Genomic DNA, 52,276 nt, shown 5'->3' with positions numbered 1-52,276 from the left:
GTGAATGGGATGCTTAATTGGATAACTACATTTCTTTTTATAGTGGGTGTTATTCTTATTATTGTTAAAATGATGGACGATGAGGAACCTTATCATGCCTTAAAAATTATAGGTTATTACTTAATTGGTACTTTCAGATTTACTTTTAATAGAATACATATACCTCTTGGATTTATCATTTTCTTATTGTTTCTACGCAGCCCTGAAAAAAAACAACGAGGCAAAAGATACGCAGCAGGTCTTGGTTTACTTGCTTTTGTAGTTGCACTGGTGATTCCTGCCATTACTGAATCATATTATAAACGTACTCGTTACGTAGAGCCTATAACTACTAACATCTATGAGTTGAATTTTCAAAACCATTGGAAGAAAGTTGCAGAAACACTTGAATTAGATGAGTATTCTATGAAGACTACAAGAGCAGAGGGTTTAAAAATTGATTATGAAAAGGATGGGAAACTTAAAAGATTGAGATATGAAGTAACATGGAGAGAGGAAGGACAATTTCGTCATGCAACAGTCTATTTTCATGAAGGACAGAAAAAACTAACTGTAAGGGCAACGAAGGTAGACCAGTGGCTGCAATATGATAGATTAATAAGTATCGAAAGATTATTTGAGAAGTTAGACCAGATTAACATAAAAGACTTAACTCCTCAAGGTGAATTTTCTTATTATGGTTTTATATTTTCTGGAGAATGGACTAATTTTGCAATAAAGGATGGAGAGACATTTATTATTGAAGATAATAAGATTATTCCATATGCAGGAGAATTGCCTATTGAAGGGTATTGGATGAATACTTTTGGTATGAAGCAAACTGGGGAGCGTAGTAACGTCTCGACAGATGGTCATTACTATTTATTCGATGTACAGAGTAAATGAAATAATATAATTTTTGTATATAATGATGAAAAAGCCTGTATTATGTATTCTGCTGATTCTGTCCGTATTAATGATGGCAACTAGTTGCAGTATTGAGCATAATCCTGCTGTAATTTATAAAGTTAGTATAACAAAAGAACCAACGCAGGAAACGCTCGATACTATCCTGGAAAAAGTGAAATCATTTACTACTGTAGAAAACATGGATGAAATAGCGCGTAAAGTTGGTTGGAAACAGCGTGTGTCACAAATTTATCTTTGAATAAATACTGATAAAGACGACTTATTGAGCACGAATATTTCAGCAGGTATTATAAAACTGCAGTGGTAGAAGATAGAGAGGATAATATTGATGCATATCAAACTTGGAAAAAATCATCAACTCTGAAGGAAACAGATTTTAAAAACTAAGATTTTTATTATTATGAGTTTTTCGATTTTTTCGAAGTGTGTGAATAAATATTGCTGATTAGACAATAATTAATATGAGAAAAAAGTTCAAAAATTGTTTATAATAGAGTTGATTAGTAGTATAATATATACAAGAGGTGAGAAAAATGCTCATTCAATTTAATTTTAGTAATTTTAAATCATATAAAGATGAAGTTAGTTTGGATATGACTACAACTTCAATAAAAGAGCATCCTTATAATACTATCATTAACTCAAAAGGTGAAGGATATGTTAAAGTTGCAGCAATTTATGGTGCAAATGCCAGTGGGAAATCGGGGTGATAGATGCATTTAATTTTATGAGATTTTTTGTCTTGAACTCATTTAAAAGGGAAAGTGAAGGTGCGGATATTCCATTAAAGAGATTTGCATTTGATAAATCCAGCAGAAATGGTAAATCAGAATTTGAAGTGTTTTTTACTTATGAAAATAAAGAATATCAATATGGATTTGTAGTAGATAATAAAAGAGTATATGAAGAATGGTTATATAAACGGGACTTTAGAGGCAAAGATAAATATAATACATTATTTGAGAGAAGTTATGGCAAAGTCAACTGTGGTGAAAATTTAAAAGATGCTAAAGTATTTACTGATTTAGTTGGGGAATCAACATTGTTCTTATCCTTAATTTCCAATGCGAAAATTAAGGAAGCAAAGAACATATATAATTGGTTTTTGAATACTCAAGTCATGGACCTTGGTAATGCAGCGATTGAAGCATTAATAACAAGGGTATTGCCAATAAAAATAAAGGATGAAAAATATCTTAAAAGTTTTGAGAGGTTTTTAAAAGCAATTGATATTGGCATAGACGGAATAAGAATAGAGGAAATAAAACATACGTCAAGCGAAGAAGATGAGACAACTTATAAAGTGTATTCTAAACATGCATCTATAGATGCTAGTGGCTACATTGAGATTCCATTTTCAGAAGAATCAGGCGGTACACAAAAAATGTTTGGGCTCTATAATTTTCTGTTTAACTGTTTAAACGAAGGTAATACTTTATTTATAGATGAATTAGATGCTAAACTCCATCCTCTTTTATTAAGGTATATCATTAATATGTTTCATAATCCAGATATCAATAAAAATAATGCTCAATTGATTTATACTACACATGATGTATCTACTTTAACAAAAGAAACCTTTCGCAGAGACCAAATATGGTTTTGCGAAAAGGATAAAAAAGGAATCTCTAATTTATATTCATTGGTTGAATATAAATTAGAGAATGACAAGAAAGTTAGAAATGATGCTACTTATAATAAAGATTATTTAGCAGGTAGATATGGGGCTATACCATTACTAAGGGAATTTAATATTTTGGAGGAATAGGTATGGGGTCAGATGATTTATTTAAAAAGAGAAAAGGTGCTAAAAAGAAACGAAAAGAAAGTATTAGAGAAAGAGCCCCGTATAGATACTTGATTGTTTGTGAAGGAGGAAAGACAGAACCAAATTATTTTGAAGGTATTAAAAGAAAAATTGAAGCAAAGTATAGAGATAAAATTGATGTGAAAAATAAGATAGAGTTAGAAATAAAGGGAACTGGTAGAAATACAGAGGATTTGGTGGATTATACAATAAAACTTAGAAGCCTGAGTGAAATACCTTATGGACACACATGGGTTGTATTTGATAAAGATGATTTTACCGACGAACAATTTAATAACGCCATAAGAAAAGCACAAAACTCAGATATTGATGTTGCTTGGTCTAATGAATCAATAGAACTATGGTTTGTTTTGCACTTTGAGTATTTGCATTCGGCTATCCGCCGATATCAGTATATAGAAAAATTAAACGAACATTTTACAGCAAAAAGTATTAATAACGGTAAATATCATAAGAATTTAGATAATATATTTGATATTTTATGTAAGAATGGTAATATAAAGGAGGCAATCCGAAGAAGCGAGAAACTGAGAAAATATTATGAAGAGCAAGGTGTAACCTCCGAAGCCAATATGAATCCTTGTACGAATGTTGATAGATTGGTTGAAGAATTGCTGCAATATTTTGAGTAAGTAGGTTGGGATGGAAGAGGTGTCATTGTATAGACGGAGCCTACTTTGAAACATGATTTGGTAAGAGAGCCTCTAAAGATAAAAAACGGATTTTATAGAATAAAGACATTAGCAGGAATTAAATTCTGCCAATGCTTTTTCTTATTATTAGACTTAGTCCGAATGATGACAGGAAATTTTACAACTCAAAAGATAAACCCAAGGACTTGTAAAAATATTTTTTACAAATTGTATCTTTTTAAGGGCTTTTGGTGTATAATATAGTAGGAGGTGTAAAAAATGAGTATGGAATTATTATTCGAAAATCGAAAACTAATCGGTAAAAATATATTAAATATCATTAAAGACAATGGATATACAAAGTCTTCCTTTTCAAGGCTTACTAATATTTCACGGCCTACTTTAGATAAACTAATCAAAGGAGAAGTCGACAGCCTCGCTACATTCAAAACCCATATTCAAAAGATTTTGGACAGCCAGGACATGGATGAAGAACAACTACTAAATTATGTTCCAAAGTACAAGGCGAAAAAGGAACCTGTTTTTGCGCTGTCTGACAATGCTCCAGAAAATCATGCCCTGAACCCTAATGCTCAAGAGATGTTTGGTATTTTAGAGGATATAGTTCATATGTGCGAACTGTATTACAATTAAGAAGGTGCAGATTATGTCGGAATTAATAACGAGTAATAATCTTGAGCAGGTTATTGAAAAAAATAACCTGATTAAAGATGATATATTAGGATTAACAAATGATTTTACAGTCAGATTTAATAAGTCGAGGGTAACGGGACAGGATAAACTGTCTTTTTCGGTATTAAAAGAGAAGCATTTAATCCAGATTCCCATTGATGATGAGTATTGGGGCGGGGCTATTATTACAAAGGGAAATATTAAAATACCAGTTATCAATACAGCCCAGCCCCGTGTCTATCAATATTTTGTGGCATGGCATGAAATATATCATTTGTTCTATGACCTCAGTTTAAGGGATGAGACCCATAACATTGCCGTTGATATGGATTTAAATGAAAGAAAAGCAGATTATTTTGCTGCAAAAATGATTTTTGGCAATGTGTACGATTACTACTATTCATTAGATGATGAAGATTTTATCGACAGAGTCATAAAATGCATGGATGTATATAAGGCACCATATAAGGCAGTACTGATAGAACTGTTTGAAGAAGCCGTTACAAAATATAATGATTTGGATTTAAAAGAAAAAATTCTTGAGCATTTTGATAATAAACCTGAGAACTTAGTGCAGAAATTTATAGATTTGGAATTGGATGCAGAGTTAGTGAAACCCTCATATGTTGTAAGTTTAGGTGGTTTGGAGAAGAAAATACAAAGTGTTATGAAAGAAAACCCAGATGTCTCCCATCATAAAGATAATTATCAGTTTCTGCTCACGCTAAAGAATAAAATTAAAAAAGGAGTGGAGGGACTTGCCAAATGAAAGGAGAAGACATAAATGACTTAAAAAATACCTTTCCACGGGCAGGTCTCTCAAAGTTTGCATCCTGGATAATAATTCTGTTGAATTTTTAACATGGGTACGCAAGAGCGTCAGCCCTGAAAAGATATTTAGCCAGTATGATATGATTCTTATCCCCCAATGGGTATGGGTTGAGGTCTGTGATAGTGATAATAGAAAAAGTTACATAAATGATTTAAAACATTATTCGAAGGTCCAAATTATAGATGAAGTTGATTATTTAACATTGGTGGATTACAAAGAAGCAGAATTATACTATCTGTTTTTGCATTGCTGCTACAATGTGAGCAGGCTTGTTAGTTTTATCAAGAAAAACATCTTAAAAAATAGGCCTATAGAGGATTTAGACCCTTATGAGGAATGGCTTAGCGTGTTTTATGAAGAGGGACTAGACCAAAGAAAACTTTCAAACGGAAGAATTCAGAAGAAGAATGCAGGAGAGATATCTATTGCCGTTTTAAGTTATATCCTTTCCTATTATTACAGTGGAAGCATTGATATTATAACTATCTTCAGCAGTGACAGGGATACCTATGAATTTGTTTCTAAGGCTAAAGAAATGCTTTATAGAGATGAGCGATTTAAAGACAGGAGCAATACTTCCATAACTTTCAAATCGAATGACTTTTTGATTTATGAATGGACAAGGCTTGTATATAAACGAAGAAAATATTGATGCTTTTGTGGACAGTTACAGGCAGACGAGGAGAATAAAATTTACGAGAAAAAAACAGGATAATTCAATTGAGGAGCAAGACAAATTGATAGATAATGCAGCATTTTTAGAAATGTTAAAGGACAGCACGATACATTTAATCTTTTGAATATACTGGACTATAGTAAAAAGGTTTTAGTAGATTTTAAGCCTACCAAAACCTTTTTCTTATTGCTTTAATATTTCTTATCTTTTTTAAAGTATGATTGAACCTTTACGGTAAAAGAAAGAAGCATAATAAGGAATATACCTTGCAGGGAGCCTGCAATAAAGCGGATAAACATATTTTCTGTAATAATGGTAAATGGTAACAAAAACATGCTCATGAGAATTACCAGTTTTATAGTCAAAAAAACACTATGCCTCATAAAATACCTCCTTATGTTGGTTACACAGAATTTTATCCGACTACTGCATATTATTTCAAGTCAGATTTTACGTTTAAAATAAAGTCGGTCCATGATATAATGGAAATAGGTTCAAGGGAAATGGACTAAGTGCCATTGACACAGTCACCTAATAAAGGTGTCCAACTGTAGTCAGTGGCATTTTTGTTTTTCAGGGAATAGACGAATAAGGGAAAAGGGATAAGAGTTTTATTACAAAAAAGTTTTAGAGGCAAGGGATAAGGGACTTAAGGAAGTGGTGGATGAATTACATTACCATATCATTTCCCTTGTTCCATAATCCTTTGTACTTAATTTCTAACTCGGGAGGTATCTGCATGGCTAAGCGGAAAACGGATTGGGATGAAAATAAATTAAATAAATGGTTACAGGAGGGTAGGGGGCAGGGAGAAGGAAAGGAATATAAACCCTGGCTTACTGTTACAGATTTCTCCTCAAGGGGGAGGTGCAGCCGTATCAAGGGAATCAAAACGGGAAGGGTTCATCATTTTATGGCGGATATTGAAACCTGGTACTTTTACCTTTTAGAATTTGACGAAGGGAACAAAATAATCGATATTCGGGAGTTTTATCCGCTGCTGGATTTTGATGAAGTTGTCCAGGATAAGCAGGACATCAGCAAGGATTTATTTATTGACAAAAAAACTGGCTGTCCATACGTCCTTACCACAACATTTCTAATTACCGTTAAGTTGAAGAATGGGAAAACCTCATATGCTGCAAGAAGTGTTAAATCTTCAAAAATGCTTGAAAGGAAAACAGCGCTCGAAAAGTTGGAAATGGAACGCAGATACTGGCAAATAAAAGGCGTAGACTGGGCTATTGTGACTGAGAAAGACATAAACCGTGATAAAGCCAAAAACATAGAATGGGCGCTTTCATCAATACATATGCTGCCTGACATGAGGTTTAATGAGGATGATATAGTTGAACTTGGTTCAGCGCTTCAGTTCAGGCTTGCTAACAGTACAAAATCCATACGGAGTGTAATTGCTGATTTTGATTATGATTATGCTCTGGATACAGGGACAGGCCTGTTCTTGTTCCGTTATCTGGTTGCCGTAAAAGCGATTAAGATTGATATGGAAACACCAATAGACTTAAATGCTCCCGCAAACAGTATTCAAGTTGTTAAGGATATGGAGGAGGGAATAATAAGTGTTAACGGTTAATGCTTTAATTGAGTGGATAGGAAACGAGGCACAAGGGAGAGTGTAATTGAACGGATTCTATGGTTAGATGAAATGAGCGACTTAACTTATGTCATTGATGTAAATGCCAATAAACTTCCTTATGCAAAGACAATAAGCGAGTACAAAGTAGCCTTGGATACAGAGGAAGCAATAATGCTTGATAAAGACCCGTTTTCAAGAGTTGTTGATGAGGAATTACTGTCAGAGAAGGCTAAAGCCATAAGGGACAGAGCGTGGGAGGCTATATCAAGTATAGTTATTTTAGAACCTGAAATTTATTATCCAAGGGAAAGGGCTAAACATGTAAAAACAGTTGCACAAAAATACGGACTTTCAGAGAAAGTAATTTATAAATATTTGAAACGGTATTGGATAAGAGGCAAGATAGTAAATGCACTGCTGCCTGACTATGACCGGTGTGGTGGCAGGGGGAAAGAAAGGAATTCCAAAGGCATAAAGCGCGGACGTCCAAGAAAGCATGCAGATATTGTCGGCGATGGTATTAATGTTGACGAAGAAATAAAGCGCATATTCAGAATTGCAATAAACAGGTTCTACTATAGTTCTGCCAAGCATTCTTTGACTATGACTTATGAACTGATGCTAAAGGAGTATTTTAACGATGGCCATAGAATGGTGGATGGGAAGAAAATACCCCTTCTGAAATCATCTTCTGAGATTCCTACTTTTGGACAGTTCCGTTACTTTTTTGAGAAAGAACGTAATATCAAACGGGAGGTTTCAACCCGTTACAGCCCGAAGAAATATGAACAGGAGTACCGTCCTGTGTTGGGAAGTTCAAGCACGGATGCCATAGGACCTGGTTCGCTATTTCAGATTGATGCCACCGTGGCTGATGTATATTTGGTTTCTCGTTTTAACAGAACACATATTATAGGCAGACCTGTTTTATATATTGTCCAGGACTGCTTTTCCAAACTAATTGTAGGGCTATATGTAGGGCTTGAGGGACCGTCATGGATTGGAGCAGCAATGGCTCTTGCAAACACTGTTGGAAACAAAGTCTCTTTTTGTAGTCAGTATGGTATAGATATTCAGGAAGAAGAGTGGCCTGTACATCATCTCCCTCAGGCAATTTTGGCAGACCGTGGGGAAATGCTTTCAGACAATGCAGAGAGTTTGATTATGAATCTTGGAATTACCGTGAAGAACACCCCGCCTTTCAGAGCAGACTGGAAGCCGTTAGTAGAAAGATATTTTAAATTGACCAATGAGCGTACAAAGTCATTACTTCCTGGGGCAGTAAATACAGATTTTATGCAGCGTGGCGGGAGAGATTACAGGCTTGATGCGAAACTTGATTTAATGCAATTTACTGCCATTATTATAAAATGTGCGTTATTCCACAACAACCATTATCGTATTGACAATTACAACAAAGATGAAATGATGGTGGCAGACGAAGTGGAGCCTATTCCAAGAGAAATATGGAATTGGGGTATTGCTAACCGAATGGGAAAACTTCGGCATGTAGATGAGGAAGTCGTGAAACTTAACCTGATGCCGTCGGATAATGGGGTGGTTACGGCAAAAGGGATAAGGTTTAAAGGGCTGTTCTACAGTTCTAAATCAAGCATGAAAGAGCAGTGGTTTGTAAAAGCACGCAGCAGTGGAAGTTGGAAAGTGCCTGTATGTTATGACCCAAGAAACATGAATTACATATACATTAAGAAATCTGCCACCGAGTTTGAGAAATGCTACCTGCTGGAATATCAGACAGCCTTTAAGGGTAAGTACATCGAAGAAATTGAATACCTGATGGAGTGGGAAAAGATGCAAAAGGCTAAAAGTCTTGATGAGGGATTGCAGGCCAAGGCAGATTTAATAACAGAAATAGAAACAATAGTTGAAGGGGCAAAAAGCAAGACAAATAAAGAACTTTCACTATCAACAGAAAGCGATGCACAAAGGAAGAAAAATATACGGCAAAACAGGCAGGTTGAAAAGGAGATAAACCGGGAGACAGAGGCTTTTGAATTAGACAAGCAAATTAATGATAAGAGTGCAGAGGTAATCTCTTTTAATGATATTGAGGAGGAATTACCATCTAATCCTCTTGACTTGCTGAGAAGAAAACAGAGAGAGGCGTTTGGGAAGATTAGGGAATAAAGGCTTAAGTGAAATTTATTTCAGAGGTTGAAAGTACAAAGGAGAGATATGAAATTATGGGAAAAGTGGCAATACCTAATGGTGTGGAGGGGGAAGAGGCAGTATACAGGGAGCAAGTAATAAGAGAATATGTAGGAAATCCTTTTATAGAGGCTCTTCCTCCTATTTATGCTCCTGAAGAAGTGGTCGAGAAGTTGGCTGTTTATCCGTATTACAGTGAAGAAGAACGGAATCTCGATGCACACTACAGGATACATCTTACCCAAAAACTTTTTCAGTGTTTCCAGCCTCTACCCCAGCATTTGGATTTAGAAAGCAGGATTTCAAGAGTCATACGGCAGGGATACTTACCGAGGAATCCTATAAGCAAGGAATATGTAATAAGTTTAAAAGACGGATATAGGGCTGTACAGAATTGCGACATTAATGCCAACCAGCAGTTTAGGAGCACAGCCTGTGGCTTTACTATTATTGGCGTATCAGGTATGGGAAAGTCAGTGTCGGTCAATAGGGTTCTTTCCATGTATCCGCAGGTTATTGTACACAGCAGGTATAAGGGGCAGGGATTCAGTTTCTACCAGTTGGTGTGGCTAAAGTTGGATTGCCCCTTCGATGGCAGTGTAAAAGGGCTTTGCATTGATTTTTTTAACAAAGTGGACCAACTAATGGGGACTGATTTTTACAGGAAGGTTGCTAACTCAAAGAAGTCTGTTGACTATATGCTGACGCTTATGTCCCAGGTGGTAAGGAATACAGGGTTGGGATTGCTGATTATCGATGAAGTCCAGCATTTGTGCGGTGCAAGAGGGCTTGGAGATGAAAAGATGCTCAACTTTTTTGTAACTCTTGTCAACACTGCTGGAGTGCCCATAATTTTAATCGGAAATCCCAAGGCTATGTCAATTTTGCAAAGTGAATTCCGACAAGCCAGAAGGGGTTCAGGCCAGGGTGATATGATATGGGAAAGGCTGCAGAATGATGAAAACTTCGAAATATTGCTTAATTCCCTCTGGCAGTACCAGTGGACACGGAGGGAAAGTGTCCTTACAAAGAGTATACAGGAATTATTGTATGAAGAATCCCAGGGAATAATCGATATTATCTGCAAAATCATTGTCATGGCACAAACCGTTGCCATTTCCACAGGAAAAGAGCAGGTCAATGAAAAACTAATACGGCAAGTGGCAAGAGAACATTTCCAGTTGGTAAGGCCGATGCTTTTGGCTTTGAAGTCTGAAAACATGAGGGAGATTGCTAAATATTCTGATATTTGCACGGCTGAAGTTGATTATGGCAAGTTAGTAAATCAGGAGAAACTGCCAGTAGAAATGCGGATGAGAATAAGGGCAATAAAGGAGCAAAAGGAAAAAAGGGAAAAGGAAAATAAGGCATCAAAAATGGAACAGGCTCTTTACAAGTTAGCGGAACTTGGTATTGAAGTTTCAAAAGCCAGAAAAGCCATTGAAGCAGTGCTTGAAGCAGAAGACCATAATATAGATGAAGGACAACTTGTTATAAAAGCGATTCAGGTTCTTTCAGGAAACACAACGGAAAAGAAGTCTAAAAAAGTGAAGACTACTCCGAAATCAGAAAATGACTTGCGCTATATTGTGGAGGAAGGTAGAAATCAGGGTAAATCGGCATATGATGCATTAAAGGACAAGGGATACATCAAAGGAGAGAAGAATGATACTTTGTTCAAGGCGGTGTAATTTAAATGATGCATTTTTTTCCAACCCCATATCCTGATGAAATCCTTTATAGTGTATTGGCACGCTATAGTGTTCGCTGTGGGATTACAAGTTATCAAACTATCATGGAGAGCATATTTGGAAAGTGTAGTTCCAGGGCTGTAATGGAAATGCCTTTTAATTTGAATTCGCTGGTATCTAACCTACCTGTGAATTGTCCTTATACTGCTGATGATTTGATTTATAATCATACTCTGTACCCATTCTTTACTGCATTTCTTCCAAAAGAACGGGCAGAAGAAGTAAAACAATTAATGCTGTCTGAAGGTGGAAGCAAAATTTATGGTAAAGCAGGTATTATCGGCAGTAGGATTCCACTAAACCAATATTTAAGATTTTGTCCCAAATGCTTCGAAGAAGAGCAGAAATTGTATGGTGAAGGATATTGGCACAGGTTGCATCAGATACCCTTTGTAATGGTGTGTCCTATACATAAAGCGATTCTTCATAATAGTACTGTTTTAGTGCGGGGTCATAATCCACAAGCCTATGTACCTGCTGACGCTGATAACTGCATTAATAATGAATTACTTTATTTCAAACCTGAAACGATAGAGAAGTTTGTACTCATTGCCCAAGATGCAAAAGTATTGCTTGAAAACCAGTATCCCAATAAGCAGTTTAAATGGTTTGCTAAACAGTATTTAGAAAGGTTTAAGGAATTAGGGTATGCCAATATTAATGGTAAAGTGTATTGGGAAGAAGTAATAAAGGACTTCATAGATTTCTACGGATTGGAGTTCCTAAATGCTGTTTGTTCTAATATAGAAGACAAGGAACAGAAGATGGCTGAAAGAAATTACACATAGTGATGCAAAGTCGGTGTATCCAATTCGGCACCTGATGCTGGCAAGATTTTTAGGAATAGGAGTAGAAGAACTTTTTATAAAAGAGTTAAATTACAGACCTTTCGGAGAAGGACCTTGGGTATGTCTTAATCCTGCTGCTGACCACTTTCTTGAACCTGTAATAAAAGACGTAGAAATAAAGTATAGGCGTAGAAATAAGAACACTAATGGTTTTTTCAGATGTCCCTGCGGATATGAATATATGGAAACAGTTACAAGAGAACAAGGAGAAAGGGGTAAGGGGCGGCGCAGATTTGTCAGGGTTGTAGAGTATGGACATGTATGGAAGGCTAAGGCTCATGAATTGCATGAAAGTGGAGTAAGTATTCAGGAAATTGCAGTAAGACTTAATGCAGATATTAGTACTGTAAGAAAGTATATTTCTGAAAAAGGACAGGAAAAAAGCAAAAAGTTAGTAGAACGTAATAGTGTTGCTTCTGCGGAGTTTGAAGTAAAAAGACAGTATCACAGGGAAAAGTGGCTTCAGATAGTCAGGGAAAATCCAGACAAGGGCAGACTTGAATTACGGAGCTGGGTAAATATACCTGTACCTGGTTATGCAGGAATGACAAGGAGTGGTGGGAGAAAAACACCCCTGCAAAGAAATACGTTCAGGCTTACAGTAATGTTGATTGGGAAACTAGGGACAAGGAAATCTTACAGCATGTTAAGCAAACTGTTCAGGAGATTTTAGAAAGTGATGAAAAACCTCAACGAATTAGCCTGCGGTTGATTAAAACTAAGTCAGGACTTAAAAGTTTTGACCTTCAATTGGATAAATTACCGTTGACTAAATCATTCATCAATTCTGTTATAGAGAACCCTATGGATTTGCACAAAAGGCGTATACAATGGGCGATTGATAAACTTAATGAAGAAGGCAAAGCATTAACTGTTTCTAATATTACTGTCATGACAGGTGTTGGTAATAAATATAGGAAACTAGTTATAGAGGAGATTAAAAAGGCGTTAGAAGAGTTAGGTGAGAGGTAGGGATAAGTAAAAAAGTAGTTTATTTTACAAAATATATTGTGTAAAATATGAATATAATTACGAATTTACAATGTTATAAAATGAGAATTGTGAGGGTGCGAGAGTGAAAATTATCGAAGATATAGATAAAAATGAAGTAATAATTAATGATATTCGAATAGAAGGTTCTATAGCAGATGAAAAATGCCCAAAGTGTAATAATTTCTTGATTTTGTATGAAAAATATGATTCATATTTTTGTGCTTATTGTAACGAATGGACAGAAAGAAAATGTAGCGACCCTGATTGTTTTTTTGTAAGGATAGACCCAAAAAACCTTTATGAATAATGTCAGTTTGCATTATCGATAAAATGCGATTTAGGTATTATATTTTTGGTACATTTAAAAATTGAAAACGTCAGGTCCACGAAAGACTTTATTTATGTTTTAAAAATGATATAATTTTCTTTTCGAAGCAAATTTATTTTTCTTAGAATAACTTTATTTTCATTTTGGAACGACTTACGATTAGTTTATTTCAAAAGAATAAAACAACGAGAAATAGTGTAACAATTAAGCAATATATGATAAATCATTCCATGCCGTTAACATAAATCATATAAAAGGGTACTTATGCATATTTTTGTAGTCTATAACCCTGAATTCCTGATAACATATACGGCCATGTAACCCTTATATTTCAGGGCTTACAAAGCCATGAAGTTAGGGAATGACTTTATTTTCTTTTCGGAACAACAATATTTTCATTTTGGAACGACTTAGGCTATTTTCATACCAAAACTTGAACCTTACCCCTTAAATCCTTAGTCCTATCTATGTGAATATAAAATAAACTCATTCCATCCCCAACTCCGCAAACCCGCATGGTTGATGGATGGGATAAAATGGATGCAAATAAAGATGTTCCATAAAATAGATGATTAGATAGAATTAAATGGGAAAATTGGAAGAGAAAAAAGTAAATAAAGTTGTTCCTTTTACAGGGGAAAGGGGTAAGGGAAAAGGGATAAGGATAGAAAGATAAAATCCTTTGTAACCTGCATGATAAGTGGATTACAAAGGATTGATTTATTTTATTGGATAACATCCTTATCCCTTAAACCTATTCCCTTAACCCTGTTCCAACGGAACAACTTTATTTGCAGCGGAACGACTTTATTTGCAATGGAACGAGTTTATTTGATGTTTACAAAAACTACCCCCACAAAACAAACTCACTCATAATCCTTCACCAACAGAGCACGTATATAACCACGCTCTTTAGAAGTTGAATCCACATAAAAGCCTCTGCCGTAATAGAACCGCATAAGCTCCGCATACTTTGATGCAGTATGCAGACTCACCCTCTTAATCCTCTTTGCTGTGAGCAGTTTGTCAACAAGATTCATCATGGCCTTGCCGATACCAACGTTGTGATACTGAAGGCGTACACCGAATCTGCTTATGTAAGCGGTATTATCCGGCAGGATTTGAACCCGGATTGTTCCCACCGGAATATTATCAATAAATGCAATAAATACTTCTTTAGTTTCAATGTCCCTCTTTATATCTTCCAATGACTCTTCCAGGGCTTCCATGGTACCGGTAAGCCCTGTGTCCTGCATATACTTTTCAAACGCTTCCTTAGTGATGCTTTGAATTGCTTCGGCATCTTCCAAAGCAGCTTTTCTAATTACAAATGAATAATTCATATTAACCACCGACTACCTATTCCCCATAAGCAATGCCATTATTGCCTTCTGGACGTGCAACCTGTTTTCAGCCTCGTCAAAAATAACGGATTGGGAGCCGTCGATTACATCCTCGGTTACCTCATAGCCCCTGTAGGCAGGTAAGCAATGCAGGAATATTGCATCCTCACGAGCCTTTGAGAATAGGTTGCTGTTTACCTGATAAGGCATAAATATCTTGATTCTTTCTTCCTTTTCAGCTTCCTGTCCCATACTTACCCAGGTGTCGGTGTAAACAACATCGGCATCTTTAATTGCCTCTTCCGGATCTTCAGTCAGCAAAATATTTGAACCGGAGGCTTTAGCGTCTTCTTTGGCTTCCTCCACTATCTGGCTGTCACATTCATAACCCTTTGGTGAAGCAACTGCAATGTCCATGCCTACCTTGGCGCAACCGTGAAGCAGTGAGTTTGCAATGTTGTTTCCATCTCCAATATATGCAAGCTTAAGTCCTTTTAAAGTTCCCTTGTGCTCATAAACAGTGAAGAGATCCGCGAGAATCTGGCATGGATGCATTAGGTCAGTGAGACCGTTTATAACAGGCACATTGCCGTATCGGGCGAGATCCTCTACGTCACTGTGGGCAAAGGTTCGAATCATTATTCCGTCAATATATCTTGAAAGAACCTGAGCGGTATCATAAATGGTTTCGCCGCGTCCCAACTGTATGTCATTTGAACTTAAGAATAAAGGATAACCGCCAAGCTGGTACATTCCTACTTCAAAGGATACACGAGTCCTTGTGGATGACTTTGTAAAAATCATACCAAGGGTTTTTCCCTTGAGCAGGTGGTGCGATATACCTTCCTTTTGCTGCCTTTTGAGTTTTTCTGCAAGTTTGAAAATTGATTCAAAATCCTCCAGTGTTAAATCGTGAAGACTGATTAAATGTTCCATAAAAACACCTCCCGTTTGTTTTTTTACTGCGTTTTAATTTGAATATTCATCCAGTGAATATATTTCAGTTTCTTCTCCGGATGTCATGTGTTCCAGAATTGATATCATTGATCTTGCAGTATCCAGAGAAGTAATACATGGAATATTATACTCAATAGCTGTTCTTCTTAGTATAAAACCAAGTCTTTCAGGTATTTTACCCCGGGTTGGAGTATTGATTACCAGAGATATTTTGTCTTTCTTTATCATTTCAATCATTTCATCATCCGATACCATATCTACTTCTATGCCGACACCGGAGAGATTGGTGTATGTGCCTCAGAAGCGACCAGGTTAAAGCCTAAGTCCGAAAGAGCCTGAGCAATCTCAATACATTCCGTTTTATCTCTGTCGGCTACCGAAAGAAGTACGCTTCCGCCGGATGGAATTTTAAGTCCGGACGCAACAAGCGCTTTGTATAATGCTATATGATAATCCTTTGAAATTCCCATTACCTCACCGGTGGACTTCATTTCCGGTCCAAGGAACGTATCAACAGTGGTGAGTTTTGCAAAGGAGAATACAGGAGCCTTTACAGCTACAAATTCAGACTCTTTGTAAAGTCCGGGAGTATATCCTAAGTCCCTCATTTTATATCCCATGATAAACTTTGTGGCAACATCAACCATAGGAATTCCGGTTACCTTGCTCATTACAGGAATTGTACGGCTCGCACGAGGATTAACTTCTATTACGTATACTTTATTATGACGGTCTATAACAAACTGAATATTAAACAGACCAACTATTTTCAATGCCTTTGCCAGCCTTACGGTATAGTCTACAACGGTGTTCTTCGTATCTTCATCAAGCGTTTGGGGAGGATATATTGAAATACTGTCTCCGGAATGAACTCCGGCTCTTTCAATATGCTCCATAATTCCCGGAATCAGTACATCTTCACCGTCACAAATACCGTCCACTTCAACTTCTTTGCCTTCTACATACTTGTCTATCAGAATAGGATGTTTTGTTGAGAGGCCGACAGCAAGCTGCATATATTCTTTGAGGGTCTCATCATTATATACCACTTCCATCGCTCTGCCGCCGAGAACATATGATGGCCTTACAAGAACGGGATATCCGATTCTTTGAGCTATTTCCTTTGCTTCTTCAAAGGAGAAAGCTGTATCGCCCTCCGGCAATGGTATTCCCAGCTCTTCCAAAAGATTTAGGAATCTATCCCTGTCTTCAGCAATATCAATGCTTTCGACCGAGGTGCCGAGAATGTTTACTCCTTCTTTTGCCAGTGTTCCCGCAAGGTTTATTGAAGTCTGGCCTCCAAATTGAACAATTACGCCAAGAGGATTTTCCTTTTCAATTATATCAAGGACACATTCCTTGGTAAGGGGCTCAAAATACAATTTATCGGATGTATCAAAATCGGTACTTACCGTCTCAGGGTTGTTGTTTATTATAATTGATTCGATTCCCAGTTCCCTTAAAGTCTTCACAGAGCGAACACTGCAGTAGTCAAACTCAATACCCTGACCTATCCTTATAGGGCCTGAACCTATAACTATAACCTTCCTTTTATCGGATACAATTACGTCATCGGTTTCTTCGTAAGTTGAATAGTAGTACGGAGTTACAGCTTCAAATTCACCGGCACAAGTATCAACAATTTTATATACCGGGCGAATAGGGTATTTGCTTCTAAGTTCCAAGACCGTATCAAGAGGCACATTTATGAGATTTGCTATATATGAGTCTCCAAAACCGGTCTTTTTTGCTCTGGAGTAAAGATCATAATCGAGCCATGCGATACCGGCATTTTTAATCTCTTCCGCCATCCTGACGATTTTTTCAAGTTTCTTTACAAAGAATATGTCGATTTTTGTTATATTGCTGATTTCATCTGAAGATACTCCTTTTTGGAGTGCTTTGCAGATGGCAAAAATTCTTTCGTCACTTGGTGTCTTGATAAAGTCAACAAGTTCCTCTACGGTTTTGTTATCAAAAAGGCTTAGACCAAGTTGATAATTCATTTTTATATCAAGGGAGTCAATAGCTTTTAGCAGGGACTCTTCAAAGGTTCTGCCTATGGCCATTACTTCACCCGTTGCCTTCATCTGGGTACCTAGCGACCTGTCGGCATTGGAGAATTTGTCAAAAGGCCAACGGGGCACCTTTGTAACCACATAGTCGATTGAAGGTTCAAAACATGCGTAAGTATTCTGAGTAACCGAGTTTTTGATTTCATCAAGGTTAAGACCGATTGCAATTTTGGCTGCAACACGCGCAATAGGGTATCCGGTTGCCTTGGAAGCAAGGGCGCTGGAACGGCTTACCCTTGGGTTTACCTCAATTACAACATATTCAAAGCTGTTGGGGTTTAGTGCATACTGAATATTGCAGCCGCCTTTTATATTAAGAGCACGAATAATCTTCAATGAAGCAGATCTTAACATCTGGCTTCAACATCCGACAAAGTCTGGCATGGGGCAACAACAATGCTGTCACCGGTGTGAACCCCGACAGGGTCAAAGTTTTCCATGTTACATATTATAATGCTGTTGTCGGCACCGTCCCTTATAACCTCATATTCAATTTCCTTCCAGCCTGCAACACTTTGCTCTAAAAGAACCTGATGTATGAGGCTAAGCTTTAGCCCTTTACCGCAAATATATTTGAATTCGTCCATATTATGGGCAATACCGCCGCCGGAGCCTCCTAATGTATAAGCCGGGCGAATGATAATAGGAAAGCCGACTTCTTCGGCAAATTTAATGGCGCTGTCAAGATCGGTTGAAATTGTGCTTAAGGGTACTTTTTCACCTATTTCCTGCATAGTCTTCTTAAAAAGTTCCCTATCTTCGGCCTTTTTAATTGACTCCAGGGATGTACCCAGAAGCTCGATTCCCATTTCCTCCAAGATCCCGTCTTCCGCCAATTCTACTGCCATATTCAAGCCTGTCTGACCGCCCAAAGAGGCTAAAATTCCATCAGGCTTTTCTCTTTTGATTATTCTTTTGACGAAATCAAGGGTAATGGGTTCTATATATACTTTATCTGCTGATTGGGTATCGGTCATTATTGTCGCAGGGTTGCTGTTTACAAGAACGACTTCGATGCCTTCTTCTCTTAGAGCTTTACAAGCCTGCGTCCCCGAATAGTCAAATTCGGCAGCCTGACCGATAACTATAGGTCCCGAACCAATAACAAGGACCTTTTTTATTTTATCTATTTTTGGCATAATTACCTCCATGCACAAAGACTCAATTAGATTATAGGTTGTCCGTCTATCATTTTAATAAAGTCGTCAAATACGTATGAAGAATCATCCTGTCCTAAAACGGCTTTGGGGTGATATTGAACTCCCAAGATTGGATAATGTTTGTGTCTAAAGCCTTCTACAGTATTATCATTAATATTTATATGGGTAACAAGTATTTCATCGCTAAAGTCATTTTCCAGCGCATAATTGTGGCATTGAGAAGTTACATAGCATCTTCCTTTGATATAATCCCTGACAGGTTGATTTGAACCGTGATGACCGAACGGAAGCTTAATGATTTTACCACCAAGGGCGAGGCCTAAAAGCTGGTGCCCCAATCCGATTCCAAGCATTGGCTTTTTGCCTATGAGTTCTTGTACGGTGGACTTGACAAACGGAAGTTCGGATGGGTCCCCAGGTCCGTTGGATAAAAGTATACCGTCGGGATTATAGCTCATAATTTCATTTGCCGACGATGAAGCCGGAAGAATATATATATCGCAGTTAATTTTCTCTAATGATTTTATAATACTGTGTTTTACACCAAAGTCCATCACCACCACACGTTTTCCTCTGCCGGGCTTGTGGATGGGAGATTTTGTAGATACCTCCATTACTGAGCTCTTCTTTTCTGTCTTCTTTTTCATAAGCTTTTCAAGGAGCAAATCTATATTTCCCGACTCGGTGGAAATTATACAGTACATACTGCCTTTGCTCCTAATGTGTTTGGTGAGGGTTCTTGTGTCAATACCTTTGATGCCGACAATTCCGTTGGAAACGAAATATTCCTCAGGAGTGATTTCACAACGCCAGTTGGTAGGTGTATCCGAAAGCTCCTTAACTATGAATCCCTGAACGTGGGTTTTGTCGGATTCGTTATCATACCGGTTGAAACCGTAATTTCCAATCAATGGATAGGTCATAGCAACTATTTGACCGTTGTATGACGGGTTGGTCAGTATTTCCTGATAACCTGTCATGCATGTGTTAAAAGCGATTTCTCCAATTGCTTCTCCAGCCTTACCGAAGGCTTCTCCCGTAAAATATGTTCCATCTTCCAAAACTAAAACTGACTTCATTTCTCAAACTCCTTAAACTAATATTATTTTAAATATAAAAAATATTATAAAAGTCTATATTTTTAATTAAATTTAATATGCTTGAAATACACTGTCCAGCGTATCTATCATGCCGTCAATGTCTTGCTCAGTAACAATCAGAGGAGGCAGCATCCTTATGATATTCTTGCCTACGCTTCCAACCAAATAGCCCTTATCGAAACATTTGTTTCTAATTTCCACTGCTGCATCTGTCGAAAGCTGAATACCTATCATGAGACCTTTGCCTCTTACGTCTTGAATAATGCTGTATTTTTCGGCAAGCTCCGAGAGCCTCTTCATAAAGTAGTCTCCCATTTTTGCCGAGTTTTCCACGAGTCCATCGTTTATCAGAGCATCCAAAACTGCCAGTGCCGCTGTACATGCGAGAGGATTGCCTCCAAAGGTCGAACCGTGGTCTCCTGGTTCAAAAGCACTTGCACGTGTTCCTTGGCACAGAGTGCACCTATTGGGAATCCGCCTCCCAAAGCTTTTGCAAGCGTGAATATGTCAGGCTCCACACCGAAATGCTCATATGCAAAGAGCTTTCCCGTACGGCCCAGACCGCACTGAACTTCATCAAAGATAAGGAGTATGCCTTTTTCATCACAAAGCTTGCGTACGCCTTTCAAATACTCCAGAGAGGTAAGGTTTACTCCGCTTTCACCCTGTATAGGCTCAATCATTACTGCGCAGGTTGAACCGTTTATTGCTTTTTCGAGAGCGTCAAGATCGTTTATTGGCACTTTCAAAAAGCTTGGAGTGAGAGGAGAGTAGGGTTTTTGGTATTTGTCCTGGCCGGTTGCGGCGATGGTGGCAAGAGTTCTTCCGTGGAAAGACTTTTCTAAAGTTATGATTTCGTACTTTTCCGGCATTCCTTTCTTTTTAAAATAGATTCGTGCAAGTTTAATTGCTCCTTCGTTTGCTTCCGCACCGCTGTTTGCAAAAAATACCCTGTCGGCACAAGAGATGCTCACAAGTTTTTCTGCAAGCTTTGCCTGGGACTCTATGTAATAGAGATTGGAACAATGTATGAGCTTTTCAGCCTGCTGCTTTATGGCATCGACAAGCTTGGGGTGTGAATGTCCCAAAGCGCTTACCGCTATGCCGCCAAGAAAGTCATAGTACTTGTTTCCGTCTATGTCCCAGAGATTGATTCCTTTTCCGTGGGAAAAGCATACAGGGGTTCTGTTTCCGAATGTATTCATAAAGTATTTTTTGTCCAAATTGATAATTTCTTCTAGTTTCATAGAAAACCCTCCCCGATAAAAAATAATACTAATAATTATACAGAAAAATGTATAAAAATGCAATAGATAATATTAAACTCAACACGGTTAAATTCTAAAAGAGTACTTCCATAATGACATGAAAAGAAACACCTTGGCTCAATCGAAAGGAAAACTCTTAGCAATGTTATTGGGAAAAAAAGAAAAGATGAAATTGAAGAGTTATTTGAATTATTAAAGATAAAATCCAAACCGCTATTTATGAAAGCAAAAAGAAATAAAAATGCATTTTAGGCTGCCGAATAAAACGCCACAAAGCAGCTAACTATATTTTGAAACAAACATAAGCAATATTAAAGATGCTTTCTGACTTGATTAATGAAATCTTCACGAAGTTTGATTTTTTCATCATCAACTAAATTGAAAAAGAAAGAAAGGATATTATTGCTTTCTTCCGTCATAGCCGTATATTGCAGACCGTAATCGGCAAAGTCAGTCTTAGGTGAAATTCTGTTTATTTTTCCACGGGTATTTATTGACTGCTTGTTTGGAAGAAAAATTGAAAAATCAAGTTCACCTTTGTCAATTTCGAAATAGTCCTTAGAGTAAAATGCCATTCCGACATAGCTTATGTTGTGTATTATAACAAACCGTTCCTTAGGGGAGTCAGGGATCCTTACAGTTGCACCCAAATAAACATCATGGCGAGGGAAAACCCTTGTATTCTTAATTTCCTTAACATCTTTTATATCTATTGTTATATAACTGGGGTACTCCGGCCTGATTTTCACTATTTCACCTTCAAACAAAATCTCGCTATGTTCGCTGGAGTACTTTATTGTAATAGACTGTCCCAGCATTATAATATTTTCAAGATATTCGTTTAACAACGCAACGGATATCATATTTTTTTCAGCTTTATAAACTATATTCCGAATCCAAATGTTGCTGTTTTTAAGCTTTGTATTTACAACCATTCCCTCTTTAAGAACCTTTGATGCTACGTCTTTCTTCAAAAGGATCAATCCTCCCCATGGTAATGGTGATTGGACAATATTGATTAAATTATTCTTTATAAAAGTCTAAAATCCTTCAAAATTTGATAAAATTCCTTATAATTTTTAATTATTTATTGTTATTTATATAATACATATTATATAATATGTAAATTTTATAGTTTTTCACGGGTATGATAAAGTATCCTTTCCTTCATGATCATAGTCCCGATTCCTTTGTTTGTAAATATCTCAAGCAGCAAACAATGAGGAATTCTTCCGTCTATGATGTGGGTTCTTCCTACCCCTTTTTCGAGGGCTTCAATACATCCCAATACCTTAGGAATCATCCCGCCGTCAATGATTTTTTTGTCGATGAGGTCAAGAGCCTCCGCTGACGTTAGGGCAGGTAATATTTCATCAGAGTCTTTACTTTTTTTGACTCCCGGGACATCCGTAAGGAGCATTAGTTTTTCTGCCTTTAAAGCAGCAGATACCTCTCCGGCAACGGTGTCGGCATTGATATTGTAGCTTTGTCCGTCCTTGCCGATTCCTATAGGAGCAATTACAGGAATGTATTCATCCTTTGCCAGGAGCTCAATCAACTTTGAATTGATATTTGTTATTTTTCCGACATATCCAAGGTCTGTTTCCTTACCATCTACCATTGTTTTATATTGCTCGCATTCTATGATATTTCCGTCAATACCGCATAGTCCGATAGCTTTTCCGCCCATCTGGTTCAATATTGAAACAATTTCTTTGTTGGTTTTGCCCACAAGCACCATCTGTGCAACATCCATTGTTGCCTTGTCTGTCAGTCTAAGCCCGTTGACAAACTGGCTTTTGATGTTGAATTTGTCAAGAGCTTTGTTAATATCCGGCCCGCCGCCGTGGACAACCACCGGATTCATTCCAATATATTTAAGAAGAGTTATATCTTCCATTACAGATGTTTTAAGCTCTTCGTTTATCATAGCATTTCCGCCGTATTTTATAACCACTGTTTTACCGTAAAGTTTCTGAATATAGGGAAGAGCCTCTATAAGTATTTCAGCTTTTTTTATAACTGTCTCCATTGATGTTTCCAAAACAATACCCTCCAAACATAAATATTTTATTTAATCGTTATTATAGGTAGAGACCGGAATTTTCAAGTCCTCTGTGTTCTGGAAGTCCGAACATTATATTGAGATCCTGAACAGCCTGACCGGCAGCACCTTTACCTAAATTGTCAATGGCAGAGAGAACAATAACTCTGTTTAGGCGCTTATCTACAACAAGGCCGATATCAATAAAGTTTGACCCTGCTACGAATTTTGTTTCGGGAAGTTTACCTTCATCCAGTATCCTGACAAAATATTCATTTTTATAATATTCCTTATACAGCTCGATTAATTCCGATGTTGATTTTTCACAATTCAAATTTGCATAAATGGTTGCAAGCATTCCTCTTTTCATGGGCACAAGGTGAGGTGTAAAGGAAACGGTAAGTTCCTCGCCCGCTAAAAGAGAAAGCTCCTGCTCAATTTCAGAGGTATGCCTGTGGGTAGAAACATTGTATGCTTTGAAATTTTCGGTACACTCGCAGAACTGGTAGGGAAGATCAGTCTTCCTTCCGGCTCCCGAAACTCCCGAGGCAGCGTCGATTATAATGTTTTTTGTGTCAACAAGTCTGTTTTTAATTAAAGGTGCAAGTCCCAATATTGAGCATGTAGGATAACAACCGGGATTGCCTACTATCTGAGCATTTTTTATTTCTTCCCTGTGAAGCTCGGGCAAACCGTACACTGAAAGATCGAGTAGATGAGGCATTCCATGGGTGGTGTTGTACCATTTTTCATACACTTCTACAGACTTATAACGAAAATCACCGCTGTGGTCAACTATTCTTTTACCCTTTTCAATAAGCTTTGGTATTACTTCTTTTGATATACCGTGGGGAAGTGCGGTAACAAAAACCTCAGCCTTATCGGCAATTTTATCTATATCAAGCTCGTCGCATTCCATGTCAAAAATATTTTGAGGTGCGGATATACATCCGATATTTTCTGTCCTGCAAAGCTATGGGATACGACAGAAGTAATATTTATATCCGGATGGTTTTGTAGAAGACGCACTATTTCTATTCCAACATAGCCGGTAGCTCCTATGATTCCTACATTCGCCATTTAAACATCCTCCCAACAAAAAAGTTCTTTGTAATAAATCAATAATCATAAAATTGTCAATTGATTTTATAATTATACATTCTCATGCATAAAAATTCAATATTGATTTTTATCAAATTTGCGTTTGCATAACAATAGGTTTACAGCAAATATTACCAAAACTCTAAAGCTTCTAAAATACTTTTCCGATACAAGTACATAAAGGCTTTGGGGCAGATGTATTAGCGGCATAAAATATAGGTTTACCTTTATGCAAAGTAACTAAATACTCAAATAATTTTTGTGAAATTGTATACTAGTTGAAGGATTGGATTACATGTTATATTAATATCATTGAAACTAATGCTCGTAAATAATTGGGAGGGAAAGAAATGGCAAGCGTTAAACTAAAAGGCATATACAAAAGGTATCCAGGTGGAGTTACTGCGGTAAATGACTTTAACTTAGACATTGAAGATAAGGAATTTATTATATTGGTAGGACCATCTGGATGCGGAAAAACTACGACATTGAGAATGGTTGCCGGATTGGAAGAGATTTCAGAAGGTGAGCTTTACATAGGAGACAAACTGGTCAACGATGTGGCACCAAAGGATAGAGATATCGCAATGGTTTTCCAGAACTATGCTTTGTATCCTCATATGTCCGTATTTGACAATATGGCTTTCGGATTGAAGCTCAGAAAGGTTCCGAAAGATGAGATTAAGAGAAGAGTTCTTGAAGCTGCAAAGATTCTTGATATAGAACACTTGCTTGAAAGAAAGCCGAAGGCATTGTCCGGAGGTCAGAGACAGAGGGTTGCGTTAGGCCGTGCTATAGTTCGTGACCCTAAGGTATTCTTGATGGATGAGCCTCTGTCAAACCTTGATGCAAAGCTCAGAGTTCAGATGAGAACAGAAATCAGCAAGCTGCATCAGAAGCTTCAGACAACATTTATCTACGTTACCCACGACCAGACAGAAGCTTTGACCATGGGTACAAGAATTGTTGTTATGAAGGACGGATACATTCAACAGGTTGATACTCCGACAAATCTTTATGAAAGACCTTGCAATATGTTCGTTGCAGGATTTATCGGAAGCCCGCAAATGAACTTTGTAAATGCAAAGGTTGAAAAGCGCGGAGATGAAATGCACCTCTTGTTTGGAAAACAAGATATCAAGCTTCCGGAAGGAAAAGCTAAGAAGCTTGAAGGAAGTGAATATGTAGGTAAAGAAGTAGTAATGGGTATACGTCCTGAAAACGTTCATGATGAAGCTATTTATCTTGAGTCAATGGCTGACAGCACTGTAGATGCAAGAGTTGAAGTTGTTGAAATGCTTGGTTCGGAAACATTGCTTTATATGGTAATAGATGATATTGAGTTTACTGCAAGAGTTAATCCGAGAACAAAAGCAAGACCTGGCGATGTAATTAAGGTTGCTTTTGATACCAACAAGATTCATCTCTTTGATAAAGAGACAGAAAAAACTATTATGAACTAATAATGAGTATAAATAAAAAAGGAAAGATTTATTTGAATCTTTCCTTTTTATTTTATTTTGTGTATAATAAAATATAGGGTTGAAAGTTAATGCTCTTTGCTTTATACCAGCTATAAAAAAGGAAGGATTAAAATGTCTATAAAGCTATATCAGAATCTCGTAAATCAAATAAAGGACGTAATTGATTCGGAGTTTGGAATAATGGACGATACCGGACTTATTCTGGCATGCTCAAATGAAAAAAAAAGTGGGACAGAGTAATCCTTTGGTGTCTGAGGTAATAAGGTCTAAGGATCAGTTTGTAGTAATTGAAGGACAGACTTTTCAAAAAGTATATATAAAAAACAAACTCGAATTCATTACGTTTATTAGTTCGGAATGCGCAAATAGCCAGAAATTTCTTGCGTTGATTTCAATCAATACCATTAACATGAAGAGCTATTTTGACGAGAAATATGATAAGATCAGTTTTATAAAAGGAATAATACTGGACAATATCCTTCCTGGGGACATCACTTTGAGAGCTAGAGAACTCCATCTTCAAAACAATGTAAATAGAGTAGTTTTTCTCATAGAGACCGAAAAGACAAAAGATGTTTATGCCCATGAGATAGTAGAAGGGCTTTTTCCCGTTAAGAACAAAGACTTTGTCATAGTGCTTGACGATAACGCAATGGTGTTTATAAAAGAGTTGAAGCCCGACTATGACTACAAGGAAATAAACAAGATTTCCAAAGTTATAATTGACACCCTGTCCACGGAGGGAATGATAAAGGCAAGGGTGGGAATCGGTACAGTTGTCGACGACATAAAAGATATAGGGCGTTCCTTCAAGGAAGCACAGATGGCGCTTCTTATCGGAGGTATTTTTGACAGTGAAAAAAGTATTATTGATTATAACAAACTGGGGATTGGCAGGCTAATATACCAACTCCCGCCGACGTTATGCAACCTGTTTTTAAGAGAGGTATTTAAGGAAGGGTCCTTTGAATCTTTAGATTCCGAGACGATGCATACGATTACCAAATTTTTTGAGAACAATCTCAATGTGAGTGAGACTTCAAGACAGCTTTATGTCCATAGAAACACTCTTGTATACAGATTGGATAAGATTCAAAAAATCACCGGACTGGATCTTCGGTTGTTTGACGATGCAATAATATTTAAGGTTGCCATGTTGGTGAAAAAGTATCTTGACAGCAATCATGGCCTTGTGTAGCAGCTTGGAGGATTATTTAAACTTAGAGGAGTTGTTTTTAAATGTTCGCAATTGTTTATCGGCAATTGCAAAAAATGAATTAATAAGATAAAATATTGCACGAAAGATAAAATATTCTGGATTAAAATCCGGACGATTGCCTTTAAGGAGGTCAACGTGTAGAGTATAGGTCAGTTTCAAAAAAGTATCCAAATGGAACATTAGCGTTAAGTAATATTAACCTTACTATAAATAAAGGCGAATTTGCGTTTTTTGTAGGCCCTAGCGGGTCGGGTAAGTCTACTTTGCTTAAACTTATCTTAAAGGAAGAAGATCCTACAGAAGGAGAAGTTTTTGTAAACGGTTATGAGCTTTCTAAAATGAGCAGAAAAGAAATACCCCTTTTAAGGAGGAGTCTTGGAGTCGTATTTCAGGATTTTAGACTTCTTCCCAATAAAACCGTATATGAAAATGTGGAGTTTGCGATGCAGATTACCGAGGCACTTCCTAAAGAGATAAGGAGACAAGTGCCTATGGCGCTTGCGCTGGTTGGACTTAGCAAGAAAGCCAAAGCTTATCCCAATCAATTGTCCGGGGGTGAGCAGCAAAGGGTGGCTTTGGCACGGGCACTGGTAAACAACCCGGCTCTTTTGATTGCCGATGAGCCCACCGGAAATCTTGACCCTGAGACATCTTGGGAGATTATGAAGCTTCTTGCGGAAGTAAACTACAGAGGAACTACGGTGATTGTTGCCACACATGAAAAGAGCATCGTGGATGCGATGAAAAAGCGTGTAATAGCCATTGACAGAGGAGTAATAGTAAGAGATCAGGAGAAAGGACAGTACGAAGATGAAGTTAAGAACCACCAAATACATTATTAAAGAAGGTTTTGTAAATACATATAGAAATGTTCTTATGTCCCTTGCTTCAATGGGGGTTGTTTCGGCTTCTCTCATAATACTGGGATTTTTTCTGGTTGTAACTACAAATATAGAGCACAATACCCGATTTTTGAAGGAACAGCCGGAGATGCAGGTGTTTTGCAATCCAAACATGGATGAACATCAGGTTGGAATGCTTCAGTGGACTATAAGTCGCGATGATAGAATAGAATCATTTGAGATGGTTGATAAAGCGGCAGCTTTTGAGAAGGCTAAGGAAATGCTTGGGGAAGACAAGGAAATCCTTGAAGGGCTTGATGAAAGTATTATGCCGGTTTCGTTTATTATAAAGCTTAAAAATTCCAGGGATTATGAGGAAGTTGTTGAAAAGTTTAAAGAATATCCTGGCGTAGACAGTGTGCAGTATTCTCAAAAGGCCATAGATTTTGTGAACAAAATACTTCGTATCTTGCAAATAGGAAGTTCTGCACTTATAATTATATTGTCGGCTATAGCGGTGTTTATAATTTCCAACACTATCAAGCTTACAGTATTCGCCAGAAGAAGAGAAATTAATATAATGAAGTATATAGGAGCTACCGACTGGTTCATTAGATGGCCCTTTATTGTTGAAGGCATTATAATTGGACTGGTTGGAGCCTTTGTAAGCTTTGCGATAATATATATAGTATACAGTGTGGGAGGAAGTGGTATTAAGGACGGTATGGCGATGCTTGAACTGGTCAACATGGGAGATATGAGCTTTCAGCTTATTTCTACCTTCTGTATGTTGGGAGCGTTTGTTGGAGCTTTGGGAAGCGTAATATCGATACAGAAATACTTGCGTGTGTAAAACACTTGCATTTAAATATAGGAAACCAAAGATAAATTCAAGGCGTTAATCAAGGGGGTTGAAACAGTGAAGAGGGCAGTATTGATAGTTGTGGCGTTTTCATTAATTCTATCGTCGTTAATGGTACCCGCATTTGGTAAAACCGTTTCTGATGTACAAAAGGAGAAAAATACGGTTGACAGCAAATTAAACAACATTACAAATCAAAAGAAGCAGGAGAAGCAAAAGCTAAATTCGGTTGAGAGTGAGAAGAAAAAAATAGAATCGGAACAAGAACAGAAGAGTAAAGAATATAATTCCTTAAATCAACAGGTTGAAGAATTAAATAAACATATAGAAGAAATAGATGCAGCAATAAAGGAAAGTGAAGAACGTTACAATAAACAGATGGAGCTTCTTAAGGTCAGAATTAATGTAATGTATCAAAATTCCGGAGCTACATATATTCAAGCGCTGGCAGAATCGGAAAACTTTATTGACTTCTTGAATAAATTTGAGCTTGTTGCTGCCATAAGCAAAAGGGATAAAGAGATAATTGAGGATATCAAACAGGCCAAAGAAGATGTTGAGTTTAAAAAGAAGCTTGCAGTCGACAAACGGGATACTATTAAAGAGAAGGCTGAACAATCGTTAAAAGCATTAAATGAATTGAGTGTTGCAAGGTCAAAGCTCGATAGTGAAATCAGCAGTATAAATGCACAGCTTAAAAAACTTGAACAACAGGAAAATGAGTTGATAAGGCAGTCAAATGAGCTTGCCAATCAGATAAGAAGACTTCAGCAAAGCGGTAGTTATGCCGGCGGAACCATGCGTTGGCCTGTGCCGAGCAGCTCAAAGATTTCGTCCTACTTCGGAAACAGACTTCATCCTATACTTAAAGTGTATAAAATGCATACAGGTATAGATATTTCAGCCAGTAGCGGAACATCAATAGTTTCTGCCAACAAAGGAGTAGTTATAATGGCGGGGTGGCAGAACGGATACGGCTATACAGTGGTTGTTGACCATGGCGGCGGGATTTCCACATTGTATGCTCATTGCAGCAAGCTGCTTGTAAAAGTGGGTGATTCGGTTAACGCGGGAGATACAATTGCAAAAGTTGGAAGCACCGGACTTTCCACAGGACCTCACTTGCACTTTGAGGTAAGGAAAAACGGTACTCCGGTAAATCCTTTAGACTATGTAAAGCCGTAAAACAATAAGACAACCGATTATAATAAAGCTCGTACTTCTTTCGGTACGAGTTTTATTTTCGCAATAAAAATATTATTAATAAATCAGGCATATGATATAATATAACGAGGCGATAAATGTTCCTCACTTCTATAAGTGGCGGGAGTTGTGATTCATAAAATTTTAAGGGAGTGTTATTAAATTGAATAAAAGTATTTTTTCATCAAAGATTTTACCTATTATTTTGGTTGCATTGCTTTCTTCGACGGTAACTGCATATGGCTTTCTTCAATGGCATTATAGAAATCCGAATTATATCATTCTGTCCGAGGAAGAAGCCAAGGTTTTTGAACAAAAATCGAAAAAGAAATTTGATCCCGATTATGCAATAACTTTTGACAAAAGCGGTGTTGATTTTGAGAATATCAAAAAATATAACGAAGTAAAAAGACTTCTTAATACATATTATTACGAGGAAGTTAATCAGAATGATATGCTCGAAGGGTCTATTGCAGGAATGGTTAGTGCTTTAAAGGACCCTTATACTGTATACTTTACAAAAGAGCAAATGAAAGTTTTTACTGAAAACACATCGGGAAGCTATGTGGGTATAGGTGTATCGTTAACTATGGACGCAGAAGGGCTGTTGACTGTGGTGGAAGCATTTCCCGAGTCTCCGGCAAAAGATGAGGCATAATGTCGGGAGACAAGATAGTCAAAGTTGACGACCAAGATGTTACGACTATAAGCGATCAAGATTATATTATCAGTATGATTAAGGGTGAGGAGAATACCAAGGTCAAGATTACGGTTTTCAGACCTTCGGAAGGGACATATTTGGATTTTGACATAATTAGAAAAAAGATAAAAATAGAGAACATAACCAGTGAGGTAATAGATGGGAACATTGGATATATAAAAATCAATATGTTTGACAGTGAGATGGCAAAATACTTTGGAAATCATCTAAATGGACTTCTTGATAAAAATATAAAAGGATTGATAATAGATTTGAGAGATAATCCCGGCGGAGACTACAACGAGGTTTGTGCCATAGCAGACCGGTTGCTTCCGGAAGGCTGATTGTTTATACTGAAGATAAATTGGGCAATAGAAGCGAGAGAAAATCGGATTCAAAGGAGCTTGATATACCTTTGGCAATACTCGTCAACGGTTATAGTGCCAGTGCTTCAGAAATTTTGTCCGGGGCTGTAAAGGATCACGATAAAGGGACTTTGATAGGAACGAAAACTTTTGGAAAAGGACTTGTTCAGGCAGTGCAGGAGCTTCAAGACGGGTCGGGCCTAAAGGTGACTGTAGCAAGATATTTTACTCCTTCCGGTGTGTGCATACACAAAGAAGGAATACAGCCGGACATAGTGGTTGAACTGAATGAAAAGTATTCAAACTTGCCCGTTTCGCAAGTGCCGAGAGAAGATGATGCCCAGCTTAAAAAGGCTATTGAAGTAATACGCGAGCAAATTCACTGATATTGAGCTTTTTTATACACCTCCTAAAAAGAACTTTTGGATGCATATTGTTTTATGTTTTACACATACTAAGATTAAACATTGCAATTTTTCACACAATAAGCGGGAGGTGTAAGGGAAATTGGAAACATAGATGAAAAATTGAAGTATGAAATAATAACGGAATTGGGGCTTTTTGACAAGGTCAGCAAAAATGGATGGAAGAGCCTGACGGCCAAAGAGACGGGACGTATTGGCGGTCTTATTACCAAAAGGAAAAAGATGATGCAGATGGAAAAGAGTCAGCAAGCTTAATTTCGGAAAGCGTAATTCTGTGTAAGAATACATAATGAATAAGCTTCTATGACTTTTGAGGCGGGGTGTATTGGATAAAATACATCCCGCTTTGACGCTTTTTCGGAATTTGTGTTATAATTATTTCTGCCTATGGCCATATCCCGATGGCCGGTTTGCAGGGGGGTGGAAAGTATCTATAGGGATTTTGCTTATATATATGATAAATTAATGTACGATGTGGATTATAAAGAGTGGGCGGACTATATTGAGAAAATTTTTGAAATAAATGGGCTAAAGCCGTCTTTGATAGCTGATCTCGGATGCGGTACGGGCAATTTTTGCATTGAGATGGACAAAAAAGGCTATGAAATGATAGGCATAGATTCGTCACCGGATATGTTGGACTGTGCTAAAAAGAAGTCCTATGGAAGGGATATTCTTTTTCTTAATCAGGATATGGCGAATTTTGAGCTGTATGGTACTGTCGATGCGATTGTGTGCCTGATGGATAGTATAAACTATTTGACTTACATAAAAGATGTAAAAAAACTTATGAAGCTTGTAAAAAATTATTTAAATCCCGGGGGACTTTTTATATTTGATATCAATAGTCCTTACAAGTTTAAAAAAATACTTAAGGATAATGTGTTTTATGATATCTCCGATGAAATAACCTATGTATGGCAAAACCATTTTGATAGCAAAAGAAAAATTTGTGAGTTTGACATTACGTTTTTTGTCAAGGAAGGTCAGCACTATAATAAGTATGATGAAGTTCATTATGAGAGATGCTATGAGGTAGATGAATTGAAAAAAATCATAACGTGGAGCGGGTTGACTCTTGTTAGTGTTTACGACAGTATGACATTTAACCGGCCGTTGCCAAAGAGCGAAAGGATTTTTTGTTTGCAAGAACGGGGGATAGAATATGTCCTATTTTGAAAAGGTATACGAGATTGTAAAAAAGATTCCTGCGGGTAAAGTTGCAACCTATGGGCAAATTGCCAGAATGTTGGGAACTCCGGGAAGGGCAAAATTGTGGGGTGGGCCCTTCACAAAAATCCATATTATGGTGAAGTTCCCTGTCACAGGGTTGTGAACAGAAACGGCGAAATTAGCTCGGGATTCGCTTTTGGAGGCCCGTTTGAGCAGAAAAAATTGCTTGAACAAGAAGGCATAATTTTTGATGAAAGCGGGAAAATAAACTTGAACAAATATTTGTGGAATCCCTGCGAGTTCCAGTAATGACAAGTTATCTATCAAACATTAATACAATTTGGAGCAAAATTGCCGGATTGACAAGCAGTGCACAATATGATAAACTGTTATAGATTTAGTAATAGCATAGAAATGTGCGGACTAAGTTAAAGTATCAAGTTCAGGAGGAGTGCAGGATGGAAAGAGGAAGAGTAAAATGGTTTAATGCTGAAAAAGGTTTTGGTTTTATCGAGAGAGAAGGCGGAAACGATGTTTTCGTACATTTTTCAGCAATAAACATGGATGGCTATAAGACATTGGAAGAAGGTGCTGAAGTCGAATTTGAAGTTGTTGAAGGTGCAAAAGGACCTCAAGCTTCAAATGTGACAAAGGCCTAATAAAAGTCTTAAAAGATTTAATATAAAAATGGCCACACACCCCGGTATCAAAATACCGGGGTTTTCAATTACCTGAAAACGCTATCAAATAGATGAATATGCTTTTAGAGGGTGGGATTGAAAAATGGAAGATTATATTGTTAGGGCTACCGCAGGAGAAGGCACAATAAGAGCTATTGCAGCAGCTACAACAAACATGGTTAAAGAGGCGCAGAAGGTTCATGCTTGTCGCCGCTTGCCACAGTTGCCTTGGGAAGGACAATGACTGCGGCGGCTATGATGTCTACATCATTAAAGGAAGAAAAGGCTGCTATAACGCTGCAGATCAAAGGGGACGGGCCAATAGGCGGAATTGTTGCGGTATCCGATTCGTCTGCAAATATAAAAGGATATGTTCACAACCCGTTGGTATACTTGCCTCTAAACAGCAAGGGAAAATATGATGTTGCCGGTGCTGTTGGAAGCGGGTACTTAAACGTTATAAAAGACTTGGGATTGAAAGAGCCTTATGTAGGATATGTTGACCTCATTTCCGGCGAGATTGCTGAAGATATTACGTACTATTATGTGTATTCCGAACAGATTCCTACGGTTACAGCTTTGGGAGTATTGACCAATGCAACCCAAATTGTTGTAAGCTCGGGTGGATTTATTCTTCAGTTGATGCCTGGGGCAGACGAGGAGACAATTTCGTTTATTGAAAACAAGATAAGTACCATACCGCCGGTTTCGGAGCTGCTGGCGAAAGGCAGAAGCCCGGAGGAGATTATTGACATGATTCTTGCCGAAAAGGATGTCAAGATAATTGATAAATCGCCCTGCAGGTACTTTTGCAATTGCTCAAGGGAACGAATGGAGAGAAATATAATGACTTTGGGTAAAGAAGAGATAATGAGTATGATCAACGAAGACCATGGGGCAGAGGCCCATTGTCATTTCTGCAATAGGAAATACTGGTTCTCCGAGGAGGACTTATTAAAACTTGTGAAAGGGTAAAATAGATAAGGGAATATATATTATAATAAGTAGTATCGGCGAGGTATACAAAGATATTAAGAGTAATAGATGAATAATTTGAAATTATCAGTAATTTAGGTATTGACTTTAAGCAATAATTTTTGTATACTTTCAATTGTCGCAAAAATGACTTAATTGTGTGGGCGCTTAGCTCAGCTGGGAGAGCATCTGCCTTACAAGCAGGGGGTCATAGGTTCGAGCCCTATAGTGCCCACCACACATGGCCCGGTAGTTCAGTTGGTTAGAATGCCAGCCTGTCACGCTGGAGGTCGAGGGTTCGAGCCCCTTCCGGGTCGCCAATTAGCCCAGATAGCTCAGTTGGTAGAGCAGAGGACTGAAAATCCTCGTGTCGCTGGTTCGATTCCGGCTCTGGGCACCATATGCGGGTTTAACTCAGCGGTAGAGTGTCACCTTGCCAAGGTGAAAGTCGCGAGTTCAAATCTCGTAACCCGCTCCAAATTGAGAACTAAAGACTGGAGTTTGTTTTCCAGTCTTTAGCTTCTAAATATGGCGCCATAGCCAAGTGGTAAGGCAGAGGTCTGCAAAACCTTTACTCCCCGGTTCAAATCCGGGTGGCGCCTCCAATACCTGCAGAATCGTTGATTCTGTGGGTTTTTATTTTTCAAATTTATATAAAAGAAGATGTGTTTCAAAAATCAAATGAAAAAGTAGAAGTTAAAAACTACCTTGACAGAAAAATTGCTGCTTTGTAAAATATTATTAGCACTCGATATTTGAGAGTGCTAATGTAGCGGTTTATTACAACTTTTAACTTTACGGATATTTGTTAACAGCGTTTGTGTGCTATCGATATATTATCTTCAAAATCAAAAAGAAATATAAAGCGTTATTTATTACTTGAAGGTCAATGCGTTGCAGGTCCTATGACCTTAACTACCGTGGTAAAGCGGAAGGGGGAAAAGGTATGAGGGAAGTCATCTGTGACACTGTTATCTACTTTGTTTTGTACTCATTTTTAGGCTGGATGTCAGAGGTTGTTTATGCCGCTTATGTGGAAAAACGCTTTGTAAACAGGGGGGTTCTTGCAGGACCTATATGTCCTATTTATGGATTTGGTGCTCTTTTCATTTTAGGAATTAATGCGTTCATTAAGCCCGGAACAATGCCAATATACATGAGTGTAGTTTCGGCAATAGTGATTACTACAGTCCTTGAATACGTGACCGGATATATTTTGGAAAAGTTTTTTAACATCAAGGCTTGGGATTACAGTAATGAGGAATTGAACCTGCATGGGCGTATTTGCCTTAAATTTTCATTGTTGTGGGGAATATTTGCGTATATGTTGTTGACATTCTTGCATCCTGTACTTTCAATATATGTAAATTCTATAGACTGGACATTCAAACAGGTTGCCGCCATTCTGATGTTTGTGCTTATAATCATCGACATTGCCAAGACACTGGCCAAAACGGATGCATTTAGAGCTATGAAGTATAATAATGTTGAATGCTGTTTTGAGCAAAAAGAGCAAGAGGAACTGAGCCATGAATATAGATAAATTCAAAAAGTTCATGATAATATTTAGTAATTAGCCTTAATCGTACGTTTTAAATGGGTAGATTAGGGCTTTTAAATTTCTTAAAAAATCCCTAAAAGTAATCCGGCTGTAAAATCTATTTGCGCAATTTTTAGAGTGACAAATCTATAAAATCATAGCGAAAAAACATAAATTATAGCCGTCTCCATAAAATCTTCATAAACTCCTGCTATTATTTATCTATATAAAATATTTGGAGGTAGGGGGAGAATATGAGCAAAAAGAAGAAAAACACAAATAAAGGCATAATCATTTCTATTGGCTGTGTTGCGATTTTAATTGCGGGAATATTTATTGCAAGAGCTATAAAGGGCGGCGAAAGTGTCTCAACGGGAGACTTAATAATTCCCAAGAGTGAAATTACTGAAAATGTAAAATTCTATCCTTATAATGCGGATGGAACAAAGTTGGAAGTTTTGGCTGTCAAAGCTAGTGACGGTTCTATAAGGACTGCTTTTAATACCTGTCAGGTATGTAACGGCTCTCCAAGAGCATATTTCAAGCAGCAGGCTGACCTTCTGGTTTGCCAGAACTGCGGAAACAGTTTTAGAATGGATATGGTTGAACAGGAAAGAGGCGGCTGCAACCCGGTACCGATAACGAAAGAAGAGAAAACCGACGACGGTTCAAACATTATTATTTCCAGGGACTTTATATTACAGAACAAAGAATTGTTCCCGAGCAACTGGAAGACAAGGTAGTTGATGTTTATGTCTGATAATATGTACCTGGAGGCTAATATGAAAAATAATTTTGCTGTAAATAGGCTTTATGTTCACGGGATGACTTGTACAGGTTGTGAGACGAGAATTGAGAATGTATTGAGAAAATTAGACGGCGTAACTGATGTAAAAGCTACCTATAGCAATTCAACCGTTTATGTGGCCTATGATGCAAACAGGCTAAATTCGGAAAAGATAATTGAAGCAATTGAAAAGCTTGATTACAAAGTAAAAGGTATTGCAGAGGAAAATAATCCGGGCAATAGTAAGAGATTCAATCCGGTGCCGGAAGATGAAGTTAAAACGGAAAAGGGACAACTTGTGTATAAGCGTTATCTTTCTGGCTTTTTTTGTCATTGTGAAAAATACCCAGATATTTAATTTCATACCTGAGGTAGACCGGTCGATGAGCTATGGATTGCTTTTTGTAGTGGGACTTTTAACTTCGCTTCACTGTATTGCCATGTGCGGCGGGATTAATATGTCTGTATGTATAAAATACAATGCCGGCAGCGGTAAATCAGAAACTTGCGGTGAGACAAACGGCGAAGCAAAAAAGCAAGTTGAATTTGCGCATCTTATGCCAAGTTTTTTATATAACCTGGGAAGAGTGATTTCCTATACCGTTGTTGGAGGAGTTGTGGGAGCTCTGGGCTCTGCAATTGGTTTCTCGGGTGCTGCAAAAGGTGCAGTGGCAATAATATCCGGCGTCTTTATGATTATTATGGGATTAAATATGTTAAACCTATTTCCGGTCCTAAGAAAGATTAGCCCCAGAATGCCTAAAATTTTTGGCAGTAAGATAAGCAATGCTAAAAACAAAGGGCCTTTGCTTGTGGGACTTCTAAATGGTCTGATGCCGTGCGGCCCCCTACAGGCAATGCAGCTCTATGCATTAGGAACGGGAAGTTTTGTTGCCGGTGCGGCATCGATGTTCATGTTTTCCTTGGGGACTGTTCCTCTTATGTTTGTGCTGGGAGCAATAAGTTCAGTAGTGAGCGGAAAGTTTACCAAGAAAATGATGAAAGTAAGCGCAGTTTTGGTAATAGTTTTGGGAGTTGTAATGTTGAACAGAGGCCTGAGTCTTTCGGGATATAATCTTCCGCTTTTTAATGCCGATTTTGGCAGGTCCTCCGGTATAGCCAAAATTGAAGGCGATGTTCAGGTCGTTGTAACACAGTTGGAGCCGGGAAGATATGAATCGATAATCGTGCAAAAGGGTATACCGGTAAAGTGGACAATAAAGGCCAAAAAGGAAGACTTGAACGGCTGCAATAACGCGATTGTTGCCCGGGAGTTTGGAATAAACAATAAGAAGCTGGGAATTGGAGATAATATAATCGAATTTACACCGGATAAGGAAGGGGACTTTGTATATTCTTGTTGGATGGGAATGATTCATGGGTATATAAAAGTGGTAGATGATATCAATGCGGTAAATCGAAATGACATAAACGAAAAAAGTGAAGGTTTTAATCTAAAGTAAATTATACAAGTTTTGAGCCTGGATAGGGGGATGCTGTGCCCCCTATAAGCTTTTGTAACGGCTTTTGATGAGTCCCTTTGAATTTATGAAAGAGAAAAAGGTAAGATCAAGGAGCAGACTGAAAAGGCAAAAGTGGTCAAAACAGAGGTATAATAGGAGTAGGAGGCTTGCAATATGCTTAACTGTTCAAAAAAAATACTGGTAGTGGATGATGAGAAAAAGATTGTTGAAGTCGTAAAATCTTATCTTCAGCACAGCGGGTATGAAGTATATGAAGCCTATACCGGAAAAGAGGCACTCGAGATGCTTGAGAGAGTTCCTCTTTCCCTTATTGTTCTTGATTTGATGCTTCCGGATTTGAGTGGAGAAGAAATATGCAAAATTATTAGAAATAAGTCAAGAGTACCCATTATAATGCTGACAGCAAAAGCGGAAGAAGAGGATATTCTTAAAGGACTTAATATTGGTGCGGATGATTACATAACCAAACCCTTTAGCCCGAAACAGCTTGTGGCAAGGGTTGCGGCGGTACTTAGAAGAACATTCGAAGACCCTGTACCGCTTTCTAATATTTATTCATTCAATAATGGGGACCTTGTCATTGACAGCTTGAAGTATGAAGTACGAAAAGGAGATAATATAGTGAATTTGACCCCGAAGGAATATAAAATTCTCATGACTTTGGTAAAGTACCCCGGAAAAACTTTTACGAGGGAGGAACTTATCAGTATTGCGTTGGGAGATGACTTTGAAGGCTTTGACAGGACAGTGGACACCCATATTAAAAATTTGAGGCAAAAAATTGAGACTGATTCTAAAGCACCGAAATATATTTTAACGGTTCATGGAGTGGGATATAGATTCCAAGGTACGGAATGACACGAATTGGAAGAGGGGATTTGTGGTGAAATTCAGTTTGAGAATAAAGCTGTCCGTTTCTTATCTTCTGGTAGCCATGATAAGCGTTGTTCTTGTAATGGTATTAACCAATATGCTTCTTGACAGCCATTTTAGAAAGTATGTCAACCGGAATCAGGAAAAGAGACACCGTGAAGTTGTTACATCGGTAAGCCAGCAATATTTGGGAGATGGAAAATGGAATGCAGATATGGTTGAGGTTATTGGAGTCAGCGCGCTTGAAAGCGGTTTGATAATAAAGGTAAAGGATATCAGCGGTAAAATAATCTGGGATGCGACAGCCCATAACAACGGAATGTGCCAAAGGATTATTGAGCATATGGCAAAAAACGTGAGCAGCCGTTATCCTGATGCAGGAGAGATCTATAGGGAGGTACCCTACGAGGTAAATTACAACAATAAAAATGTCGGTTTTGTGGAGATTGGCTCCTATGGACCATACTATTTGAGTGACAATGACCTGGCATTTATAAACACCTTAAACAAGATTCTTATTGGAGTAGGTGTTTTTTCAGTGATTTTATCGCTGGTGCTCGGAGGCATAATGGCAAGAATGTTGAGCCTGCCTATAGCCAGGGTTATAAGCAGTGCGCAGTCGATTGCCCGGGGATACTTTTCCGACAGAATAACGGAAGAATCCTCAACAGAGGAAATATGCCAGTTGACATCGACCATCAATAACTTAGCCCAAACTCTTGAAAAGCAGGAAGCATTGCGGAAAAAGATGGGAGCCGATGTTGCTCACGAACTTCGAACACCCCTTGCAACATTGCAAAGCCATATGGAAGCCATGATAGACGGTATATGGGAACCGGATGCGGACAGGCTCAAAAGCTGCTATGAAGAAATAATCAGGATAAACAAGATGGTGGGAGATCTTGAGAAACTGGCAAAATATGAGAGTGAAAGCTTAGTATTAAATAAAACCGTATTTGATATGACGGAACTGATACGAAGAATCATATGCAATTTTGAACCCGAGTTTAAAAATAATGGAATAGATATTGCTTTTGAGGGAAAGGCTGAGGAAATTTTTGCCGACAGGGATAAAATGAGTCAGGTAATAATTAACCTTGTATCAAACGCCTTGAAGTATACTCAGACAGGAGGAATGGTCGGAATAAGCGTCGAGAGCAAGGAAGATATGCTTGAAATCAGAGTGAAGGATAATGGGCAGGGTATACCTGAAGAGGACTTGCCCTTTGTATTCGAAAGGCTTTATAGAGCGGACAAATCCCGAAATAGGCTGACGGGAGGGGCCGGTATAGGACTTACTATTGCAAAAACCATTGTCGAAGCTCATGATGGAAATATAGAAGTTTACAGTAAAGTAAATGAGGGAACGGAATTTCTTATAACATTGCCAAAAGGTATTTAATCGTGCTATAATTGCAATTATAATGATATATAGGAGATCGAAGTTATGGGTAAATTATGCATAGGAGGTTTGATACATGCCAATAAAAATACCTGATAGTTTACCGGCTAAAGAGGTACTAAACAACGAGAATATATTTGTGATGGACGAGCAAAGAGCTTTGCATCAGGACGTCAGACCACTTAGGATTGCAATATTGAATCTGATGCCTACAAAGATTACTACGGAGACGCAGCTTCTTCGCTTAATTGGCAATACCCCTATTCAGGTAGAGATAGAGCTTTTGCATCCGAAGACCCATGTATCAAAGAATACTCCCGAAGAACACTTGACGAAGTTTTATAAGACTTTTGATGAGGTAAAGGAAGAAAAATTTGACGGGCTTATAATCACCGGTGCACCGGTGGAACAAATGGATTTTGAAGAGGTTAATTACTGGGATGAGCTGAAAATGATAATGGACTGGAGCCTTCGCAATGTATATTCCACATTTCACATTTGCTGGGGAGCCCAGGCAGCGTTGTACCATCATTACGGTATAAAAAAATATCCTTTAAAAGAGAAAATGTTCGGTATTTTTGAACATCGCATTTGCAAGCCCAATACAATGCTATTAAGAGGATTTGACGATTCTTTTTATGCTCCGCATTCCAGACATACAGAGGTAAGAAGAGAAGACATTGAAAAAGTGGGAGAAATCGATATTCTTTCCGACTCTGAGGAAGCGGGCGTATATATTATGAAGACTGACGGAGGAAGGCAGGTTTTTGTGACAGGCCATTCCGAGTATGACCAGCTTACCTTGAAAGAGGAGTATGAAAGGGATTTGTTAAAAGGACTTGATATAAAAATGCCAAAGAACTACTTTCCGGATAATGACCCGAGCAAAGCACCGGTTGTTAAATGGAGAGGACATGCAAATCTTCTGTTTTCAAACTGGCTGAACTATTATGTGTACCAGGAAACACCGTTTGATTTAAATGAGTTGAAATGAGATAGAGGGTAGGAGAGGTAACAGACAAGTAATAGGAGTGATCAGCTTGAAAATCTCTACAAAGGGCAGATATGGATTGGAGGCAATTGTTGACCTTGCAATCCATTCATCTGAAGGACGTGTGAATTTAAAAAGTATAGCCGAAAGATGCGGGATGTCTGAGGCATATATATTACAGATTTTTTTAATTTTAAGGCGTGCAGGAATTGTTGAAAGCATAAGGGGAGCCCAGGGGGGATATGTTCTTGCCCGGGACCCTTCACAAATAACGGTAGGTGAAGTTTTGACGGTGCTTGAGGGACCATTGGCACCGGTTCCTTGTATTGCTGAGAAATCCAAACGGTCAAAGAGCGCTTGCGACAGGTTTGAGAATTGTACGGCACGGAGTTTCTGGGAGAGAGTTATGAATACCTTGAGCGATGTAGCAAATTCCATCACCATCGAAGACCTGGTAAAGTGCTATAACAGCAGCATCTCCCGAAATATAGAATTGGAATATTATATTTAATATTTTGATGGAAAGCTTATAGTTTCGGCAGGGAAAGAGGTGAATTAATTGAGATTCTCAACTAAAGGAAGATACGGACTTAGGGCAATGATTGACCTTGCTGTGTACTCCAACGGAGAGCATGTTACATTGGCCAGTATTGCAGAAAGACAGGGAATTTCTACAAATTATTTGGAACAGGTATTTTCCACCTTAGAAAATCGGGCTGGTTAAAAGTGCCAAAGGTGCTCAGGGGGGATATGTATTGTCTGAAAGTCCATCGGATATAAAGGTGGGAAGAATTTTGAGGGTTCTTGAAGGTCCTCTTTCGGTTACGGATGAAGATGATGAGAATTCCGCGGCAAATGAGTCATCTATACGAAAATGTATAAGGATTAACGTTTGGGAAAAAATGAACAGCAGTCTTAACGAGTTGGTGGATTCTGTGACATTGGAGGATCTGGCCGAAGATTACAGGAAACGAAATGGCATTGACAACACAATGTATTACATATAATTTTTATATCAAACACGACAAAGTCAATAAGAAAAATCGTATTTGAAAGGAGATTTAACTATGGCAGAAAGAAAATTGAAATTTGACACTCTACAGGTGCATGCAGGTCAGAAGCCTGACCCTACTACAGGTTCAAGAGCAGTTCCGATTTACCAGACCACATCCTATGTATTCGACAGCCCTGAGCATGCGGCAAATCTCTTTGCATTAAAAGAAAACGGCAACATTTATACTAGAATTATGAATCCGACCACTGATGTGTTTGAGCAAAGAATGGCAGCTTTGGAGGGAGGAGTCGGAGCACTGGCGGTATCTTCAGGTTCGGCAGCCATTACCTATGCAATACTCAATATTGCCGGAACCGGAGATGAAATTGTTTCGGCAAGTACTCTTTACGGGGGAACATATAACCTTTTTGCGGCGACTTTACCCCGTCTTGGAATTAAAACTGTTTTTGTGGACCCTGACGACCCGGAGAATTTTAGAAAGGCAATAAATGAAAAGACAAAAGCCCTTTATATTGAGACTCTTGGAAATCCCGGAATTAATATAGTTGACATTGAAGCTGTTGCAAAAATTGCCCATGAAAACGGTATACCGCTTATTGTCGACAATACCTTCGGTACTCCGTATCTTATAAGACCTATTGAATTTGGAGCCGATATTGTCGTACATTCCGCAACGAAGTTCATCGGCGGACACGGAACTTCCATAGGGGGAGTCATTGTTGACTCCGGAAAGTTTGACTGGGCAGGAAGCGGAAGATTCCCGGTACTTACCGAGCCGGATCCAAGCTACCACGGATTGAAATATGTCGAGGCATTAGGGCCACTTGCATATATTATCAGAGCCAGGGTACAGCTCTTGAGAGACACAGGTGCTTGCATAAGCCCGTTTAATTCTTTCCTTCTCCTTCAAGGCTGGAGACACTGTCCCTGAGGGTTGAAAAGCATGTGTCAAATGCCAAAAAGATAGCTGAGTTCCTGCAAAACCATCCACAGGTATCATGGGTAAATTATCCGAGTTTAAAAGGCAATAAATATTATGACCTTGCTCAAAAATACTTACCGAAGGGAGCAGGTTCGATATTTACTTTTGGAATAAAAGGCGGATATGACGCTGCAAAGAAATTCATTGAAAGCCTTGAAATATTCTCACTTTTAGCTAATGTTGCCGATGCAAAATCCTTAGTTATTCATCCGTCGTCAACAACTCATTCCCAGTTGTCGGAGGAAGAACAAAAAGCTTGCGGTGTTACACCGGATCAGATAAGGCTTTCAATTGGAATTGAAGATGTGGATGACCTTATTTATGACATTGAACAGGCACTGAAAAAGACAGTGGGGGCATAAAAATTATGAATGCGAATGCTAAAATGGAAAAACTTAAAGCAAGAATAAAAGAAATGGAAAGCACTATTGTTGCCTTTTCAGGAGGAGTGGACTCAACATTCCTTCTGAAAGTGGCCCATGATGCTTTAGGGAACAAGGTACTTGCCGTAACGGCAAGGTCGGCCTCCTTTCCGGAAAGAGAATTTAAGGATGCGGAGAAATTTGCTTTCGAATATGGAATTCCTTTTAGGACAATAATTTCAGAGGAGCTGGAATTGGAAGGTTTTGCCCAGAATCCTCCCAACAGGTGCTATTTGTGCAAGAAGGAGCTTTTTAATAAAATAAAGCAGATAGCAAAGGATGAAGGCTTTAAATTCGTAGTTGAAGGTTCCAATTATGATGACCTTGGAGATTACCGGCCTGGACTTCGGGCAATTGAAGAGCTCGAAATAGTAAGTCCTTTGCGGGAAGTTGGGCTGACCAAGGATGAAATCCGGCTGTTGTCAAAGGAAATGGGACTGAAAACTTGGAACAAACCTTCTTTTGCCTGTTTATCCTCAAGATTTCCCTACGGCGAGAGAATAACAGAGGAAAAACTCAAAAGGGTGGATAAAGCAGAACAGTTTTTGATTGATTTGGGCTTTGGGCAGGTTCGGGTAAGGTATCACGGCAATTTGGCAAGAATTGAAGTCAAGGAGCGGGATTTCGAAAGGTTTTTAGATAAGCAAATCAGAAATTCAGTATATACAAAGTTTAAGGAACTGGGATTTGTATATGTTTCCCTTGACCTTATAGGATACAGGACCGGAAGTATGAATGAAGAATTGGTAAATAAGGATTGACAAATAAGTGTAAAAGTAATAAAATAAAAACAACAAAACATATATGATTGATTTGGATTAATTGATTTGGAGGTGCCGAAATGTCCAAAATTGCTAAGAACCTGACAGAGCTTATAGGAAATACCCCGCTTTTGGAGTTGTCCAATTATAGCAAAGCAAACAATTTGGAAGCCGTACTGATAGCAAAGCTGGAATACTTCAATCCTGCGTCCAGTGTAAAGGATAGGATTGGTTTCGCAATGATAAAGGATGCAGAAGAAAAAGGACTATTAAACAAAGATAGTGTTATTATTGAACCTACAAGCGGAAATACAGGCATTGCCTTGGCTTTTGTTGCAGCTGCGAAAGGCTATAGGGTTATTCTTACAATGCCTGATACAATGAGTATTGAAAGAAGAAATCTTTTAAAGGCTTTAGGAGCTGAGCTGGTGCTAACACCGGGAGCCGACGGAATGGGAGGAGCTATTAAAAAGGCTGAGGAATTAGCTGCAGAAATACCCAATTCCTTTATACCTCAACAGTTCTCAAATCCTGCAAACCCTGCGATTCATAAGGTAACAACAGCAGAGGAAATATGGAGAGATACTGACGGAAAGATAGACATATTTGTAGGAGGAGTCGGAACAGGAGGAACAATTTCCGGAGTTGGTGAAGTACTTAAGCAGCGTAAGCCGGAAGTACAGATTGTTGCAGTAGAGCCTTTCGATTCGCCGGTTTTATCCGGAGGAACCAAGGGTCCTCACAAGATACAGGGAATAGGTGCAGGTTTTGTACCGGATAATTTCAACCGCTCGGTTGTGGATGAAATATTCAAGGTTAAAAATGAAGAGGCCTTTGAAACATCGAGGAAGCTTGCGAGAACAGAAGGCCTGTTGGTGGGAATATCTTCGGGAGCTGCAGCTTTTGCTGCTACGCAGATTGCAAAAAGACCCGAAAACAAAGGTAAGGTTATTGTTGCTCTGCTTCCCGACACAGGAGAGAGATATTTGTCTACTACATTATTCCAAGATGCATAATAGTATTTAATAGATTCAGCCTTCCTATATTAATAAAGGCTCGGGATATCAGATCCCCGAGACTAAAAAAGTCAAAGCGATGGGTGTGATGCTTCATCGCTTTGACTCTCTTTATCAGCTCATTTTTTTGCAATCGCCTCTTGAAACAACTAATTTGTATCCGATGCTTTCTATACGGCGCGTAAGGCACATTCTGCATTCTGCCGCTTCATCCCCGGTACAGATTTTATTGTCGTATAAAAGATACTTCTTTCTTACATCTGTCGGCGAAAGGTTTGGCATTACCACGTTGCGCCTGCAAGAATACCAAGCTCCCTGCCTTGGGGTGGATTGTACCGAGAGCTGTAGTAGCAGGCAGCAAAACATAGGGCAGCATTAGACGTATGATTCCGAGAAGGAACAATGTCAGCTCCAATGTACCGGCAGCTTTATCGGCAAAGGGGGTATCCTTGTGAGGGATAAACGGCCCTATTCCCACCATATGGGGCTGTAATTCTTTTATAAACATTAAATCATCAACGATACATTCTGTGGTCTGAAACGGTGAACCAACCATAAAACCGCAGCCCACCTGATAGCCTATTTCTTTTAGGTTGTAAAGGCATTGTTTCCTGTTTTCAAGGGATAAAGTCTGCGGATGAAGTTTTGAGTAATGGCCGGCATTTGCTGTCTCATGACGAAGAAGGTATCTGTCCGCCCCTGCCTCAAAAAGCATTTTATAGCTTTTATAGCTTTTTTCGCCGAGGGAGAGAGTAATCGCACAATCGGGATATTTTGATTTAATACTGCTCACTATATCCGCCAAAATATTGTCGGTATAATAACCGTCCTCTCCACCCTGGAGCACGAAAGTGCGAAAGCCAAGTTCATATCCCACGGCGCAGCATTCAAGTATCTGTTCTTTTGTAAGGCGGTATCTGTCGGCATTGCAATTGCTTTTCCTTATTCCGCAATAGTAGCAGTCATTTCTGCAATAATTGGTAAATTCAATAAGGCCGCGCATATAAACATCATGTCCGTAATGGAGGATACGCACCTGCCTTGCTTTTTCAAACAGATAATTGGCCAATTCTTCATTTCTGTGCTCAATAAGCCGGTACAGTTCATCATAGGATAAATTCTGTCCGGTTGAGAGTTTATCGATTAAATTTATCATAAGGCATCCCCAAATTTCTATTAAAAATTATTGTCGCTAAATAAATGATACCATATTGTTAATAATTTATCAATCGCAAGAACGGATTACCTAAAATATTGCAAAAAATATAAAAAAATTAAGACAAGCAGCCAAAAATAAGTTATAATTTATTATAGGAAAGAAAAGCTAATTTGACTGTTAAACCTTTCTATTCTGTGTTTTTTACCGGGCTTGTACAAAGCCTGGATATATAAATAAAATTTTAAAGGTTTGGGAGGTCAATTATGTTAAGGAGAAAGTTGGTTACTCTATTGACAGTCTTTGCTCTATTGCTGTCGGCGTTTGCGGAAGTTTTTTACCGTTACCTAAAGCATCCGCAGCGAACCTGATTTACGATGATTTTGAAACAGGTCTGAGCGGGTGGGGACCAAGAGGTCCGGAAACTGTTGAGCTTACTACAGAGGAAGCTTACTCTGGAAAGTACAGTTTAAAGATTAGCGACCGTACCAGCACATGGAATGGTCCGATGGTTGACAAATCCGATGTTTTGACATTGGGTGAAAGCTATAAGATAGGTGTGTACGTAAAATTTGTGGGCAATTCATATTCAAACGAGCAAAGATTCAGTTTGCAGCTCCAATACAATGACGGAGCAGGGGATGTATATCAAAACATTAAGACAGCTACAGTTTATAAAGGAGCATGGACCTTGCTGGAGGGACAGCTTACAGTTCCTTCCCATGCACAGGATGTAAAAATATACGTTGAAACCGAATTCAAGAATTCCCCAAGTCAGCAAGACTTGATGGACTTCTATATTGATGATTTTACAGCAACTCCTGCAAATCTGCCTGAAATTGAGAAAGATATTCCAAGCTTGAAGGATGTTTTTGCAGGTTACTTTAAAGTGGGTGGGGCGGCAACTGCAGCCGAATTGGCACCGAAGCCTGCAAAAGAGCTTTTTCTCAAGCATTATAACAGCTTGACTTTCGGTAATGAGTTAAAGCCTGACAGTGTGCTTGACTATGATGCTACAATTGCTTATATGGAAGCAAATGGAGGAGACCAGGTTAATCCTCAGGTAACTTTAAGATCGGCAAGACCTTTGTTGGAGTTTGCGAAAGAACATAAGATACCTGTAAGAGGACATACCCTTGTATGGCATAGCCAGACACCGGATTGGTTCTTCAGAGAAAATTACTCCCAGGATGAAAGTGCTCCTTGGGCCTCAAAAGAAGTTATGTTGAAGAGGTTGGAAAACTACATAAAGAATGTAATGGAAGCTTTGGCAACTGAATATCCGACAGTCGAATTCTACGCTTGGGACGTTGTGAATGAGGCTGTTGATCCTAATACTTCGACCGGTATGAGAAATCCGGGTTCGAACAACAAGAATCCCGGAAGTTCCTTGTGGATGCAAACCGTTGGAAGAGATTTTATTGTTAAATCTTTTGAATACGCAAGAAAATATGCTCCTGCCGGTTGTAAACTCTTCTACAATGACTATAACGAATATGAAGACAAAAAATGTGATTTTATTATTGAAATTCTTACCGAGCTTAAAGCCAAAGGTTTGGTTGACGGAATGGGAATGCAGTCCCACTGGGTTATGGAGTATCCAAGCTTAAGCATGTTTGAAAAATCAATCAGAAGATATGCAGCATTAGGATTGGAAATTCAGCTTACCGAGCTGGATATTAATAACCCCGATAACAGTCAATGGGCTTTAGAGCGTCAAGCTAATCGTTATCAACAACTTGTAACTAAATTAATCGATTTGAAGAAGGAAGGTATGAACATTACAGCATTGGTATTCTGGGGAGTAACAGATGCTACAAGCTGGCTCGGAGGATATCCGCTGTTGTTTGACGGACAATACAAGGCAAAACCTGCTTTCTATGCAATCGTTGAGAATGTTCCGCCCCTTCCGACACCGACACCGGTTCAGGTTAAGTATGGTGATGTAAATGGGGATGGTAATGTGAACTCAAGCGATTTAACGCTTGTGAGAAGGTACATTCTAAAAGCGATACCCGATTTTCCGACACCAAACGGAAAAATAGCAGCAGATGTTAACGGGGATGGCAATGTGAATTCTACAGATTTTTCAGCTATAAAGAAATATATTTTAAAGGTTATTGATGTTTTCCCTGTAGAGAACAAATAGTTTTCAGCTAATAATACAGGCTTGTATAAAACTGAAAAGTTATTTAAAGAGCTCCGGAACTTTAAAGTTTCGGAGCTCTTTAAATAACTTGTTATTTTGATTATTAAAAACTTTTGTTTGCGGTAAAAATTTAATATTATTTGTTATAACTTGACTGTTTTGGTTGCCGGTAGTAAACTAATGTTGAAAAAAGTATAGATAATGCACCGAATAATTTTTATTAAAGTCGGGCGATTAGATTAATTATATAATTTGTAGGGGATTGGTTATGAAGGTTGAGGTGTATAACAGAATTTTAGGGTACTTGGACGGACTTACCAATATTATAAGCTTCTATGGGGTGCTTTACTCACATACATACCGGTTTGTTGAGTACGATAACGTAAATAGTTGGATGAATGCGCAGAGAGATTTTTAAATGAAAGCCCCATTAGTAAGCATGGTGCGAGAATAGATAACTTGAGAGAATTGGATGACTGGAAAAGTGAATTGTTTGAGTCGTGCAGTCACTGGTTTTTTAACGTATTCAGTATGCGCAATTTTGAGGTGTCTATCCAGGATGAGGACGGCAACCCAATGCCGGCGCAAAAACATAGAGAGAGCAATAAAGTTTTTAATGGATTGCTAAAGTTATTGGAAGAGTTTTTTGAAGGTGAAAACATAGAAGTTTATAAATTAATGACTGAACCTGCGTGGATGGATGAGTTTGCCTGGGAACAGTTTTTCTTCAGGTGCGGCAATAAAGTTTATGTGTTGAGTTTTTACCAGGAGGGATGAATTTCGAATAGTCTTGAAGGAGATCCTCAAGAGCTTGATATAAAAGCTTTTGGGGATTTTTTATATTGAAATAGAGTTTTAATGAACAATACGGGCCATTATTTCGTCTATTATGATATAAGCATATGCATTGTAATGGGGTGGATAAGTTGTGGCAGGATATATAAATGCCCTATTGTAGAATATGCTTCGGTTGATACAAAAACAAAGGAGTGATGAAAGTGGCAATGACATTTAACAAAAAATATTCGGCAAGAACCGTTCCGGCAGTTTTGGCAATAGGCATATTTATGGGAGGGGTGTTTACCGGTTGCGGTCCGGTTGCAACTCAAGGCGGTGTAAATTATGTTGACCGGCAGGAGACTAGCATGCCTGCGGCAAATAATAAGGACGAACAGGATAAAATCATGAAGGACTTTCAGGCGATGATTGAGAATGATGTGAAACTGCCTGAAATCATTAAGTTTGTGGATGCAAATATTTCAAAGGTTTCTAAAGAAAAAGCGGCTAAGATGGTTGATGAGCTTGAAAAACTACAGCAAGAGTTTTTGCCGGATATTGATAAGCGATTTTATAGCGACGGAACCATACAAGCCAAAATGAGTGAGGCGTTTGCTGAAGGTTTTGATTTGGATAAAATTTTTGCCATTGAGGATGAAAAGGTAAAAGGGCTTTTGGAGGAGACTAAGAATAGCGGATATAAGGTGGAAACAGCGGAAGGGATGTTTTTTCCTGTTATTGACTATGAATTTTATAAGAAATACAGTGAATATGTAACCGAAGATATAAGGGAGTATATAAATATAATGGCTGTGGAATCAAGTAGTACACCGGCAAAGGATGCAGCTCTTGTCATCGGTTGGGATGAGGTACTTAAACGGGCGTCGAATCAGGAGAAGTTTATCAATCAGTATAAAGATTCGGTGAAAGTTGATAAGGTAAGGGAATTGCACCGGAAGTATTTAACCTTTACACTGTTTGGGCTTAATAATACTCCGTTGTTTGAATATGACTCAAAGGCAATGGATCCTAAGGCAAAAGAAGCTTATCTTAAGTTTTTGGAGTATGGAAACAGTAGTGAGTTTCGTACAATTGTGAAGGATTATATGAGTCTGTTGGAGAAGAGTGGTTATAAGTTGACCGATGAGGTTGTGAAGTTCAGGGAGAATTTGGTTGGAAAAAGCAATTAATTAAATGATTAATATGGGATTTGTAGAATGGGCGGAGGTTTACAGCTTCCGTCCTTTTTTTGCGTTGTGGAGTGAAGAGAAAGATATCAGAAGGGTATTGGGAATAAGTGTTTAAGAAGCGGAAACAGACGGGGTTAATACAGAGTTATTTTTGCTCCGGATGAGTGACTCGAAGTAGCATAAGTTGCATTAGAGTTTACAGATATGTTAATATGTTAAAAAATTGGGATAGTATTGAGATTTTGAATCTGGTAATAATGGTGAAAAATAAATGAAATCAAGCATTCCACTTAAAAAGAATAAGGTTTTTTATGTAAAAAATATGGATGGAGGGAAAACTGAAATGAGAAGAATTGCAATAATGTTAACAGTAGTATTAGCGGTTACATACTTGCTATCACTATCTGCACTGGCTTCTGAACTTTCGATTCGGGTAGTGGTAAATGGTGCAAAGATAAATTTTCCGGATGCAGAGCCGTTTATTGATGAGAATTCTAGGACACAGGTACCTATCAGGTTTGTCGGAGAAGCTCTGGGTGCAGATGTAAACTGGGATGGAAATACGAAAAAAGTGACAATATCATTAAATGAAAGAAAAGTTGTACTTCAAATTGGGAATATGGATTATGAAGTGAACGGACAGAAAAGGCAAATGGATACCGTGGCGTTATTAATGGGGGACAGAACTTTTGTGCCTGTAAGATTTGTAAGTGAAGCTTTGGGAGCAACTGTGAAGTGGAATGCAAATATAAGAACGGTGTATATTGATATGAATGGTGACGCAATGGTTTCTCCGGACCGACGGAAGGGTCAGTAAAGTATTATGATGGAATAGCTTTTAATGAAGCAACGGATGTTGACCCTTATGGCAGAATAAAGGTTGAGAAGTTAAAGGAGTTTTTGCTCAAGTTGGCAGACCAGCTGAGGTTTGTGAAGGAAAACGGGAAATATTATATTGAATGTGAGTATCCTGAGAAACCTGAGGGTTATGAGTGGAACTTAATAATAAGAATTTATAACAAAGACAATTCCTATGAAGCATATACTCCGACTACTCGTGTTCCTGGCTGTAAAATACCTACAGAAGGTTCTTTTAGGATAGAAGCTACAGCTATTAAGGACATAAATAGCATTAATTTCTTCAATATAGCGATTTCATTAGATCATCCGAAAACTGATAACCTAGGTATATTAAATATAGTTTATTCCATGGATAAATCAGATATGAGGGCTAAATTTGCACCGGAGTCAGGAACTATACCTTCTGAGAATTATTCAGCAACATTTAACTTTGATAAGATGTTTCAATGGTAAAATCGTTTTCTGTATAATATTTTTATATTTTAAATTAATACTTGGAAAAATTTTCTTTTACAGTTTTTATGATTGATTATGGTATAGTAAGCATTGAAACAATAGTACTTAATGGAACTTTGAATATTTACTAATGAAAACAGTTTAAAATAGCTTTAAACCTTTCAATAGATACAAGATAATTG

Annotated in this window: 39 protein-coding genes, 5 tRNA genes and 13 pseudogenes; 48 read left to right on the top strand and 9 right to left on the bottom strand. The window is 38.2% G+C overall.

The features are described from left to right. From JCM21531_RS07685 to JCM21531_RS07625, 13 genes and pseudogenes are all read left to right on the top strand, one after another. Positions 1-885, top strand: an 885-nt coding sequence (locus JCM21531_RS07685; protein WP_243467400.1) for a hypothetical protein, incomplete at its 5' end; no start/stop codon positions are given. A gap of 22 nt (positions 886-907) precedes the next feature. Then, entirely contained in the window at positions 908-1,147 is a 240-nt protein-coding gene (locus JCM21531_RS07680) for a hypothetical protein (protein ID WP_038288815.1), read from the top strand. 295 nt (positions 1,148-1,442) lie between these two features. Further along, positions 1,443-1,619 carry a hypothetical protein gene (locus tag JCM21531_RS21315; protein WP_243467399.1) on the top strand — a complete coding sequence of 59 codons (177 nt, stop codon included), beginning with the start codon at positions 1,443-1,445 and terminating at the stop codon, positions 1,617-1,619. Beyond that, positions 1,616-2,677, top strand: a complete 1,062-nt coding sequence (locus tag JCM21531_RS07675) for an AAA family ATPase (RefSeq protein ID WP_243467398.1) — start codon at positions 1,616-1,618, stop codon at positions 2,675-2,677. Before JCM21531_RS21315 ends, JCM21531_RS07675 begins: the two co-directional genes overlap by 4 nt. Positions 2,678-2,679: 2 nt before the next feature. Beyond that, the gene (locus tag JCM21531_RS07670) at positions 2,680-3,369 is read left to right on the top strand and encodes an RloB family protein (protein ID WP_038288813.1); all 690 of its coding nucleotides are present in this window, start codon (positions 2,680-2,682) and stop codon (positions 3,367-3,369) included. 279 nt (positions 3,370-3,648) lie between these two features. Continuing rightward, on the top strand, positions 3,649-4,023 hold the full coding sequence (locus tag JCM21531_RS07665) for a helix-turn-helix domain-containing protein (RefSeq protein ID WP_038288812.1): 375 nt from the start codon (positions 3,649-3,651) through the stop codon (positions 4,021-4,023). Positions 4,024-4,036: 13 nt separating this feature from the next. Beyond that, positions 4,037-4,831: an ImmA/IrrE family metallo-endopeptidase gene (locus tag JCM21531_RS07660; protein ID WP_038288809.1), complete on the top strand. Its 795-nt coding sequence runs from the start codon at positions 4,037-4,039 to the stop codon at positions 4,829-4,831. A 142-nt stretch (positions 4,832-4,973) separates the two neighbouring features. Beyond that, entirely contained in the window at positions 4,974-5,546 is a 573-nt protein-coding gene (locus JCM21531_RS07655; RefSeq protein WP_243467397.1) for a hypothetical protein, read from the top strand. A 763-nt stretch (positions 5,547-6,309) separates the two neighbouring features. After that, positions 6,310-7,164 (top strand): heteromeric transposase endonuclease subunit TnsA, encoded by an 855-nt coding sequence (locus tag JCM21531_RS07645; RefSeq protein ID WP_038288806.1) that lies wholly within the window; start codon positions 6,310-6,312, stop codon positions 7,162-7,164. A gap of 12 nt (positions 7,165-7,176) precedes the next feature. Continuing rightward, on the top strand, positions 7,177-9,315 hold the full coding sequence (locus JCM21531_RS07640; RefSeq protein WP_243467396.1) for a TnsB C-terminal domain-containing protein: 2,139 nt from the start codon (positions 7,177-7,179) through the stop codon (positions 9,313-9,315). Positions 9,316-9,323: 8 nt separating this feature from the next. Next, entirely contained in the window at positions 9,324-11,027 is a 1,704-nt protein-coding gene (locus JCM21531_RS07635; protein WP_243467395.1) for an ATP-binding protein, read from the top strand. 5 nt (positions 11,028-11,032) lie between these two features. Continuing rightward, positions 11,033-12,907 (top strand): annotated as a pseudogene (locus JCM21531_RS24405) (TnsD family transposase). Positions 12,908-13,010: 103 nt separating this feature from the next. Next, the gene (locus tag JCM21531_RS07625) at positions 13,011-13,235 is read left to right on the top strand and encodes a hypothetical protein (protein ID WP_023062590.1); all 225 of its coding nucleotides are present in this window, start codon (positions 13,011-13,013) and stop codon (positions 13,233-13,235) included. An 887-nt stretch (positions 13,236-14,122) separates the two neighbouring features. Here the strand turns inward: JCM21531_RS07625 and JCM21531_RS07620 are convergent. From JCM21531_RS07620 to argC, 8 genes and pseudogenes are all read right to left on the bottom strand, one after another. Continuing rightward, on the bottom strand, positions 14,123-14,599 hold the full coding sequence (locus JCM21531_RS07620) for a GNAT family N-acetyltransferase (RefSeq protein WP_038288804.1): 477 nt from the start codon (positions 14,597-14,599) through the stop codon (positions 14,123-14,125). 12 nt (positions 14,600-14,611) lie between these two features. Beyond that, entirely contained in the window at positions 14,612-15,535 is a 924-nt protein-coding gene (argF, locus tag JCM21531_RS07615; RefSeq protein ID WP_038288803.1) for an ornithine carbamoyltransferase, read from the bottom strand. 33 nt (positions 15,536-15,568) lie between these two features. Continuing rightward, positions 15,569-18,770, bottom strand: a pseudogene (gene carB, locus JCM21531_RS07610) (carbamoyl-phosphate synthase large subunit). Between the two features lie 26 nt (positions 18,771-18,796). Beyond that, a complete protein-coding gene (gene carA, locus JCM21531_RS07605; RefSeq protein WP_038288800.1) occupies positions 18,797-19,870 on the bottom strand; it encodes a glutamine-hydrolyzing carbamoyl-phosphate synthase small subunit in 1,074 nt (357 codons plus the stop codon). 72 nt (positions 19,871-19,942) lie between these two features. Then, positions 19,943-21,138: pseudogene (locus JCM21531_RS07600) on the bottom strand (acetylornithine transaminase). 332 nt (positions 21,139-21,470) lie between these two features. Then, positions 21,471-22,133, bottom strand: a complete 663-nt coding sequence (locus JCM21531_RS07595) for a PilZ domain-containing protein (RefSeq protein ID WP_038288798.1) — start codon at positions 22,131-22,133, stop codon at positions 21,471-21,473. 155 nt (positions 22,134-22,288) lie between these two features. Further along, positions 22,289-23,203 (bottom strand): acetylglutamate kinase, encoded by a 915-nt coding sequence (gene argB, locus JCM21531_RS07590; protein WP_173400177.1) that lies wholly within the window; start codon positions 23,201-23,203, stop codon positions 22,289-22,291. A 40-nt stretch (positions 23,204-23,243) separates the two neighbouring features. Beyond that, positions 23,244-24,283 (bottom strand): annotated as a pseudogene (gene argC, locus JCM21531_RS07585) (N-acetyl-gamma-glutamyl-phosphate reductase). Between the two features lie 371 nt (positions 24,284-24,654). Here argC and JCM21531_RS07580 point away from each other — a divergent pair. The 30 genes and pseudogenes from JCM21531_RS07580 (at position 24,655) to cysK (ending at position 45,505) form a co-directional block, all read left to right on the top strand. Further along, positions 24,655-25,767, top strand: a complete 1,113-nt coding sequence (locus tag JCM21531_RS07580) for an ABC transporter ATP-binding protein (RefSeq protein WP_038288796.1) — start codon at positions 24,655-24,657, stop codon at positions 25,765-25,767. A 132-nt stretch (positions 25,768-25,899) separates the two neighbouring features. Continuing rightward, positions 25,900-26,986 (top strand): annotated as a pseudogene (locus JCM21531_RS07575) (PucR family transcriptional regulator). A 158-nt stretch (positions 26,987-27,144) separates the two neighbouring features. Further along, a pseudogene (gene ftsE / locus JCM21531_RS07570) lies at positions 27,145-27,849 on the top strand (cell division ATP-binding protein FtsE); the annotation flags it as partial. Continuing rightward, entirely contained in the window at positions 27,818-28,702 is an 885-nt protein-coding gene (gene ftsX / locus JCM21531_RS07565) for a permease-like cell division protein FtsX (protein ID WP_038288794.1), read from the top strand. The pseudogene ftsE and the gene ftsX, both read left to right, overlap by 32 nt. 66 nt (positions 28,703-28,768) lie before the next feature. Next, positions 28,769-29,896: a murein hydrolase activator EnvC family protein gene (locus JCM21531_RS07560; protein ID WP_038288792.1), complete on the top strand. Its 1,128-nt coding sequence runs from the start codon at positions 28,769-28,771 to the stop codon at positions 29,894-29,896. A 181-nt stretch (positions 29,897-30,077) separates the two neighbouring features. Then, on the top strand, positions 30,078-30,572 hold the full coding sequence (locus JCM21531_RS21305; protein WP_243467394.1) for a S41 family peptidase: 495 nt from the start codon (positions 30,078-30,080) through the stop codon (positions 30,570-30,572). Next, positions 30,572-31,365: pseudogene (locus JCM21531_RS24400) on the top strand (S41 family peptidase). Before JCM21531_RS21305 ends, JCM21531_RS24400 begins: the two are co-directional and overlap by 1 nt. Positions 31,366-31,485: 120 nt before the next feature. Then, a complete protein-coding gene (locus JCM21531_RS07550; RefSeq protein WP_038288790.1) occupies positions 31,486-31,659 on the top strand; it encodes an alpha/beta-type small acid-soluble spore protein in 174 nt (57 codons plus the stop codon). Positions 31,660-31,824: 165 nt separating this feature from the next. Continuing rightward, positions 31,825-32,583, top strand: a complete 759-nt coding sequence (locus tag JCM21531_RS07545; protein WP_243467390.1) for a class I SAM-dependent DNA methyltransferase — start codon at positions 31,825-31,827, stop codon at positions 32,581-32,583. After that, a pseudogene (locus tag JCM21531_RS07540) lies at positions 32,570-32,886 on the top strand (MGMT family protein). Before JCM21531_RS07545 ends, JCM21531_RS07540 begins: the two are co-directional and overlap by 14 nt. Before the next feature lie 149 nt (positions 32,887-33,035). After that, positions 33,036-33,236, top strand: a complete 201-nt coding sequence (locus tag JCM21531_RS07535; RefSeq protein WP_038288789.1) for a cold-shock protein — start codon at positions 33,036-33,038, stop codon at positions 33,234-33,236. A 124-nt stretch (positions 33,237-33,360) separates the two neighbouring features. Further along, positions 33,361-34,232, top strand: a pseudogene (hslO, locus tag JCM21531_RS07530) (Hsp33 family molecular chaperone HslO). Positions 34,233-34,394: 162 nt separating this feature from the next. Further along, positions 34,395-34,470 (top strand) — tRNA-Val (locus JCM21531_RS07525). 5 nt (positions 34,471-34,475) lie between these two features. Next, a tRNA-Asp gene (locus tag JCM21531_RS07520) sits at positions 34,476-34,552 on the top strand. 4 nt (positions 34,553-34,556) lie between these two features. Continuing rightward, positions 34,557-34,632, top strand: a tRNA-Phe gene (locus tag JCM21531_RS07515). 3 nt (positions 34,633-34,635) lie between these two features. Next, positions 34,636-34,710 (top strand) — tRNA-Gly (locus JCM21531_RS07510). A 52-nt stretch (positions 34,711-34,762) separates the two neighbouring features. Beyond that, positions 34,763-34,837 (top strand) — tRNA-Cys (locus JCM21531_RS07505). Further along, a complete protein-coding gene (locus JCM21531_RS18895; protein ID WP_157833656.1) occupies positions 34,826-34,966 on the top strand; it encodes a hypothetical protein in 141 nt (46 codons plus the stop codon). Before JCM21531_RS07505 ends, JCM21531_RS18895 begins: the two co-directional genes overlap by 12 nt. A 212-nt stretch (positions 34,967-35,178) precedes the next feature. Next, positions 35,179-35,775, top strand: coding sequence for a putative ABC transporter permease (locus JCM21531_RS07500; protein ID WP_038288788.1), 597 nt, complete (start codon positions 35,179-35,181; stop codon positions 35,773-35,775). 251 nt (positions 35,776-36,026) lie between these two features. Beyond that, positions 36,027-36,515 carry a DUF2318 domain-containing protein gene (locus JCM21531_RS07495; protein ID WP_038288787.1) on the top strand — a complete coding sequence of 163 codons (489 nt, stop codon included), beginning with the start codon at positions 36,027-36,029 and terminating at the stop codon, positions 36,513-36,515. A 39-nt stretch (positions 36,516-36,554) separates the two neighbouring features. Beyond that, complete coding sequence (locus tag JCM21531_RS21290) at positions 36,555-36,917, top strand: heavy-metal-associated domain-containing protein (protein ID WP_243467389.1); 363 nt, start codon at positions 36,555-36,557, stop codon at positions 36,915-36,917. Between the two features lie 25 nt (positions 36,918-36,942). Continuing rightward, positions 36,943-38,022, top strand: a complete 1,080-nt coding sequence (locus JCM21531_RS07490) for a sulfite exporter TauE/SafE family protein (RefSeq protein ID WP_243467388.1) — start codon at positions 36,943-36,945, stop codon at positions 38,020-38,022. A 174-nt stretch (positions 38,023-38,196) separates the two neighbouring features. Then, the gene (locus JCM21531_RS07485; protein ID WP_038288786.1) at positions 38,197-38,901 is read left to right on the top strand and encodes a response regulator transcription factor; all 705 of its coding nucleotides are present in this window, start codon (positions 38,197-38,199) and stop codon (positions 38,899-38,901) included. Positions 38,902-38,926: 25 nt separating this feature from the next. Next, on the top strand, positions 38,927-40,318 hold the full coding sequence (locus JCM21531_RS07480; protein ID WP_038288818.1) for a sensor histidine kinase: 1,392 nt from the start codon (positions 38,927-38,929) through the stop codon (positions 40,316-40,318). Between the two features lie 76 nt (positions 40,319-40,394). Then, a complete protein-coding gene (gene metA / locus JCM21531_RS07475) occupies positions 40,395-41,312 on the top strand; it encodes a homoserine O-acetyltransferase MetA (RefSeq protein ID WP_038288783.1) in 918 nt (305 codons plus the stop codon). 46 nt (positions 41,313-41,358) lie between these two features. After that, positions 41,359-41,820: an RrF2 family transcriptional regulator gene (locus JCM21531_RS07470; protein ID WP_038288780.1), complete on the top strand. Its 462-nt coding sequence runs from the start codon at positions 41,359-41,361 to the stop codon at positions 41,818-41,820. A 48-nt stretch (positions 41,821-41,868) separates the two neighbouring features. Beyond that, a pseudogene (locus tag JCM21531_RS07465) lies at positions 41,869-42,316 on the top strand (RrF2 family transcriptional regulator). Between the two features lie 60 nt (positions 42,317-42,376). Continuing rightward, positions 42,377-43,668 (top strand): annotated as a pseudogene (locus JCM21531_RS07460) (homocysteine synthase). A gap of 5 nt (positions 43,669-43,673) precedes the next feature. Further along, on the top strand, positions 43,674-44,489 hold the full coding sequence (larE, locus tag JCM21531_RS07455; RefSeq protein WP_038288778.1) for an ATP-dependent sacrificial sulfur transferase LarE: 816 nt from the start codon (positions 43,674-43,676) through the stop codon (positions 44,487-44,489). Positions 44,490-44,569: 80 nt separating this feature from the next. Further along, positions 44,570-45,505, top strand: coding sequence for a cysteine synthase A (gene cysK, locus JCM21531_RS07450; RefSeq protein ID WP_038288775.1), 936 nt, complete (start codon positions 44,570-44,572; stop codon positions 45,503-45,505). A gap of 114 nt (positions 45,506-45,619) precedes the next feature. Here cysK and hydE read toward each other — a convergent pair. After that, positions 45,620-46,661 (bottom strand): annotated as a pseudogene (gene hydE / locus JCM21531_RS07445) ([FeFe] hydrogenase H-cluster radical SAM maturase HydE). A 367-nt stretch (positions 46,662-47,028) separates the two neighbouring features. Here hydE and JCM21531_RS07440 point away from each other — a divergent pair. From JCM21531_RS07440 to JCM21531_RS24395, 5 genes and pseudogenes are all read left to right on the top strand, one after another. Next, entirely contained in the window at positions 47,029-48,810 is a 1,782-nt protein-coding gene (locus JCM21531_RS07440; protein ID WP_369347599.1) for an endo-1,4-beta-xylanase, read from the top strand. 268 nt (positions 48,811-49,078) lie between these two features. Continuing rightward, positions 49,079-49,228, top strand: a complete 150-nt coding sequence (locus JCM21531_RS21285; protein WP_243467387.1) for a hypothetical protein — start codon at positions 49,079-49,081, stop codon at positions 49,226-49,228. Next, a complete protein-coding gene (locus JCM21531_RS07435) occupies positions 49,201-49,587 on the top strand; it encodes a hypothetical protein (RefSeq protein WP_243467386.1) in 387 nt (128 codons plus the stop codon). The genes JCM21531_RS21285 and JCM21531_RS07435 overlap by 28 nt, the downstream gene beginning before the upstream one ends. 227 nt (positions 49,588-49,814) lie before the next feature. Then, entirely contained in the window at positions 49,815-50,777 is a 963-nt protein-coding gene (locus JCM21531_RS07430; protein ID WP_038288817.1) for a hypothetical protein, read from the top strand. Positions 50,778-51,120: 343 nt separating this feature from the next. Beyond that, a pseudogene (locus JCM21531_RS24395) lies at positions 51,121-52,091 on the top strand (copper amine oxidase N-terminal domain-containing protein). The last annotated feature ends 185 nt before the right edge of the window (positions 52,092-52,276 follow it).

Origin of the sequence: Acetivibrio straminisolvens JCM 21531, assembly GCF_000521465.1 — a bacterium.
Taxonomy (GTDB): Bacteria; Bacillota; Clostridia; order Acetivibrionales; family Acetivibrionaceae; genus Hungateiclostridium; species Hungateiclostridium straminisolvens.
The sequence above is the reverse complement of the archived record's forward strand: the minus strand, read 5'-3'. Positions and strand labels throughout refer to the sequence as shown.

Coding starts and splice junctions, on each gene's coding strand:
- JCM21531_RS07430 (WP_038288817.1), top strand. CDS start 49,815: ATGACATTTAACAAAAAATATTCGGCAAGAACCGTTCCGGCAGTTTTG.
- JCM21531_RS07670 (WP_038288813.1), top strand. CDS start 2,680: ATGGGGTCAGATGATTTATTTAAAAAGAGAAAAGGTGCTAAAAAGAAA.
- JCM21531_RS21290 (WP_243467389.1), top strand. CDS start 36,555: ATGAAAAATAATTTTGCTGTAAATAGGCTTTATGTTCACGGGATGACT.
- JCM21531_RS21315 (WP_243467399.1), top strand. CDS start 1,443: ATGCTCATTCAATTTAATTTTAGTAATTTTAAATCATATAAAGATGAA.
- JCM21531_RS21285 (WP_243467387.1), top strand. CDS start 49,079: ATGAAGGTTGAGGTGTATAACAGAATTTTAGGGTACTTGGACGGACTT.
- JCM21531_RS07535 (WP_038288789.1), top strand. CDS start 33,036: ATGGAAAGAGGAAGAGTAAAATGGTTTAATGCTGAAAAAGGTTTTGGT.
- JCM21531_RS07645 (WP_038288806.1), top strand. CDS start 6,310: ATGGCTAAGCGGAAAACGGATTGGGATGAAAATAAATTAAATAAATGG.
- JCM21531_RS07620 (WP_038288804.1), bottom strand. CDS start 14,599: ATGAATTATTCATTTGTAATTAGAAAAGCTGCTTTGGAAGATGCCGAA.
- JCM21531_RS07665 (WP_038288812.1), top strand. CDS start 3,649: ATGAGTATGGAATTATTATTCGAAAATCGAAAACTAATCGGTAAAAAT.
- JCM21531_RS07495 (WP_038288787.1), top strand. CDS start 36,027: ATGAGCAAAAAGAAGAAAAACACAAATAAAGGCATAATCATTTCTATT.
- ftsX (WP_038288794.1), top strand. CDS start 27,818: ATGAAGTTAAGAACCACCAAATACATTATTAAAGAAGGTTTTGTAAAT.
- carA (WP_038288800.1), bottom strand. CDS start 19,870: ATGAAGTCAGTTTTAGTTTTGGAAGATGGAACATATTTTACGGGAGAA.
- larE (WP_038288778.1), top strand. CDS start 43,674: ATGAATGCGAATGCTAAAATGGAAAAACTTAAAGCAAGAATAAAAGAA.
- JCM21531_RS07485 (WP_038288786.1), top strand. CDS start 38,197: ATGCTTAACTGTTCAAAAAAAATACTGGTAGTGGATGATGAGAAAAAG.
- JCM21531_RS07490 (WP_243467388.1), top strand. CDS start 36,943: ATGAGCTATGGATTGCTTTTTGTAGTGGGACTTTTAACTTCGCTTCAC.
- cysK (WP_038288775.1), top strand. CDS start 44,570: ATGTCCAAAATTGCTAAGAACCTGACAGAGCTTATAGGAAATACCCCG.
- JCM21531_RS07580 (WP_038288796.1), top strand. CDS start 24,655: ATGGCAAGCGTTAAACTAAAAGGCATATACAAAAGGTATCCAGGTGGA.
- JCM21531_RS07500 (WP_038288788.1), top strand. CDS start 35,179: ATGAGGGAAGTCATCTGTGACACTGTTATCTACTTTGTTTTGTACTCA.
- JCM21531_RS07680 (WP_038288815.1), top strand. CDS start 908: ATGATGAAAAAGCCTGTATTATGTATTCTGCTGATTCTGTCCGTATTA.
- argF (WP_038288803.1), bottom strand. CDS start 15,535: ATGGAACATTTAATCAGTCTTCACGATTTAACACTGGAGGATTTTGAA.
- JCM21531_RS07655 (WP_243467397.1), top strand. CDS start 4,974: ATGATTCTTATCCCCCAATGGGTATGGGTTGAGGTCTGTGATAGTGAT.
- JCM21531_RS07660 (WP_038288809.1), top strand. CDS start 4,037: ATGTCGGAATTAATAACGAGTAATAATCTTGAGCAGGTTATTGAAAAA.
- metA (WP_038288783.1), top strand. CDS start 40,395: ATGCCAATAAAAATACCTGATAGTTTACCGGCTAAAGAGGTACTAAAC.